The following is a 57671-nucleotide window of genomic DNA, read 5'->3' as shown; positions in this document are numbered from 1 at the left end:
CTCGCACCACCGGGTAATAACAACGGCTTAAATTGCTCCGGTGCGCCGCTTAAACGTTGCGCTAATTGCAATGCCTCTTCGTGAATCTGCATGAATGCTTGACTGCGATGGGAAATCTCCATCATCGACATGCCGGTGTCAGCAAAGTTGGTCAGCTCAGCTTGCGCGGCTTCAAGCACACTTAATGGCAGTGTACAAGGTCCGGCACAGAAATTATGAATGCGCACGATAAACAATCTTCCCGATGAAAAAAACGCTAACTTAGCACTGCATCAGCGTAAGTGCAACAGAGCGTTTATTTCATGGATTGGTGATCTAGAGAAAACCCTTAAATAGCTGCGATGTCACTGAGTGGCCAACGCGCTCGCGCATCAATATTCAAATCGTGAGTTCCGGCTTGTTGTGCACGTAGCGCACCCACATAAGCAATCATCAAGGCATTATCGGTGCATAAGGCTTTAGGTGGGAAAAATACCCGTTTGTTGTGTTTTTGGGCGCTGTCTTCTAACGCCTGTCTGAGCGTTTGATTGGCGCTCACACCACCAGCCACCACTAAATCACGATAGCCGGTATGTGCCCAGGCACGCTGACATTTAATCACTAACGTATCGGCAATCGTTTGTTGAAAACTGGCGGCAATATTGGCCCGCGCTTGTGCCTCGCTGTTTTCAGAGGATTCAATTAACAGGCGTACTTGGGTTTTTAAACCGCTAAAGCTCATATCCATCCCCGGGCGATTAACCATCGGGCGCGAGAGTTTGAATGATTGTGGATCGCCATCTTCGGCAAGTTTGGCGAGCTCAGGCCCGCCTGGGTAGAGTAGGCCCATCAGTTTGGCTGTTTTATCAAAAGCCTCACCCACCGCGTCATCCAACGTTTGCCCGAGCATTTGATAGTCACCAGGGGCGTTGACTGCCATGAGTTGCGTATGCCCACCAGAAACCAATAAGGCAACAAAAGGGTATTCGGGTTGCTCATCACCGAGCATCGGCGAGAGGAGGTGGCCTTCCATATGATGGATGCCAAGGGCTGGTTTATTCAGACTAAACGCTAAAGAGCGCGCAAAAGCCGCACCGGTCATTAGCGCACCGAGTAATCCCGGGCCTGCTGTATAGGCAATGACATCGATATCGCTCAATTGCCGTTTAGCACTCGTTAGCGCTTCATCGAGTAAAATAGGCAGGCGACGCATATGATCACGCGCCGCTAATTCGGGCACAACGCCACCGTGCTCGCGGTGTAAAGGGATTTGCGAGAATACTTCGTTCGCTAAAATACCTTGCTCGGGATGATAGATGGCAACAGCTGTTTCATCACAGGAAGATTCTACAGCCAATACGGTTGGTTTATGGGTCATGAAGCGTCTGTTTAATACGGTTTGCCGGTCATTATACACGGACGTTTGGCAGATCTGGGCTAAGATAGCTTACGCCAAGAGATGCGACAGGCAGTGATTATCGGCCTGTATTGATGGATTTAACCGGGTCTCGGTTTAGGAGAAATCCAATTCTTTTTCAAACGCGCGTAATTGATGACGGGCAAGCGCAAGGTTTGAGCGTTGACGTTCAAGGACCAAGTACAGAAATAAATTCTCGTTGCGGTCTAATGGGCGAATGATATGGTGACTTTTCGACAGTGAAATCAAAATATCTTCGATGGTTTCATCAAGGTTGAGTGTGGTTAACGTACGTTGTTTGGCGCGTAAAACCTCAGTATTGCCCGCTGCAGCGAGTTCTAAATTAAGACCTTCGCCAATAGTTGCCAAAGATAATCCACTGTCGCAATCGACCAATGCAGCAGCGCGGAATCCATCGATGTCTTCGAGCGCTGTTAAATCCAATCTTGCCATAAATTTACCTCATCAAATAAACGCTTTTAATCAAATATTTTAACAAATGAAAGTCGAGGTGTCTAATAAATATTTAATTTTTACTCATTTTCGACAATACCTGAAAGACATTTTTACCCTTTTTTAAAAGTAAGTTATGATTGTTCGTTCTTATTTATGTATAACGCTCACTTTTAGTGCATGATAGCAAAACGACAGACTTTTGATATTACCGATATTAATGACTTAACTCAGTGGGTTAACTCGGCACAAACCTATTTCTTGGGAAAAGTTATCTATCTTACTGGTGATTTAGGCAGCGGGAAAACAACTTTTGCCCAACAATGGCTTCGCAGTCTTGGGGTTCGTGGCGCGATCACCAGTCCAACGTATACCATAGCCAATGAATACAGCTTGGAAGATGGGCAGCGCGCGATTCACGCGGATTTGTATCGTATCCATGATCCGGAGGAGTTGATTTATTTAGATGTGCGTGATTGGACAGAAAATAGCGCTATTATTTTGATAGAATGGCCAGAAATAGGCGAAGGGTTGCTACCTCCTGCAGATGCGCACGTGCATCTATCTTTAGAAGGTGAGCGGCGGTATTTGGTTTGGCAGGAGGCATGCTCTGCTTCCGTTATCGAAAAGGATTAACAGGATAATGATGCAACGATGGCGATGGTTTTTGGTGTTAATCACCAGCCTCATAGTATGGTCTACGGCCCAAGCAGTCACCCTCGAAAATCTTCGCGCCAATCGATTGCCCGATAAGGTGCAAATTGTGCTGGATATCGATAAGCCCAGCGAATTTATGCAGTTTAGTTTGTCTTCACCACCGCGTATTGTGCTCGATTTTCCCAATGGCAAACGAACGGGTCGAGCCGGGTTGCAGCTTGATGATGGTGCGGTTGGTCGTGTACGTACCGGGCAGCGCAATGAAGAAATGCTGCGTGTGGTGATTGATCTTAATTATGTGGCCAAAGTTAATATCTATACCGCACCTCCTGGGGGTAATCGTGGGCACCGTATTGTGGTCGATGTGTATGATCAAAATATTCAGCCCGCACTCACTTTAGAATCGCTCAGTGGTGCGCAATCGCCAGAAGTGGTTTTTGCGGGTGGGCCGTTGCCGCGCGTGCCTGGCGTACCCACGCAAACACCCCCTGCACCGAACCCACCGACACCACCACAGCCTGAAAAACCCAGTGTGGATCAAACGGCAGTCATGACGGTTGAGCGCAGTATTTCCCCCACCGGTCAGGTGCAAGAGCAGAAAACCTTGCCGACGCCTGTGCCGTTTAATAAAGATATTGTGGTCGCTATCGACCCAGGTCATGGTGGTAAAGATCCTGGTGCGCTGAGTAGCGCAACCGGGCTGCGTGAAAAGAACGTGGTATTAGAGATTGGTAAGCGCCTGCGACGTATTCTTAATGAAAAAGAAGGCTATCGCGCGGTGATGACACGCGACACAGATATCTATATTCCGCTGTATCGACGAATGACGATTGCCCGCGAGAAAGGTGCGGATTTATTTGTCTCGATTCATGCGGATGCGGTTGAAAAAGGTCTGCCTACCGGTTCGTCGGTATACATTCTCTCAACCCGTGGTGCTTCTTCACAATTAGCAAAATATCTCGCGAACAAAGAAAACGCTGTGGATCTAAAGTGGGGCGTGGATGTGAGCAAATACGATTCTGATATTCAAGAAGCGTTACTCAATATTCAACAAGAAGCGACGCTCGAATCGAGTAATATTTTGGCCGAACAGACCATTAGAGAATTAGCGCGTGTTGGCGATGTGCATAAATCCAATGTGGAGCGAGCAAACTTTGTGGTCTTGCGTTCGCCGGATATTCCTTCAATGCTGGTTGAAACCGCGTTTATTTCAACGCCTGCGGAAGCGCGTTTGCTCGCGCAACCAGCCTATCAAGAAAAGCTTGCGAACGGGATTGCTAATGGTATCGAGCAGTATTTTAAAGAGCATTTACCGCAGCATATGTTGCTTGGCGCGCAATAATGGGTTAGATCATCGTTGCGCATAATAATAAAAAGCCCATTAAAAAGGAGAAACGATGATTGTTGCCCCACCATTAGAGAAGATCACCTGTATTGAAGACTTGCGCAGGGTGGCTAAACACCGTGTGCCTAATATGTTCTATGACTATGCCGATTCAGGGTCATGGACAGAGTCGACGTATCGCAATAACGAAACTGCTTTTCGTGAGATAAAGCTCAAACAACGTGTTGCGGTTGATATGAGCGGGCGCAGCACGCAAACCACGATGATTGGTGAAAAGGTTGCTATGCCGGTTGCGATTGCACCAACCGGGCTTACCGGGATGCAGCATGCTGATGGGGAGATTCTCGCGGCACAGGCTGCGGAGGCGTTTGACGTTCCTTTTAGCTTATCAACGATGAGTGTCTGCTCAATCGAAGATATTGCCACGCACACCTCAAAGCCATTTTGGTTCCAGCTCTATGTGATGAAAGATCAGGCCTTTTTAAACAATACCATTGATCGTGCGAAGGCAGCAGGCTGCTCAGCGTTAATCATCACTCTGGATCTACAAGTGCTTGGTCAGCGTCATAAAGACATTAAAAATGGTCTATCGACACCGCCTAAACCGACGATTGCCAATATGCTTAATTTAGCAACCAAGCCTTACTGGTGCTGGCATATGCTACAAACGAAACGACGCAGCTTTGGCAATATTGTCGGGCATGCTAAAAATGTTAGCGACTTAAGCTCGCTGTCTTCGTGGACCGCCGAACAGTTCGATCCAAGCCTGTCATGGGATGATGTGGCGCGGATAAAAGACCGCTGGGGTGGGAAGATTATTCTCAAAGGAATTATGGAGCCTGAGGACGCTGAATTGGCGGTCAAAAGTGGCGCGGATGCGTTAATCGTTTCCAATCATGGCGGACGACAACTCGATGGTGCGCCTGCAACAATTGATAAACTCCCGCAAATTGTTGACGCTGTTGGTAGCGATATAGAAGTATGGATGGATAGCGGTATCCGCAGTGGCCAAGACGTGCTAAAAGCTTGGGCGCTGGGTGCACGTGGAACGATGATCGGACGCGCCTTTCTTTATGGCTTGGGCGCTTACGGGCGTGCAGGGGTTGATAAAGCACTCAGCCTAATCCACAACGAGCTTGATGTGACGATGGCATTTTGTGGCCATAGGGATATCAATACCGTTAACCGCGATATTTTGTTGCCGGGAACCTATCCTACCGCGGATCTTTATCGTTAACCGGGTTCAATAGAAAATAAAAAAGTCGGCGATCGCCGACTTTTTTATGGAAGGGTTACCCTTTAGATATGGATGTTGAAATCGATATCAATATTGCCACGTGTGGCGCGAGAATATGGGCAAACATGATGCGCATCGTCGATGAGCTTCTCAGCGGTTTTTGCGTCCATACCTGGCAGGTGAATGTCAAAAACTACACTGATATCTAAATCTCCCGCGTCTGATTTGGATAATGTTACGTGGCTGTCAATGTTGAAGTCTGCTGGAACATCAATGCCTTGTTTGCCAGCAACCAACTGCGTTGCGCCAATAAAACAAGCCGCATAGCCGGCTGCGAATAACTGCTCTGGGTTAGTGCCTGGGCCACCTTTGCCACCCAGGCTTTCTGGGGTGTCGAGGGTGATATCGAGTTTGCCGTCATCAGATTTCGCTGTACCACTGCGACCACCGTTGACCTTTACTAGGGTTGAATAAAGCTTTGTCATATCGATACTCCTTTAGGTTAAAACCTTATCTTAACGAGTAGCGACAGGGTAATGCCAATAAGGTTTGTTAATAATACTCATTCCTGATTTTGGCCTGCGTCTGCTCTATGACACCACGATAAACTGAATTAATCATGCCGCTAAAAATGAACGATAATTAACGACGCTGCAGTATCACACCAGATTCGATATGCGGGGTAAACGGAAATTGATCGAATAAAGCCGCATCGGTCACCGTATGGGTTTCACTCAATGTTGCCAGGTTGGCAGCAAGGGTTTCAGGATTACACGAAATATAGGTGATTTGAGGGAATTCGCTGAGCAGATTTAGCGTATCTTCGTCAATACCGGCACGTGGTGGATCGACAAGTACCGCAGCAAATTGATAGTCATCTAGCGCGATATGATCTTGTTTAAGTCGGTTAAATTCGCGCACCCCGCGCCAAGCTTGGGAGAATTCTTCTGCCGATAAACGCGCTACTGTGAGGTTAGTACATTGATTGAGGGTGATGTTTTCGCGTAACGCACGAATGCCGCTTTTGCTGATTTCGGTGGCTAAAACGCGACGGTAGCGCTGTGCCAGCGGTAAGGTGAAATTACCATTACCACAATACAACTCGAGCAGATCAGCTTGTGGTTGGTGGTTATGCCGATACGCCCAGTCGAGCATTGCTTCGCAAATCACGCCGTTTGGCTGAGAAAAAGTGCCTTCGTATTGTCGGTATTGATACGCTTTGCCGGCAACAGTCAGGGTTTCGCTGACATGATCACGACTAAGTACAATCTTTTGTTTACGGCTGCGTCCGATAATCGCGCAATTGAGTTGGTTTTGTAAGTCTTCGGCTTCTGCTTGCCAGCACTCATCGAGCTTGCGGTGATAAACCATAGTGATTAAATCATCGCCGCGTAAGGTGCTTAGAAACTCAACTTGAAACAGGCGCTCACGTAACACCTCGCTTGTATTAATCGCGTGCATTAACTCTGGCATCAGTGCATTGATGCGCTGATTGGCTGCAGGCAGTTGATCAAGGCGAATGACGCTATCCGTATGTGCCTTTTCGCCTTGACGCGTCATCACATAGCTGCATTGTCCTTCATCGTGCCAAATGCGGAACTCAGCTCGCAAGCGGTGATGAGTTTCCGGCGATTCGTGGATCTCAATCTCCCCATCATAAAAAGGCGCGAGTAAATCACGTAGGCGATGGTGTTTTTTACGTAGCTGGCTTTGGTAATCAGGCATCATGTGTTAAACCTAATAACGCTAATACGCTGTCTCGGTAAATGGCAGTCAGTGGTTCGAGATCAGCGATACGCACACATTCATTATTTTTGTGAATTGTTGCGTTACTTGGACCAAACTCGACCGTTGCAGCGCCATGTTTAGCAAAAAAACGTGCGTCTGATGTGCCGCCGGCGGTATTAAACGTCACCGTTTGTTGAGTGTGGCGCGTGATGGCTTGACGTAGCGCTTCGGTTAAATCGTGATTATCGGTAGCAAAAGGTTCGCCAGATAAGCGCCAGCTTGTCTCCGTTCGAACACCATATTCTTGGCTAATACGCGCGATAATGGCGTTGGTGCGGTCTTTAATCGACTCAGCGGTGTGCTCGGTGTTATAGCGCCAGTTCATCGCAAGTTTGGCCGTTTCTGGGACTACATTATCAGCCCCTGTACCACCATGGATATTGCTGATTTGACAGGTGGTTGGAGGGAAATGGCTATTGCCTTCATCCCAGATAATCGCGCTTAGCTCTGCGGCCATCGCACTCAGTGCATGGATTGGATTATTGACTTGTTCAGGGTAGGCCACATGGCCTTCTTTGCCAGTTACGCTGAGGTGTAAATGTAATGAGCCACGTCGGCCATTGCGTGCAGTGTCACCCAGCGTATCTTTACACGTTGGCTCGCCAACAATCGCATAATCAATGTGAATGCCGTCGTTTTCAAGCAGCGGTAAAACGGCTTTGGTACCATCGACGGCAACGCCTTCTTCATCGCTGGTAAGCAAAATCGCGAGTGTACCAGGGTGATCAGGGTGTGCTGCAATAATTGCTTCTAAAGCAACCACCATCGCCGCCACACCAGATTTCATATCTGCTGCCCCGCGAGCATAGAGATAACCGTCACGCTCGGTTGGGGTAAACGGTGGGCTGTGCCATTGCGCTTCATTACCTACCGGCACAACATCGGTATGCCCACCAAAGGCAATAATTGGTGCGCCGCTGCCATGGGTTGCCCAGAGATTGCTTGTCTCGTTGATTGAGAGATGACGGCAGCTAAAGCCTGATTGCTGTAGGCGCTCAGCAATAATCGCTTGGCAGTCAGCATCATGCGGGGTGAGCGAGGCGCGCACGAGGAGGTTTTCTAGGAGTTGACGGGTAGCGTGCATGGTGTTTATCGTGACTAAAAGCGAGCTATGATACCATTAACAATCTGATAGACATATCCTAAACGTAATGTACAATAACGGAGCATTATTATTAACGAGGAACCGCGATTGACCACTGTTGCTGCCTTACAAGCGATTGATATTCATAAATCATTTGCTGATCACGAAGTGCTAAAAGGGATATCTTTAACCGCACACAAAGGGGATGTGATTTCGATTCTGGGCTCATCAGGTTCTGGGAAAAGTACGTTTTTACGCTGCCTAAATTTTTTAGAAATGCCCGATAGTGGCGAAGTGCGCCTGGCTGGCGAAACGGTGAACATCAAAGAAGGCCGTAAAGGTAAGCGTACTGCCGGCAATGCGAAACAAATTGCCCGTGTACGCTCAAAATTAGCGATGGTCTTTCAAAGCTTCAATCTCTGGTCGCATATGACGGTCTTGCAGAATTTAATTGAAGCACCGGTCCATGTGCTTAAAGTGCCGAAAAAAGAAGCGATCGAACGCGCTGATGCACTGCTGCATCAAGTCGGTATGTATGAGCGCCGTAATTATTACCCAGCCCATTTATCCGGTGGCCAGCAACAGCGTGCCGCGATTGCACGAGCGCTGGCTATGGAACCTGACGCGCTGCTTTTTGATGAACCAACTTCAGCACTCGATCCTGAGCTGGTTGGCGATGTGTTGCGTGTGATGCAGGATTTAGCCGCTGAAGGGCGTACGATGATTGTCGTGACCCACGAAATGGGGTTTGCGCGCGAAGTGTCTAATAAAGTGGTGTTTTTACACGATGGACAAATCGAAGAACAAGGCAGCCCCGAACAAGTCTTTACTCAGGCGCAATCTGAACGTTGCCGACAGTTTCTCTCAAACAGCTTAAAAGGCTGATTTTTAACAACCAGGAGCTTCAAATGAAAAAAGTAATCCTTTCTGCGGCGATTGCCGCCCTCAGTTTTTCCGCGACTGCGGAAACGTTACGTGTGGCAACCGATGGTACTTATCCACCATTTTCAGAATTAGGCCCTGATGGTGAAATGACCGGATTTGACATCGATATCGCTAAAGCCTTGTGCGCTGAAATGGGTGTGGAATGCGAAGTCAAGCAAGTGGAATGGGACGGGCTGATTCCTGCGCTGAAAACACGCAAAATCGATGCAATTATTGCCTCAATGAATGCCACTGAAGATCGTCGTAAAAGCGTTACCTTCTCTGAGCCGTATTACAGCAACCCAGGGGTGTTTGCTCGTCCGGTAGGCAGTAATGTGGAAATCAGCGAAGCTGGGTTGAAAGGTAAGGTGCTAGGGGTGTTACGTGCCTCAGTATTTGACGATTATGCGACCAACGAACTGGGTGATTGGGTTGAAATTCAGCGTTATGGCTCACAAGATGAGGCGAACTTAGACGCTGTGGCCGGTCGTGTTGACTTTGTTTTTGCGGACAAAATTGTCTTGCAAGATGGCTTTTTACAACGTGATATTGGCCAGGATTTTGAACAGTTCGGCCCAGAACTCACTGAAAAAGAGTATTTTGGCGAAGGGATCTCTATTGCTGTTCGCAAAGAAGAACAGGAACTCGCTGATCGCTTTTCCAAAGCCATCACCGCGATCCGTGCCAATGGTGAATATCAAAAGGTCAATGACAAATACTTTGACTACGATATTTACGGCTTAGATCAATAAGCGACTGCGTCAATGACAGAAACAGGCACATCGATCCTACTCGGTTATGAGCATAACTTGCTCGAAGGGGCGCTCATAACCCTCGAACTTTCGCTTGGCGGCTTAGTACTGTCGCTGGTGATTGGTATAGTGGCGTGTGCGATGCGCTTATCCGGTATTCGCGTGCTTAAATGGCCGTCGGTGTTCTACACCACGGTCGTGCGCGGCGTGCCGGATTTGGTGCAGCTATTTTTGATTTATTACGGTGGGCAATTTTTACTCAATATGCTTGCTGATAAAATGGGCTGGGGTTATCTCGATATGAACCCGTTTATCAGCGGCATCTTTACCATCGGTTTTATTTTCGGCGCGTATATGTCAGAAACTTTTCGTGGCGCTATTTTGGCGATTCCTCATGGACAACACGAGGCGGCAACCGCCTATGCGCTGTCACGCTGGACAACTTTTCGTCGCATCACCTGGCCGTTGATGATGCGTTATGCCTTGCCGGTACTCGGGAATAATTGGTTGGTTTTGCTCAAAACCACCGCTTTGGTCTCGGTAATCGGCCTTAATGATTTAGTGGGCTTTGCTAATCTGGCTGCTAAAAGTACCCGTGAACCGTTTTTATTTTACGCAGCGTCTGCGGTTGGCTTTTTAGTGCTGACTTCATTGTCGCTGGGCGTTTTGTGGTGGTTAAAACGCCGCTACTCGCTAGGTTTTACGGAGCGTTGATCAGTATGTGGCAAGAAGGTTGGCAAACGTTTTTGAATAATTATTGGGTGATCATTGCTGATCACTGGCAGATGTTTATGGGCGGTGTCTGGACGACATTTTGGTTGGTTGGACTTTCCCTGCTGCTAGGTTTGATCATCGCTGTGCCTTTTGGGATGATTCTCGCCTCACGACTGCCGCTGTGGGCAAAAGCTTTTCCCATGGCATTTAGCTATGTTTTTCGCGGGACCCCAATGTTGGTGCAGCTTTATCTGGTGTATTACGGTATTGGTTTGCAGCTCGGCGATGTTGAGGCGGTGCGCGGTAGTGATTATTGGTGGCCGATTTTGCGCCAGGCCTGGCCTTGGGCGTTACTGTCTTTTACCTTAAATACCGCAGCGTATACCTCCGAAATTGTCCGCGGGGCGATAGAAACGGCACCTAAAGGGGAAATTGAAGCAGCAGTGGCGATGGGGATGAGCAAAGGCCTGGTAGCAAGACGGGTTGTGTTACCCAACGCGCTTCGCCGTGCCTTGCCAGCTTATGGTAATGAAGTGATCTTTTTACTACATGGTTCAGCGATTGCTTCGGTGATTACGATTATGGATATCACAGGGGTGGCGCGTAACCTCTATGCTATTTACTACGAGCCTTTTGTACCGTTTATCGCTGCAGGGGTTTTGTATCTGATGATTACCACGACCGTGGTGATGATCTTCCAGCTTGTCGAGCGCGCGCTTAGCAAGCATTTAGTGATAAGGAGACTATCATGAAAAGCTTATTGTTAGCTATTTTAGCGGCGTTATTGGGTTCTGCACTCGCTGCAGATGATTTACGCATTGGGGTTGAAGGTGAATACCCGCCATTTAGTGAGGTCAATACCGAAGGCGAACTGTTTGGTTTTGATATTGATATCGCCAACGCGCTTTGTGAGCAGATGAACCGCGAATGTGAACTGGTGCAAATCAGTTGGGATGGCCTGATTCCAGCGCTGAAAACCGGCAAAATTGATGCGATTGTTGCTTCAATGACCGCCACCGAAGAGCGTAAAAAAAGCGTTGATTTCACCGAGAAATATTACGACAGTAATGGCCGCTTGGTGCTGCGCAGCGATAAAGCTGGGATGATTAACGATGATAATCTTAGCGAATCACTATCGGGTAAAGTACTCGGGGTGCAGCGTGCGACCACCCATGATAGCTACGCAACCAATGAACTCGCTGATGTGGTGGGTGAGATTAAGCGCTATAACTCACAAGATGAAGCCAACCTGGACTTGGTTGCAGGGCGCATTGATATGACCTTGGCCGATCAAGTCGCGATGTTGACTGGTTTTTTAGATACCGAGATGGGCGAAGGCTATAACTTTGCCGCCCCCGCCTTTGACGATACCCAGTATTATGGTGAAGGCGTGAGTATCGCGGTTCGTAAAGGTGATGACGGTTTGCGCGAAGCGTTTAACCAAGCGATTTTAGATATCCGCGATAGCGGCGTTTATCAAACGATTAACGACCAATATTTCTCGGAAGATATTTATTAAGCGATTTGTGCTGATCAAGCACATGATGCCGCCTGCGGTTGTAGGTGGCATTTTTTATTAAGTTGGTGATTTTTGCGCTTCTTGTTCGTACTTAGAAGCGGTGCACAATCGCTGACACAGTGATAAGATAGTCAGTTGTTTCATTGGTGAGAACAGCTTTAGGAGAGATAATGAAAAAATTTAGCAAAGATCATGAGTGGGTTGAGATCGTTGATGGCGTCGGCACAGTCGGCATTACCGATCATGCACAATCAGAATTAGGCGATATTGTATTTGTTGAACTGCCAGAAGTTGGCGCTGAAATCGCTGCTGGCGATGAAGTGGCGGTGATCGAATCGGTTAAAGCCGCTGGTGAAGTTAATAGCCCGGTTAGTGGCGAAGTGATCGAAGTCAACGAAGTGTTGATTGATGAGCCAGGCACGGTCAACAGCAGTGCTGAAGACGATGGTTGGGTTTATAAAATCAAGTTGTCCAATGAGTCAGAATTGGATGATTTGATGGATGAAGACGGCTATCAAGCCTTTATTGCTTAATGCATTAGTATTTAACAAACCATGCGTAAAGAGCTGCATATTGTGCGGCTCTTTTTCATGATTACTATTTTAGGGAACTAACTTCATGAATGATTCACCTTTTGTTACACGCCATATTGGGCCTTCTCCAGAAGATGAGCAAAAGATGCTCGACCAACTGGGTTTTGCTTCATTAGACGCATTTGTTGACCAACTCGTGCCTAATGATATTCGTCGTCAACAAGCACTTGATATCGGCAGAGCGATGAGTGAGGAAGCTGCGCTTGAACGACTGAAAATGATGGCAGATAAAAATCAGGTGTTTCGTTCGTTAATTGGTCAAGGTTATTACAACTGCCATGTACCGAATGTGATTGCGCGCAATGTGCTCGAAAACCCGGCATGGTATACCTCATACACCCCTTATCAACCAGAAATTTCTCAAGGGCGCCTAGAAGCGCTGCTGAATTTCCAAACCATGGTTAGCGATTTAACCGGTATGGATATTGCTAACGCTTCGTTGCTTGATGAAGCAACAGCCGCCGCTGAGGCGATGACGCTGGCAAAAAGACAAAGTAAAGCTAAATCGGACGTGTTTATCGTCGATCGAGGTGTGCACCCACAAACCTTAGCGGTTGTCGAAACGCGTGCTGGATTCTTAGGTATTGAGGTGCGGGTTCATGACTGCGTTAATGGCCTACCAGAAGACGGATTTTTTGGGGTGCTGGTGCAGTATCCGAATAGTGATGGACGCATTGTTGATTGGCAAGCGCTGGTCGAACAAGCACACGCACAAAAAGCGGTTGTAGCAGTAGCGACTGATTTACTGGCGTTAACCTTATTAAGCCCACCGGGTGAATGGGGTGCGGATATCGTGATTGGTAATTCACAACGCTTTGGTGTGCCGCTTGGCTTTGGTGGCCCACATGCGGCGTTTATGGCGACCCGTGAAGCGTATAAGCGTACGATGCCGGGGCGAATTGTTGGGGTATCGATTGATAGCCATGGAAAGCCAGCGTATCGTTTGGCCTTGCAAACGCGTGAGCAGCATATTCGTCGTGAAAAAGCGACCAGTAATATTTGTACCGCACAGGCATTGCTGGCGATTATGGCTGGGTGTTATGCGGTTTATCACGGCGCAGAGGGTTTGAAAGCGATTGCCCAACGCGTGCATGGGTTAACCACTCGTTTAGCAGCGACCCTTCGTGACCAAGGTGTGAATGTTGATCACGAAGCGTTTTTTGACACATTAAGTTTTACTTGTGCCAATCAGGCAGAAGCTGATGCGGTGATTGAGCGTGCACAGACATTACAGTTTAATTTACGCCGTATTGATGAGCGTCGTATCGGCCTGTCTTTAGATGAGCGTAGCGATGAGGCGGAAGTTGAAGCGTTGGTGTCGATTATTAGTAACCGTTCTTTAGCGACATTAGCGGAAAGCGGCAACGCTTTACCACAGGCATTAGTGCGCCAAAGTGGGTTTTTAACCCATCCGGTATTTGCGCGCCATCGCAGTGAAACAGAAATGATGCGTTATTTGCGTCGTTTGTCGGATTATGACTTGGCGCTTGACCGTGCAATGATTCCATTAGGCTCATGCACCATGAAACTCAATGCGGCGAGTGAGATGGTGCCAGTCAGTTGGCCAAATTTTAGCGATATTCATCCGTTTGCGCCTGCCGAGCAAACGGTTGGTTATCGTGAGCTCTTTTCTGATCTTGAAACGATGCTCGCAAAAGCCACAGGCTATCATGCGATTTCTTTACAGCCGAATTCGGGTGCCAGTGGTGAATATGCAGGTTTGCTGGCGATTTTGGCCTACCATGAAAGCCGCGGGGAAGCCCATCGCGATGTCTGTTTGATCCCTTCGTCAGCGCATGGAACAAATCCGGCGTCAGCGGCTTTAGCGGGTATGTCGGTGGTGATTGTTGCTTGTGATAGCGATGGCAATATCGATATCGAAGACCTTAAGGCCAAGCTTGACACCCATCGTGACAAACTTGCCGCGATCATGATTACCTACCCATCAACCCACGGTGTGTTTGAACATCACGTGCGGGAGGTATGTCAATTGGTGCATGACGCTGGCGGGCAAGTGTATATCGATGGCGCCAACTTTAATGCGCTATTAGGGCTGGCGTCTCCAGGTGGCTTTGGTGGTGATGTATCGCATTTGAATTTACATAAAACCTTTGCCATTCCACATGGTGGTGGTGGCCCTGGGGTGGGTCCGATTGGTGTCGGTGAGCACCTTGCGCCATTTTTACCCGGTCACGGTCAGGTTGATGTTGGCGAGCGCCACGGTAAGGTGGTCAGTGCTGCGCCTTGGGGGAGTGCCTTGGTGTGCGTAATCCCTTGGATGTACATGCGTATGATGGGCAGCAAAGGGCTGAAAAAAGCTTCAGCAGTTGCTTTGCTCAACGCTAACTACATCGCTTTGCGCCTCCGTGAAGGCTTTGATGTGCTCTACACCGATGAGCAAGGTCATGTCGCTCATGAATGCATTATTGATGTACGTCCATTTAAAGACCATCAAGGCATCAGCGTTGATGATATCGCCAAGCGTTTGATGGACTTCGGCTTCCATGCGCCAACGATGTCATTCCCTGTGCCGGGTACGCTGATGATCGAGCCGACTGAAAGTGAATCACTCGCAGAATTGGATCGTTTTTGTGCGGCGATGCTTGCTATTCGTGGTGAGATCCAAAATGTCGCTGATGGCGTATGGCCACAAGATGATAATCCTTTGGTTCATGCACCGCATACCTTGGCCGATATTACCGGGGATTGGGATCGTGCTTATGACCGTAAAACGGCAATTTTCCCGCTTGAAGGGATGAATCCAGCGAAATATTTCACCCCGGTGAATCGGGTTGATAATGCCTGGGGTGATCGTAATTTACAGTGTAGCTGTCCATCGATTGAAAGTTACCAATAAGGTCTACCACAAGCTCATTTGTTTGTTCGGCTGCTTGGCAGTCAAGCGGCTAAAAGTTACGCCGACCAAGCGAATGGGTTTATCGAGCGGCACGTCATCAAGCAGTCGATCGAGCCAATAATGGCTGTCAGAGGCGCAGTGAAACGTTGAACTCAGCGTTTTACTGCGCGTAATCTGGCTAAAATCATGATATTTGATTTTAATCGTCACACAATGGGCCATCAGGTTATGGCGGGCTAAATCGCTAAATGCCTGTTCGTTTTGTGTCAGTAGGGCGGTGAAAATATCTTCACGCTGGGTCAAATTGCGGGCAAAAGTCGTTTCGCTGCCCACTGATTTATGTTCACGCTTGGCACTGACTTCTCGGTGATCTTCACCATGAGCAATCGCGGCATAAAACGCCCCTCGCTTACCAAACTCTTTAACCAACATCTTTGGGTCAGCAGCGCGTAAATCGGCGCCAGTGTGAATGTTTAGCCGCGCCATATGCGCAGCGGTGGCTTTGCCTATACCATGAAAACGGCCAATCGGTAAGCTGGCGATAAACGCATCCGCTTCCTGTGGCGTAATCACAGCAATCCCGTTGGGTTTGTTAAGATCAGAGGCAATTTTAGCGAGCATTTTATTAAACGAAACACCGGCAGAAGCGGTTAGGCCTGTTTGCTCAAAAATTTGTCTGCGTAAGTGATTGGCAATACGCGTGGCTGAGCCTTGGAAAAGCGTACAATCGGTGACCTCTAAATACGCCTCATCGAGTGATAAAGGTTCAACGTGCGGGGTGATGGCAAGCATCAACTCACGAATTTCTTGACTGAGTGCACGGTAGCGCGCAAAACGAGGTCGAACAAAGATCAAATCGGCGCAACGACGTTGCGCCTCAGCACTCGACATCGCTGAATGAATACCAAAACGCCTCGCTTCATAACTTGCCGCAGCGATAACCCCACGCGTGTTCGGCAAGCCACCAACCACTAATGGCCGGCCACGGTATTGTGGGGTATCTAATTGTTCGACAGAGGCAAAAAAAGCGTCCATATCGATGTGAATGATTTTGCGCATGCCCCTATTTTATCAGTAATAGTTATCCACAAGGGCTTTTGCGGTGCAGGCAAGGCATTTATGGGGCGTTTATCATTATGAACGGTCTAAAGAATCGACAGAATTTTTTCTAACTTTTTGTCCATAATGCTTTGATTTCAGCAACATAAGATAACTACCTGATAAACAATGGCTTACATCAAATACAATAAAAACAAGGGGTTAATGCCTTATTGTTGAGTAATCACTAATCATGCTATTTATTTTATAGTTCGAGTAGATAATCAGACAAAATATTATGGTATTTTTTTAATCTCATGAGGTGCTTAATTTTTGAGCATCACTCCTGCACACGCTGTCTAGTGGCGATTAATGATTTTTACCCAAGGTTATCCACAGATTTTGCGGATAAATGTTGCCAAAATATGTCGAGTACATCATGATCAGACTGTATTGCCTGTACCGGCTATGCGACAATAGATTTTTTGCGCAAAGTGGGGGGCTAATGAGTGAGCGTTTTAAGTTAGTTGCTGATTATCAGCCAGCTGGCGACCAACCACAGGCGATTAAGCAACTGGTTGAAGGCTTAGAAGACGGACTCGCCAAACAAACGTTGCTCGGGGTAACCGGTTCTGGCAAAACCTACACCATGGCCAATATTATCGCCGAGGTGCAGCGTCCAGCGTTAATTATGGCACCGAATAAAACGCTGGCTGCGCAACTTTATGGCGAAATGCGCGCGTTCTTCCCGCATAACGCAGTGGAATATTTTGTTTCCTACTATGATTATTATCAGCCAGAAGCGTACGTTCCGGCCTCCGATACCTTTATTGAAAAAGATGCCTCGATTAACGAACACATCGAACAGATGCGCTTATCAGCAACTAAAGCGATCCTGGAACGTCGCGATACGATCATCGTCGCCAGCGTGTCGTCGATTTACGGTTTGGGCGATCCCAAGCTGTATATGAAGATGGTGTTGCATATTAATCGTGGCACCCATATTGATCAACGCGCGATGCTCTCACGCCTGGCAGAGCTGCAATACACGCGTAATGACCATCAACTGTTACGTGGGACCTTTCGTGTACGTGGTGATGTGATTGACATTATGCCGGCGGAGTCTGATTGGTATGCGTTGCGGGTTGAGCTTTTTGATAATGAAGTGGAATCGATTCGTTATTTTGATCCACTGACTGGTGAATTGCTCGAGCAAATTCCACGCGTAACCATTTACCCGAAAACACACTATGCGACCCCACGCGGCACGATTGTCGAGGCGGCGGAGTCGATTAAAGCTGAATTGCGTGATCGCCTGGCAGCGCTAAATGCAAGCAATAAACTGGTTGAAGCGCAGCGCCTGCAACAGCGGACCCAGTTTGATCTGGAAATGATGCTCGAGCTTGGCTATTGTTCAGGCATTGAAAACTACTCGCGGTATTTGTCTGGACGCAACGCCGGTGAACCGCCACCCACACTGCACGATTATTTGCCAGCGGATGCCATTTTGATGCTTGATGAAAGCCATGTGACGGTGCCACAGCTCAATGGCATGTATCGTGGTGACCGTTCACGCAAAGAAACCTTAGTTGATTATGGGTTTCGCCTGCCTTCAGCGCTCGATAATCGTCCGTTGCGTTTCGAAGAGTTTGAAACCATTGCGCCACAAACGATTTATATTTCCGCCACCCCCGGGGATTACGAACAAGAACATTCAGGACAAATTGTCGAGCAAGTGGTGCGTCCTACCGGCTTACTGGATCCGCAGGTCGAGATTCGTCCGGTTGATCGTCAGGTTGAGGACGTACTGGGTGAAATTCGTAACCGAGCAGCGATCGATGAACGGGTGCTGATCACCACATTGACCAAAAAAATGGCCGAAGATTTAACCGATTATCTGCTCGAACATGACGTGCGTGTGCGCTATATCCACTCTGATGTGAATACCGTTGAGCGCATGGAAATCATCCGTGATTTACGTTTGGGTGAATTTGATGTGTTGGTGGGGATTAACTTGTTGCGTGAAGGCCTAGACATGCCGGAAGTATCCCTGGTCGCGATATTTGATGCCGATAAAGAAGGGTTTTTGCGTGGTGAACGCGCGTTGATTCAAACGATTGGTCGAGCGGCGCGTAACGCCAAAGGTATGGCAATTCTTTATGCCGATAAAATCACTAAATCGATGGCTAAAGCAATGGAAGAAACCGCGCGTCGTCGTGATAAACAGATTGCGCATAATGAAGCGCACGGGATTACACCAACCACGATTCGCAAACAGGTTCAAGATGTGATGGAAGGTGCGCATGTGGCGGTCAAGGCGAGTAAAGCACATAAGGCAAAGCAAGGTAAGACCTCAGAAATACTCACCCCCGCAGAGGCCGATAAACGCATTCGTCAGTTGGAAAAAACCATGCTCGAACACGCACAGAATTTGGAATTTGAACAAGCTGCTGCCTTACGTGATGAAATCAAAAATCTTCAAGCACAGGTGTTCATGCAATAGTTAAGTATGCACGTATTTTTGCTTGTATGAGAGGTTTGGTCAACATAAAAAGCTAAATCAATTGCGGGGTTAACAAGTTTTGCTGCAAGAATTTTTGGCGTTGTTAAAATGGCCATTTTATTCGCCATTTTATGAGTACACCGTTACAGGTCTTTGATCAGGCACACATCTGGCATCCTTACAGCTCCCCAACCCCTGCTTTGCCACCCTATGAAGTGACTGCAGCGAAAGGGGTGATTTTAGATTTGGCGGATGGCAGGCAATTAATTGATGGAATGTCGAGCTGGTGGTCGGTGATTCACGGCTATCAGCATCCTGATATTAATGCCGCTATGTGTGCACAAATCGAACGTTTCGCGCACGTGATGTTTGGTGGTTTAACCCATGAACCGGCAGTGCGTTTGTCGCAGCGTCTTTTATCAATTGTGCCCTCATCTTTGGCGCATGTGTTTTATTGTGATTCGGGCTCGGTCGCGGTAGAAGTGGCGATGAAAATGGCCTTGCAATATCAGCATGCGCGAGGTGAGACGCAACGGCGGCAATGTGCAACGATTCTGGGAGGATATCACGGTGATACCTGGCACCCCATGTCTGTCTGTGATCCACAAACAGGCATGCATCATCTCTATCATGATCGCTTGATGACACAACATTTTTTGCCACGCCCGCGCTCGCGTTTTGATGATGCGCAGTGTTGTGATGAAGACAAAAATGCGTTAAATGATTTTTTTGTCGCACACGGCGAGCGTATTGCCGCTTTTATTCTTGAACCCATTGTTCAAGGTGCGGGAGGAATGTGGTTTTATCATCCCGATTATCTACGCCACCTTGCTACTTGCTGCAAGGCCTACGGCGTCCTACTTGTGGCTGATGAAATCGCCACCGGATTTGGCCGGACAGGACAATGGTTTGCGGTAAATCATGCTGATATTACACCAGATATTATGTGTCTGGGTAAGGCGTTGACCGGTGGGTATATCAGTTTTGCGGCAACACTGTGTACAACCGAGGTTGCGCACACGATTGCTTCTGGAGATCCTGGCGTGTTGATGCATGGTCCCACTTTTATGGCTAACCCACTGGCGTGTGCGACAGCCGATGCTTCACTACAGTTATTACAACAAGGAACTTGGCAAGCACAGGTTCAGACAATTGCCGCACATTTTAACGACACCTTATTGCCTTTACGAACACGCGATTATATCGCCGATGTTCGCGTGCTCGGCGCGATTGGGGTGATCGAATTGCATGATGCTGTGAATATGGCGCACATTGTGCCACGCCTGGTTGCGGCAGGAATTTGGGTACGGCCTTTTGGTCGATTGGTGTATTTGATGCCACCTTTTGTCATCAGCGCAGCACAATTAACCGATTTGACGGACGCCTTGATTGGCGTATTGGACGGGTTGTATGCGTGAGATATTGCGTGATCAGCTAAACATACTGCAACAAACAGCCGCTTTGCGCACTTTGCCTTTGACAGCACATCCGGGGGTGGATTTGCTGAGCAACGATTATTTAGGTATTGCTGCTAATACAGTGTTATATGAGCAATTTGTTTTAGATTGGTTTGGTGCAGGTGGTGGTGCGAGTTCAGCGAGTGCTTCGCGTCTGCTAGGCGGTAATGCGGTATCTAGCGCATCTTTAGAAGAAACGGCCTCGGCGATATTTAAGCGTGACGTACTGTATTTAAACAGTGGTTATCACGCCAATATCGGTATTTTACCGGCGCTTACTGCGCGCGGCGATTTAATCCTTGCCGATAAGGCCATCCATGCCAGCTTGATTGATGGTGCACGCTTGACCCAGGCGAAGCTGCTGCGCTACCCCCATCAAGATTTAACGGCTTTGGAGGCATTGTTGCGCCAGCACCGAGCGGCGTATCGTCGGGTATGGATTGCCACAGAGAGTGTGTTCAGTATGGATGGCAGCTGCAGCGATCTGCGCGCAATTTGCGCCTTAAAACAGCAATACGATGCGCAATTGTATGTTGATGAAGCACATGCCGTAGGTATTTTTGCTGAAGGCCGTGGACTGGCGCAAGCACAAGGGGTTTTGGATCAGATCGATATTTGTGTGATGCCCTGTGCGAAAGCGCTGGCATCCTATGGGGCATTGGTACTCTGTGATGCGGTGTTGCGTACTTATTTGATCAATCATTGCCGAAGTTTGATTTTTGCCAGCGCACTGCCGCCAATTGTGACGGCGTGGACAGAATATGTCCTCAAACATTTAGTCGATTTTACACCGCAGCGCCAGAAAATACAGCGACACAGCCAGATGTTACGCCAAGCATTAGGGTTGAAAACTGATGGACTTTTATCACCCATCGTCGCATGGGTAATCGGTGAGAACGCGCCAACGATGAACTTGGCAGCAGCTTTGGCAGCAGAAGGTATTCATGTTGGTGCCATTCGTCATCCTACTGTGCCGCAGGGTGCGGCGCAATTACGATTGTGCGTGCATGCCGGGTTAAGCTCGTCGGAGATTGATGAGGTGATTAAAACGATCCAACGACACACGAAGGCAGTATCTTGATGAAAGAAGCTGTCTTGGTGTTTAATGGTTGGGGTATGGATGATCGCGCCATAGAGCATTTATGTGATGGGCGCCGTGTACTGCTGATTGCCCCGCAAACCCCGCTACAAACTATAGCCACCATGATTAACGCATGGGGCGAACGAGAAACGCATATCATTGCCTGGTCGATGGGCGTTTGGGCGGCAAATCGCTTCCTGAGTATGTATAGCGACGCTTTGCTGGTTAAAAAAGCGATAGCGATTAATGGTACACCGCCCGGTATTGATGATGACTATGGCATACCTTTAGCCGTATTTGAGCGTATGGTCGCAGCGTTTAATCAACAACAGCGCAATAAATTATATCGCCGTATTTTTTCGCTGCCACATTGGCGTGATGATGATTACAGTGCGTATTTGCCACAATGTGCTATCAGCGAACAGCACCATGCGCTGACGGTCTTATTACAGGCGAGTGCAACACCGTATGATACTTATGCGGCTTGGAGTCACGCCTGGATAAGCGAGATGGATTCGGTAGTACCATCGTTACATCAACATCGATATTGGCGTGAACGTGGCGTTTGTCTACAAACTAAGGCTGCGCCGCATCATTTATTGCGAAACTGGTCTTCATGGGCAGATTTTTTACATGACTGTCCATGAACACCAACAACAGTTGGCGGCACATTTCTCCCGCCATTTGGATGCGTATCATCAATACGCGGATCATCAACGTGGTGTTGCAGACCGTTTGGCGCAGCGGCTGTGCCAAATCATTACGCGTCCTTATCATCACGCATTGGAAATAGGTTGTGGGAGCGGATTTTTAACCACTGCCTTGGCCCAATATTGGCGGCAACCGCGTATTGCACGTTATGGGTTAAACGATTTATACCAACCCCCAGCGCTCAATCCGCCAGCTCTTGAGACCTATTTGCATATTGGTGATATCAGCAAACTGCTGTTGCCAGCTTCGCTAGATTTGGTGTTGAGTGCGTCGGTGTTTCAATGGATAGAGCCATTAGATGAATTGTTACGCAAGCTACATCAGACGATGCATGCTGAGGGCATTTTTGCATGCAGCCTTTATGCAGGGCAGCATTATCAGGAGTTACGCGAAACATTGGGCATTGGTTTGAACTATCGCGCCCCACAGACGCTCTTTGACCTATTCACGCAATATTTTCAGCCACTGTGGTCGGATTCGGTGTGTTCACGCATCTATTTTACTGATCCTCATGCGGTATTGACGCATATTCGCGATAGCGGATTGCATGCACTTAGCGTATCACCAACGTTTAGTGCTTGGCGACAATTTCGTTCTCGCTATGCGCGTTTGTGCGATGAACAAGGCTACCCACTGACTCAAGATGTGTTTTTATTTATAGGCAGGCGGCGATGAAAATCTTTTTTATTACGGGGATTGGTACAGATATTGGTAAAACCTACGTAACTGCAAGGTTGTTACGTGCTTTGATGGCGTACCAAATCAAGGTCAGTTCGTTTAAACTGGTACAGACAGGCATGACAGAAGGGCAGATTGCCCCCGATATTTTAGCGCACCGCAGCGACAGTGGACAACCTTTGAGCGAAGCAGATCGCATAGGATTGAGCTGTGGTGCAACATTTCCTTATGCCGCTTCGCCGCATTTGGCGGCTAGTCTGCTTGGAACAACGATTGATGGTGCGCAGTTGTGGCAGCGCTTGACGCACTACGCCACAACGTGTGGGGCGGATGTTGTGTTTTGTGAAGGTGCTGGTGGGGTATTTGTGCCGCTTAATCACACAGAACTTACCGTAGATTGGCTGATTGCCCATCGCCTGCCGATTATCTTAATCGCTAATGCCGCGTTGGGTAGTATTCATCATAGCATCGCCACGCTTGAGGCAATGCGTTCACGAGGCATAAGTCCACGCTGGCTTATTTATAATCCCTATCCGTATGCAGCACCACTCATTGCGCAAGACAGTAGCCAGTATCTGGCGGCTTATTTGGCGCGTAATCATCCAACGGTTGGCTTTCTTCATCTGAGTGCAGGGAGTAAATTACCAGAGGATTTTATCAATATTTTTCGTGATTAAAATAAGCGGCGAATAGGTTATAGTGTTTCAAGAAATAATGCGTCATGCTCAGTTGTAAGTATAAAAAGGTGGTTTAAATGCGGGCTCGGTTGTGGAAAATATGGAGCGTATTGTTTTCGCTGTTTGTGATGCTGATGGTGATTTTTTATTTCTCGATTCAAGAAAAGCGCGTTGGTGTGGTTTTTAATGATGGCGAAACGCGTACGTTCTCGGTGTTTCGGCCGTTGGCCGGGAAAGGGGTTGTGCTGTCGATGCAAACAGCCGCTTCGCCAGAGCTGCTTGCCTGGCTTGAGCAAAATCAACGCAAAGATCGGAGTAAATCCTGCGAATTTGCTTATCAGCGTCATTGTGTCTCTGAAGAGATTGAATACCCATTTACACTGGATATTCGTCTCAATAAACAGGATGCACACCCCATACATGCAGTTGCTTGGTATCGCGATGACGAGAAAATTATCTTTGAGTTTGAACCTCAAGATGCGTTAGCGTCGCTGGCTTTTTGGCCTGGGTGGCCTAAGCTTGAGGTGACTATCCATGACACACATGGCGTAGTGCCCCAAGAGAACAGCATCTTTATTGTCCGGCCAGCGTTGAGGTTATGGAATAGCTCGTCATACGGCTACCAATGGTTGGCTTGGATGTTTTTCTGGCCCATTTGGTTGTTACTGTTTGTGTTATTTGCCGGTGTTATGGAGTTGATCTTCTGGCTACAGCGGCGCAAAACAGCACGCCTTAATTCATGAGCGCTGAAATTGCTTTTGTTTATGTGCTATTACTGCTAACGGTAGTTGCGTTTATTATCGATCGTTGGCGCATGGATATGGTGGCGCTGATGGTGGTGATCGTGCTTGCGGTATCCGGTGTGATCACCCCCGCAGAAGCGGTTTCCGGATTTGGCAATACAATCGTGGTGATGATTGCCGCATTATTTGTTGTCGGTGAAGGGATTTTTCGTACCGGTGTTGCAGGCACGATTGGTCAGTTCCTGCTAAAAATTGGTGGCAAGAGCGAGCTACGATTGTTGCTGGTGTTATTGCCGGTGGTGTCTTTATTATCCACCAGCATTAGTTCGACAGGCACCGTTGCGTTACTCATTCCCGTGGTGATGGCGATGGCGCGTAAAGCCGAAATTCATCCAGCGAGGCTGCTGATGCCAGTCGCCTTTATAACCTTGATTGCCGGAATGACCACTCTGATTGGTACGCCACCGAATATCGTGGTTAGCGGGGCGTTACGCGATGCCGGAAGAGAGGCGTTTGGCTTTTTTGACTTTACGCCAGTTGGTGGGCTGATTTTATTGGTCAGTTTGGGGTTGATGCTCAGCGTCGGACGATTTTTATTACCTAAGCGAGCTTTAGATGGTGATAAATCTGAACGTGCGTCATTAGAAGCATTTGCCGAGCGCTATGAAATCAGCGGCCAACTGCATAAATTGCTGTTGGCCAATAACAGCCCGTTGAAAGGTCTGACAGTCAGCGAGGCGAAATTACGCCGCCAGTATAACGTCACGTTATTTGCGCTTAATCAGAATAACCGTAAAGCCAATGCTTTTATTCCGGCGATGCTCAATAGCCAAATCGCGCAAGATGATGCGTTGTGGGTTTATGGTCGTGACGAGGATGTTAGCGAGCTGTGTCAGGCAATGCACCTGTATCGCTCACCATTTAGTGCCTATGAAGAACGGCGGGTGCAGCGTGCATTTGGTTATGTTGAAGTGTTGATCCCGCCTGATAGCGCCTTGGTAGGTAGCACACTGGAACAAGCCGCGTTTCGTCGCCATTATGGGCTCAATTTGATTGCCTTACGCCGCGGGCAACAAACCATCACCATGAATTATGCATCCACGACGTTACAAGCTGGAGACAGCTTACTGCTTGCGGGGAGTTGGTCGCATATTCGCCGTTTGTCTAATGAGCGCAACCTGGTGGTTTTGCAAACGCCAGTGGAATTAGAAGATATTGCGCCATACTCGCATAAGGCACCGCTTGCGATCGGGATTATGCTGCTGATGATTGCAGCGATGGCGTTTGGTTGGCTGGCGAATGTTAGCGTAGTACTTATCGCTGCGATGTTAATGATCATCAGCGGTTGCGTGAGTATCAAAGAGAGTTATCAATCGCTCAATGAAACCAGTTTAGTGCTGCTCGCGGGTATGCTGCCACTGGCTGTGGCGATGGAAAAAAGTGGCGCGTTACAACTGTTGGTTGATACGTTGCTGGCAGGGTTTAGCGAGATTTCACCACTGGGTTTGTGTACCTTATTATTTGTATTAACCGCCGTGCTTAGCCAATTTATGTCTAATACCGCCACAACTGTGCTACTTGCGCCGGTGGCGATATCGATGTCTCAGGCGCTTGTAATTGCCCCAGAGCCGGTGATGATGACGGTGGCGATTGCTGCGTCATCAGCCTTTGCAACCCCGATTGCCTCACCGGTGAATAGTTTGATTATTTTACCTGGTGGATATCGTTTTATGGATTTTGTTCGTATTGGCGTACCCTTACAGTTGGTTATTATGGTGCTAACGCTGTATCTGGTACCGATATTTTTCCCATTTTAGGAAGGGTGATTCATGAGTATCTATGCCTTAAAAAGCCGTTTCCAAGCACTATTGCGACCCTTGGTTCAAAACTTATTTGAGCGTGGCGTGACGGCTAATCAAGTGACCATTGCGGCCTTATTAGGTTCATTAGTGCTTGCGGCGCTCTTGGCCTGGCTAAGTTCAATAACTTGGGTATTTATCTTGGTGCCGCTATGGATGTTTATTCGCATGGCGCTCAATGCCATCGATGGGATGTTGGCGCGTGAACATGGCCAGCAATCAGCGCTTGGTGGCTATCTCAATGAATTGAGCGATATGTTGGCGGACGCTGCTTTATATGCGCCATTTGCATTACTGAGTGGGGTTTATCCATCTTTGGTGGTGGTGTTTATTATCTTTGCATTACTCAGCGAGGCGGCTGGAATTCTTGGTGTCGCCCATGGTAATGGGCGACGTTACGATGGCCCGATGGGTAAAAGTGATCGCGCTTTTTTAATCGGTTTGATTGCTGTATTGGTGGTTTTTCATGCACTATTTTCTATAATCAATGGATTATTTTTTATCGGTATTGGGTTATTATTAATCACGAATTGGCGACGTGTCAGTAATGGATTAGCAGGATGAGCCATGAATGAACAACAACAGAATTTTGTCAGCCACGATGGTGCGCAGTTATTTTATCGCTACCGTCCGCCAGCAAGTGGACGCACCGAGAAAGCACTGATTTTATTTCATCGTGGACACGAACATTCCGCGCGGATGATGCATGTTGGCGAAGAATTAAACCTAGAAGATACCGCAATTTTTGCCTGGGACGCACGAGGGCATGGTCATAGCCCGGGGGAACGAGGGGATAGTCCGTCGATTGATGCCTCAGTGGCCGATGTTGAAGCGTTTGTTCGTTATATTGAACGTACCTACGATATTGATTATGGGCAAATGGTGGTTATTGGGCAAAGCGTTGGTGCGGTGCTGGTGGCAGGCTGGCTGCATGATTACGCACCAAAAATCCGTGCGGTAGTTTTGGCCTCACCAGCGTTTAAAGTCAAGCTTTATGTGCCGTTTGCTCGCCCGGGTTTACGCCTAATGCAGCGTTTGCGCGGTAACTTTTTTGTCAATAGCTATGTTAAAGCGCATTACCTCACTCACGACCAAGCCCGTATTGATAGCTTTAATAATGACCCACTGATCGCGCGTGCGATTTCCGTGCGCATATTGTTGGGGTTGCACCGACTCGCGAAACGGGTAGTCGCTGATGCACAAGCGATCACGGTGCCGATACAGCTATTAATCTCCGGCGATGATTGGGTGGTGTCTCATCAGCCGCAGCATCAATTTTTTAACCATTTAGGTAGTGCGGATAAAGAACGCCACGTATTGCCCGGGTTTTATCACGATACGTTGGGTGAACGCGATCGTGCACAAGCCATTGACCTTATGCGCACATTCATCGAGCGGCAGTTCGCAACGCCTTATGCGCCGGTTTCGGTTACTGATGCAGACGAGCGTAGCGTGAGTCGCGTACGAGCCGACAAGTTGGCAACGCCACTAGCGAAGTGGTCACCACGCGGCATGTATTGGCGGGCTTATCGTGCCGCGTTGCGTTTCGGTGCTCGTTGGTCACAAGGCTTAGCTGTTGGGCGTGATGCCGGGTTTGATAGCGGGGCTACCTTGGATTATGTCTATCAAAACCAGCCAAGTGGGACAAATGCATTTGGCCGCTTCATTGACAAGCAGTATCTGAGTGCGATTGGTTGGCGTGGGATTCGTGGAAGAAAGCGGCATATTCAGGTAGCGATTAATGAAGCTTTTGCGTGCTTAGAAGCCGCCGGTAAAGAAAAACGGGTGTTGGATATTGCCGCCGGTCATGGACGCTACGTGCTTGATGCTTTATTAACCTCGCATCACCCCGAACAGGTCTTATTACAAGATTTTAGCGAGGCGAATGTCGCTGCCGGAGGAAAGCTGATTGCTGAGCGTGGTTTGAGTGAAACTGTAACCTTCGTACAGGGTGATGCCTTTGATCGCGCGGCATTCGCTGATCATCCAATTGAGCCCACGCTCGGGATTGTTTCCGGGCTGCATGAATTATTCAGCGATAATACTTTAGTGCTGCAATCGCTCTATGGTTTTGCCGATATTATCAGCGAGGGTGGCTATTTGATTTATACCGCACAGCCTTGGCATCCGCAGCAGGAAATGATTGGTCGTGCACTATCGAGTCATCGCGCGGGACAGCCTTGGGTGATGCGCTGTCGCTCACAGCAGGAAATGGATCAGTTGGTTGAACAAGCGGGTTTTGTGAAATACGCGCAGTGGAGTGGTGAAGATGGGATATTTACCGTGACTTTGGCGAAACGGGTCTAGCTGTGGCTCAATTCATGCGCTTATTGTTGTATTGGCTGGTGGTGTTAGTTACCGGCGTGCGGACGCGCAGTGCCCGGCAATGGCCTTATCCGAGTGGGGCAAAGCTGTTTTATGCCAATCATGGTAGCCATGGTGATTTTCTCTTACTGTGGGTAGCCTTACCCGCGCATGAACGTGCCGAGGTTCGTCCGGTTGCGGGTGCTGATTACTGGCTGAAAACCCCAATGCGGCGTTTTCTTGCGCTCAAAGTGTTTAATATGGTGTTAATTGATCGTAAAGGCGATCCGCATCAAGCCATTGAGCAAATGGTGGTCGCCTTAGAGGAAGGGTCGTCGTTAATCCTCTTTCCCGAAGGAACGCGTAATACGACGGAAACGTTATTGCCGTTTAAAAGCGGGGTCTATCACCTGCTTAAACAAAAACCAGTGCCGGTTGTCCCGATTTGGATTGAAAATATTGCAGATGTGTTACCTAAAGGGCGTTATATTCCAGTGCCAATGCTTTGTGCGCTGCGCTTTGGCGAGAGCTTTCAAGGTGCGCATGCCGATAAAACAACCTGCCTTAATCGATTAAAAGACGCACTCATTAGCGCAAGGGGATGTGCATGAATACCACCCATGTTTGGATAGTACTCGCCGTTATTGGTACGATTCTCACCACAGCAACCATCGTCTCGAAAGTGCTTATCGCCAAACATGGTCACAGTCCAACCTTAGACAACCTGTTAGATCGCGTACAAGCCTGGTGGATGATGGTGGTTGTGCTGTTGTTGGCGTTTCTATTTGGCCGCGCGGCCACTGTTTTGCTGTTTATGCTCATTTCATTTTTAGCACTACGAGAGTTCCTGTCGCTGATTTATCGCCGCCGCGCTGATTATTTTGTCTTGGTTGGGGTGTATTATGTGGTACTGCCGTATCAATACTGGCTGGTTTATGACGCTTGGTACGGTTTATTCTCCATCTTCATTCCTGTCTATGCATTTTTACTCATGCCGATTGTGGCCTCACTGGCTGGTGATACCGAGCGTTTCCTAACCCGTTCGGCAAAAATCCAATGGGCGCTGATGATCAGTGTGTTTTGTGTCTCGCATGTGCCTGCGCTGTTGTTCCTGCATTTTCCCGGTTATGACAGCAACATCGCTTTGCTGATCTTTTTAATTGCGGTCGTGCAAGCGAGCGATGTGTTGCAATATATCTGCGGCAAATTATGGGGTAAACGGAAAATTGTCCCAAGTTTATCGCCGTCAAAAACAGTCGTTGGGACGCTTGGTGGTATTGCACTTGCCACCATGCTCGCAGCATCTTTGTGGTGGATGACGCCCTTTACACCTTTTGAAGCAGCGGCACTTGGATTGTTGATTGCGGTGATGGGCTTTTTAGGTGGGCTGGTGATGTCGGCGATTAAACGCGATATCGGGGTCAAAGATTGGGGCAGTATGCTCAGTGGACATGGCGGTATGCTCGATCGGATCGACTCACTGTGCTTTGCCGCGCCCATTTTCTTCCACGTGGTGCGTTATTTATGGCGGGCAGGCTGATTATTATTGCCGGTCTTTGCTTAGTCGATGGCATACGGATTAACGCCTGGCAATTTGATTATTTTTCTCGGATAAGACGTTTTCTCAGATAGGGGATTCGTGCTAGGATAAGTAGCTGCATGCAGTAGTGGGTACGGCGTGCATTTATTTTGGGAGTACAACAAGAATGAGTAAATCACAGTCACTGCAAGATCCTTATCTTAATGCGTTACGTAAAGAGCGCGTACCGGTTTCCGTGTATCTGGTTAACGGTATCAAGCTGCAGGGACAAATTGAATCCTTTGATGCGTTTGTCGTGTTATTGCGCAACAATATCTCGCAAATGGTTTATAAACACGCGATCTCTACCATCGTGCCGTCACGTAATGTGAGCATTGGCGGGGCAAGCGATGAAGAAGAAGACCACAGCGAACAGCCGGCGAACGTATCGCATCAAGCAACGCCGAATAGCGATCCTTTTTATTGATGGTTAGCAATTGCTTAATGCCTTTCATTTATTTCTGTCGGTAGTCGGTTTTGTTTGAACGTCCACAAAGTGGTGAACGCGCGGCACTCATTCAGGTTGATATTGGTCGCGCAACCGACCCGGCAGTACGCGAAGAATTTCATTTACTGGCAGATTCAGCGGGTGCTGAAGCACTGTGGTGTAAAGACTATACGCGAGGTGAGATCGAACCTCGCTATTTTATTGGCCGCGGTCAGGCTCAAGAAATAGCCGAAGCCGTCGCCGAGCACGAGCTTGATTTGGTGATCTTTAACGCGCCACTTTCGCCCTCGCAAGAGCGCAACCTTGAAAAACTCTTTAATGCCAGAGTGTTGGATCGTAGCGGCTTGGTGTTGGATATCTTTGCCCAACGTGCGCGCAGCCACGAGGGTAAATTACAGGTTGAGCTCGCGCAATTGCGTCATTTATCCACCCGCCTGGTACGTGGTTGGACGCACTTAGAGCGACAAAAAGGGGGGATTGGTTTGCGTGGCCCTGGGGAAACGCAGCTTGAAACCGACCGTCGTTTGTTGGGTATTCGCATCAAACAATTACAGCGTCGCTTGGAGAAAGTACAAACCCAGCGCGAAGAGAATCGCAAAGGGCGTTCGCGTCGGGAAATGCCAACCGTAGCATTGGCCGGCTATACCAACTCTGGAAAATCGACGCTGTTTAATGCGCTCACTGATGCAAACGTGCTTACTAAGGATCAGCTCTTTGCCACCCTTGATCCAACCTGGCGCAAACTACAACACGATGGTGTGCAAACGATTTTGCTAGCTGACACGGTGGGGTTTGTCAGCGATTTGCCACATGAACTGGTTGAGGCGTTTAAATCCACCCTCGAAGAAACGGCGTATGCGGATTTGGTGTTGCAGGTCATTGACGCTGCGGACGAAGATCATCTTGACCGTGAATCGGTGGTCGCTGCAGTGCTTAAAGACATCGGCGCTGACGATTTGCCGATGATTCGTGTCTATAACAAAATTGATTTGCGCGATGAAGCGCCCCGTGTGCAACGTGATGATCAAGGCAAGGCACGTGCAGTATTTTGTTCGGCAAAAACCGGCGTAGGCTTGGATCTGTTACGCGAGGCGATTGTGGATCATTTTGCGAGTAGTCAGTGTGCCGGCTGGGTGCAGTTGTCGCTGGCTGATGATGGCGCACTACGCTCGGCATTATTCAGCGAACAAGCAGTGTGCGAAGAGGTGCTGGGCAGTGATGGCTCACTGTGGCTTAACATAGTTTTAGCTGAAAAACGTTTTCATCAGCTACAATCTCAGTATAATCGGGCATTGGATTTGGTCCATCAACGACCTGAAATGGTATAAAGGTAATTATGTTTAATTTGTTAGTTGGCTGTTATACAGCAGCAAATAGTATTGCACGGCGTCGCGGTTTGGCGATGGCTACCCAAGATCCTTGGGGAGAGCGTCCGGAAAGTGATAAACCGAAACAGCAGTCGGGCAAAGATGAACAAGGCCCACCGGATCTTGATGAACTATTCTCCAAGTTAATCAAGCGCAAACCCAAACGCTCGGGTGGTGATGATCAGAGCGGTGGCGGTGGAACACCAAGCCTGCCGCCGATGTCGGGTAAACTCATTGCGCTGATTGCCGGGGCGATTGTTGCTGCCTGGTTGGCGACCGGTTTTTACACCATCCAGGAACGGGAAAATGGGGTCGAAATTGTTTTAGGTAAATATGCTTCAACCTCAAAATCAGGTTTGAATTGGAATTGGCCTGCCCCGATCGGTAAGGTAGAAAAAGTCGATGTGACCTCTATTTCTACGATGCGTGTCGGTGAGTTTAAAACCCAATCCGGTAATACCAGCACTACCTCACAGCGTGTGGGACAAATGCTGACCAGCGATGAGAATATCGTTGAAATCGGTGCGGCAGTGCAGTACCGAATTGGTGATGCGAAACAATTTTTGTTCCAAGCAGAAAATCCGGTGGATATGCTTGAGGATATTGTGATCAGTGCGATCCGTGAAGTGGTTGGTGCTAATGGCGTCGACGATATTTTGCGTGATAAACGCAGTTTCTGGCCACAGGAAGCGAAAGATATTATTGTGCAAACCTTACAAGAATACGATTTGGGGTTTGAGATTATCGCTTTTGAACTGCAAGACGCGCGCGCACCCGCTGAAGTGCAAGACGCGTTTGAAGATGCGGTTCGTGCACGTGAAGACGAAGAGCGTTCACGCTTGAAAGCCGAAGCGGTGGCTCGTGAGCGCTTACCACAGGCCCGTGGTGAAGCGGCAACGATGATCGAACAAGCTAAAGAATACCGCGCAAATGTGCTCGCTGATGCCAATGCTAATGTGTCACGCTTTGATGATTTATTGGCTGCGTATCGGCTTGATAAAGAGGTGGTTCGTAATCAGCTCTATCTCGATACGATGGGTGATGTGTTTAGCAGTGTACCAAAGATTATTGTTGATGCTGAAAACGCACAACCGATTGTTAATTTAGGTAATAACCAACAACAACGCGATGAATCGGTTCGATCTAGCGTAGGCGCTAGCAGCGTCGAGAAGCGCAATAACGAAAGTGGCGACAATCGTAGTAGCGGTAATCGAAGTGATACAGGCCGCCAGTCATCAACGCAAGAAAATGATTTACGCAGTCGCGAACGCCCACAACGCGAGTATTAAAGAGTAAGGTTGAAACGATGAATATGAAATTAAATGCACTGATTGCCGTAGTGATTGTTGCACTCGTGCTGTTGTTTAGCTCGTTTTATGTGGTGAGCGAACGTCAGATGGCTGTGGTCACTCAATTCGAACGGTTGGTGCAAACAGAAGAGCAAGCTGGCTTGCACATGAAAGTCCCATTTATCCAAAGTGTGGAGTTTTTTGACTCACGGATGCAGCGCTTAGACGTTGAACCAGAGCTGTTTTTGACCAGTGAGAAAAAATACCTCGTGGTTGATTATTTTGTGATTTGGCGGATTGGCGATATTCGTGAGTTCTATACCAGCGTCCAGGGTAATTTGAGCCGTGCTTCGAGTTTACTTGATCAGTTGGTCAAAGACAGTTTGCGTAATGAATTTGTTGCGCGTACGGTTAAAGACGTCATTTCTGAAGACCGTGGCTCGATTATGAACAGCGTGACCGAATCGTTACAAACCGATGCCAAGCGCTATGGTTTGGATGTGATTGGTGTACGTTTGAAGCGGGTTGATTTTTCGGAAGGTATTCGTGATCGGGTATTCGATCGGATGCGTGCTGAGCGTGAGCGGGTGTCTAAGAGTTTGCGCGCACAAGGTGAAGAAAAAGCGGCGATTATTCGCGCTGAAGCGATGCGTCAGGCGCAGGAAATTGTTGCTGAAGCACGTGAGAAAGCCAACATCATGCGCGGTCAGGCTGATGCTGAGGCGGCAAAGTTATTTGCCGAACATTATGGTCAGGATTTAGAATTCTTCCGTTTCTGGCGCAGTATGCAAAACTACCGCAACGCGATCCGCGCGGATAACACCACCTTCTTGATGGAGCCCGATAGCGAATTCTTTAACTACTTCAAAAAGAAAGACGCAGCAAATGATCATGAAATCATACTTTCTGATGATCTTCTTGAAGAGTATTAATCGTCAATGAGTGCTTGGATATTAGCTTTTATCATCGTCCTCTTTTTTGAAGGGGCAATGATAGGCATTGCACCGAAAACCTGGAAACGCACCATTATCGAGCTGGTAAAACTGCCCGATCATTCATTGCGTAAAGTGGGCCTGTCGATGGCGGGCGTTGCGCTTGTCTTATTGGTGCTATTTAAAACAACGGGAAGCTGAAATGGCTAAATATTGGCTACTACCGGAAGATATTATCGAGTTGCTCCCAGATGCCGCAAAAGAAGTTGAGGCGTTGCGTCGTTTGACGCTCGATCATTTCGCCAGTTGGGGCTATCAGCAAGTACTCCCACCTCTGGCTGAATATTTAGACTCGCTATTAGCCGGTAGTGGCGCTGATTTAGAAGCACAAACGTGCAAAATTACCGATCATCACAGCGGCCGCTTAATGGGGGTTCGCGCTGATATCACCCCACAAATTGCGCGCATCGATGCGCACCGTCTCCCTACCGATGGCGAGAGCCGTTATGGTTATTGTGGTGAAGTGTTGCGTAATCGCAGTGAAAGTACCGAGCCACGCCGTAATCCGCTGATCGTTGGCGCTGAATTATTTGGCGTTTCAGAAGTAGGTGGTGATGTAGAAATCATTGCCTTATTGCTCGATTGGTTGAGACGCACCGGGATTGATGATTGTGTCCTTGATTTAGGCCATGCCGGTATTTTTAGCGGTTTGGTCGCGCGTGAGGCGCTTGATGCCGATGATCGCGCGCTCTTACAAGATATCTTTGCCGGTAAAAAACGCCCAGATTTGATGGCCTGGCAGGCACAATCCCGCTTAAGCGATCGGTTGATCGAAGATGTCCAAGCGCTGATGGGGCTTTACGACGATGCTCAAGCCCTTGATACGCTGCGTGAGCATTTTGCAGGCACGCATCCTGAGTTTGACCGCGCGATCGCTGATCTAGAGGCGGTGCAAAAGGCTATTAGTGCATTTTTCCCAGAGCAACGCACGAGTATTGATTTAGGTAGTGTCGGCAGTTATGGCTATCATAGCGGTTTGGTGTTTAGCTGTTTTGCCAGTGGGCATTATAGTGCGATTGCCCGCGGTGGTCGTTACGATGGCGTTGGTGCGGCTTATGGGCGTTCACGGCCGGCAACAGGCTTTAGCGCTGATTTATTGACCCTGGCTCAGCTGAGCACCGGTCATGGTGAGCAACCTGCGTTCACCGAAGTTTTATTTCCCGATAATGCTGAAACGTTTGCTGCTTTAGCACAGCGTCGCGCAGCGGGTGAGTCTATTCGTTTTAAGCATAATAAAGGTGCATGATGAGTACAAATTTGGTTGTCATCGGTTCGCAATGGGGCGATGAAGGCAAAGGAAAAGTGGTTGATTTACTCACAGAATCAGCCGGCGCAGTGGTGCGTTTTCAAGGTGGGCATAATGCCGGTCATACCTTGGTTATTGATGGACAAAAAACCGTGCTACATTTAATCCCCTCAGGCATTTTGCACGATGGTGTGATGAGTTATGTGGGCAACGGTGTGGTGCTGTGTTTGCGTGCGTTTAAAACCGAAATGGATAAACTGGTTGCTGCTGGGGTTCCTGTTGCTGAGCGTTTGCGCTTATCGCCTGCGTGTGCATTGATTTTGCCAAGCCATATTGCCTTGGATCAGGCACGTGAGATAGCGCGTGGCGAAGAAAAAATTGGCACGACCGGTCGTGGTATTGGTCCAGCTTATGAGGACAAAGTAGCACGCCGAGGTCTACGTTTAGACGATCTGAGTGACCCTGAAACGTTTAGCACCAAAGCACGCGCTTTGATCGACTATCACAATATGCTGCTCACCCAGTACCATAAAGTCGACGCGGTCGATGCAGATGCGGTGATCAAAGAATGGCTCGATTATGCAACAATCGTTCTGCCGTTGATTGCGGATGTGAGTGTGGCGATTGCAGCGCATCATGCTAATGATCAACACATCATCTTTGAAGGTGCGCAAGGGGCGATGCTCGACATCGATCATGGCACCTATCCGTACGTGACCTCTTCGAGCACCTCAGCTGGCGGTGCGGCTAGCGGTAGTGGGATTGGTCCGCGCGATTTGGATTATATTTTAGGGATCACCAAAGCTTACACCACACGCGTGGGCAGTGGGCCGTTCCCAACAGAACTCCATGACGATATTGGTGCGCATCTCGCCAAAATTGGTCAGGAATTTGGTGCAACAACTGGGCGTGCACGTCGCTGCGGTTGGCTGGATTTGCCGGCATTACGCCGCGCAATCTTAAACTCGAGTATTGATGGACTGTGCATTACCAAGCTCGATGTGCTCGATGAACTGGCAGAAATCAAAGTCTGTGTGGCTTATGAGTTGGATGGTGTTCGCCAAGAGATTGCGCCACTCGGTGCAGAGAGATTAGCGCGCTGTCAGCCGATTTATGAAACGTTAACCGGCTGGCAGGAAAACACGGTTGGTTATGATCAAGATGAACAGCTGCCTCAAGCAGCGCGAGACTATCTCGCCCAAGTTTCATCGTGGCTTGATGTGCCGATTGTGATGGTCTCTACCGGCGCAGAACGTCGCCATACCATTATTCGCCAACCGTTGTTGGTCTAGAACGATAAGGCCGCCTTATGGCGGCTTTTTGCTGTTTAAGGAGGATGTTCCTATGAGTAAGAAAATCACTAACTGGCGTAAACTCGATCCATTTCATGCGCGTGAGAAAGAAAAATACGGTGCAAACCCGTTGCCGAGTCGTGAATTCATCCTGCAATGGATGGGTGAAGAAGGCAAGCTGCTGACTTTCAATCAGATCATTAGTGCTTTTGCTTTAGATGAACAGCAAAGTGAGCACTTAAGCCATCGTTTGAAAGCGATGATTTCAGCCGGGCAGCTCACGCGCAACCGTCAAGGTCGCATCGGGATTACCAAAAAAATGAATTTGCTCACCGGGCATGTGGTTGCTCACCCTGAGGGTTACGGCTTTTTTAGCCCGGAAGGTGATGAGCCTGATGGCTTTATCCCGCCCAAATACATGCAGACATTGATGCATGGCGATAAGATCATTGCACGGGTGAAATTTGTTGATAAACAAGGGCGTAAAGATTATGCGCCGGTAGAGATTCTACACCGCGAGCAACAACGGGTTGTCGGTACGCTGAAAAACGAACAGGGCGTGTGGTTTGTTGTTCCGGAAAACCGCCGACTGACCAATACGGTATTGGTTTCTCCGGATAAGCTTGGCCCAGCCAGTGTTGGTGAGATTGTTGTGGTGCAAATTCATGAGTACCCAACGCGAAACCGTCAAGCGGCAGTGGGGGAAGTGGTTGATGTGCTTGGTGATGAGCTTGCCCCGGGCTTGGAAGTCGCTATCGCCATGGAAAACCACAATATTCCGTCAGAATTCCCGCAAGCAGTACGTCAGCAAAGTGAACGTTTGCCTGAAGCATTAACCGATAAAGACTACCAAGGGCGTTTAGATCTGCGTCATTTACCGATGGTGACCATTGACGGCATTACTGCGCGCGATTTTGATGATGCGGTTTATGCGGAAAAGCGCGGCGACAATTACCGCCTATACGTCGCGATTGCCGATGTGTCGCACTATGTTCGCCCTAATGCCCCACTCGATGAAGAAGCGTATTTGCGTGGGACATCGGTCTATTTCCCTGACCGAGTCATACCGATGCTGCCTGAGAAGCTCTCTAATGGCTTATGTTCACTCAATCCGAATGTTGATCGCCTGGTGATGGTATGTGAGATGACGATTGGCCCAGATGGGTATGTGCGACGTTCTAAATTCCATGAGGCGGTGATTCACTCGCATGCGCGCTTTACTTATGAGACGGTTGAAAAGATCTTATTTGAACGTGACCCTATGATGCGCGAGAGCTTCAGCGCCTTGCTTGAACCTTTAGAGCATTTGAAAGCGGTGTATGAAATTTTGGCTGCAGCACGTACTGCGCGTCATACCATTGAGTTCAACTTCAAAGAAGCTGAGTTTGAATACGACAGTGAAGGTAAAATTGCGACGATTGCGGCACGTGAGCGTCTTGATGCTCATAAGTTGATCGAAGAGTGCATGATTATTGCCAACGTCACCGCGGCAAAGTTTTTAGAAAAACATAAGATGCCGGCGTTATACCGCGTGCACGATGACCCGAGCACTGAGCGTTTGGAGCAGCTGCTAGAATACGTCGGTAAATTAGGGCTGGTGTGGCGCGGTTCGGGCACGGATAACATCGAGCCAAAACATTTTGCTTGGTTGCTCGAGAAAGCTAGCGAACGCGATGATCGGGTGCTGCTGGAAAAGATGGTGCTGCGCTCAATGTCGCAAGCGATTTATACCCCAGAAAATCGTGGCCATTTCGGCTTGGCGCTTGATCATTATGCGCATTTCACCTCACCGATTCGCCGTTATCCGGATGTATTGGTGCACCGAGCGATTCGTCACGTATTGCGCGGCGGTAAAGCCAGCGATTACCGTTATTCGCCTGAGACGATGATTGAGATGGGTAAACATTGTTCCATGGTTGAGCGCCGCGCTGATGATGCCACGCGCGATGCGATGGACTATCTGAAATGTGAATTCATGAGTCATCGTTTAGGTGAGCAGTATCACGGACAAATCTCAAACGTTACCAGCTTTGGCTTTTTTGTCACCTTAGACGAGTTTTTTATTGATGGCCTGGTGCATGTTTCAACGCTAACCAGCGATTATTACCATTATGATGCGAACAGCGTTAGCTTAACTGGTGAGCGCAGCGGCCGTGAATTCCATATGATGGATAAGGTTGAGATTCGCGTGGCTAAAGTGGATATGGAAGGCAAGAAGATTGACTTCGAGTTGATTAGTCATGAAGGGGTTCCTGCCGTGAAAGGGCCAGTGAACGGGAAAAATCCTAAACGTAAGTCTAAGCGTGGGGATAAAGACGACCGAGTTGTTAAAAAAGAAAAGAAAGGCCGCCATAATGGGGCCAAAAAAGGCAAAAAGCCGCCTAAAGGCAAAGCCAAAAATAAAGCTAAGAAAAAAGGACAGTGATGAAAACACAGCAGTGGATTGGGGGTGTGCATGCCCTCACTCAGGCATTAGAAAAAGGACAAATACTGCGCATTCAGGTTGCTGATAATAAGCGCTCGAAAAAGGTATTAGCGCTAATTGAGGCCGCCCAAGCTGCCGGTGTCTCGGTGGAAACAGTGCCTGCTTATGCCATAGATATGACGCTTCCCGGAGTCAAACATCAAGGGGTGATTGCCGCTGTTCGCCAAGAATCAGGTCAGGCACACGATTGGCAGAGTGCGATCGCTGGCGTTGAAAACCCGTTGATCTTGATTCTCGACAGCATCCAAGACCCGCATAACTTGGGCGCATGCTTACGCAGCGCTGCCGCTGCTGGCGTTGATGCGGTGTTGATTCCTAACAGCCGTGCGGCGGAAGTGAACGCCACGGTGAAGAAAGTCGCCTGTGGTGGCGCGGATATTGTGCCGGTATTTAGCGTCGCGAATCTACGTCGTGAAATTCAACAGATGCAGCAGCAGGGTATTTGGGTCGTTGGTGGCGCGGGTGAAACAGAACAGACGCTTTATGAGGTCGATTTAAACCTTCCGCTTGCGATTGTGGTGGGTAATGAAGGTGATGGGATTCATTATGGTATTCGCCAGCAATGCGATTATCTAGCCGCGATTCCGATGGACGAACGCATGGAAAGCCTGAATGTATCGGTGGCGTGTGCGCTGATGCTTTTTGAAGCACGCCGACAAAGATACTTTAGGTAAATGGTGGGCCCGGAGGGACTTGAACCCCCGACCAAGCGATTATGAGTCGCCTGCTCTAACCAACTGAGCTACAGGCCCACAAAGAAGGCGGCAATCATACTTGATTTGCCGCCTTTTGTTAAGCAAAAGTTGTGTTATCCACCACTACGTAGTTGGTCTAAGTAGTTCGGGAACGCCAAGGTGATTTCCGGCACATAAGTGATTAAGCCGAGGAAGAAAATCAACAGCAAGAACCACGGCACCACAGCCTTGATCACCCAACCTAAATCACGTCCGGTAATCGAAGAAGTCACAAACAGGTTCAACCCGATTGGTGGTGAGAGCATGCCGAGCTCCATATTAACCACCATGATAATCCCTAAGTGAATAGGATCAATGCCTAACTTAACCGCGATTGGGAATAAGATCGGCGCCATAATCAGGATGATCGCTGAAGGCTCCATAAATGCACCCGCAATCAACAGCAGGATATTGACGATAATCAGGAACATCCAAGGCTGGAGGTTCATATTCACAATCCCTTCAGCGAGATGGTGCGGAATCCGCTCGCTGGTCAGCACATGCGCAAATAACATGGCGTTTGCGATAATGAACAGCAGCATGATGCTCACTTTTGCGGCATCGAGAATACTATCGCGCACTTCATGGTTGGTGAAGGTTTTCGGGATCGCGAGTAACGAAATGCCGAGATTTCGTATTACTGCAGCGCCAATCGCTTCATCTTCTTTACGCCAGGGCACATTTTTTAATGGCCCAATATCACGATAGCCCCATACCGCAATGAAGAAGGCATAAACCGCAGAAATGGCCGCGGCTTCTGTAGGGCTGGCAATACCCATATAAATTGTGCCGAGCACGATAAAAATGAGCATTAAGCCACCAGCAGCTTTAGCGCCACTGTTAAACCACTGCTTTACTCCTGGAAAAGGCAGAGAAGGGAGTTTCTTGATCCGTGCAACGATATAAATCGCGACCATCAATACGCTACCCATCAGCAATCCTGGAACCAATCCGGCTTCAAAGAGTTTAGAAGCGGATTCCTGTGTAGCAGCTGCATAAACGAGCATAACGATCGATGGCGGAATCAAAATACCCAAGGTGCCGGCGGTGGTAATGACCCCCGCTGCGAGCTTTTCCGGGTAGCCTGCTTGGACCATGCCAACAATCACAATTGAGCCGATTGCTGCGACCGTCGCAGGCGATGAACCCGAAACTGCAGCAAAAATCATACACGCCAACACGGAAGCCATCGCTAAACCACCACGAATATGCCCCACGCTATCGTTGGCAAAATTGATAATTCGCCGAGCGACACCGCCGGTAGTCAAAAATGCTGAAGAGAGGATGAAAAATGGAATCGCGAGTAAGGTGTAATGCTCACTGGTGGCACTATAGAATTGCTGCGAGATGCTCGCCAATGAATCGTTGGTAAAAAAGAGCAGGGTTAATACGGATGAAAAACCTAACGCCACGGCGACGGGCATGCCGAGCAGCATCCCGGTAAATAACAAGGTAAATAGGAAAATTGTGGTCATACTTGTTGCTCCGTGGAATTAGGTTGCGCAAGGTGCTCAACGCTTTCTTTTGCTTCATCAGCGTAGGCGAAGCCAGAAGTCCGACCCAGCAGGATATTGATCCCGAGCACTAAAAATCGCCAAAACAGTAAGGCAAAGCCCACGAGAAGACCGGTATAAGGAATCCATTGTTTGACTGGAATATCGACAATGTCAAAACCGATTTTGTATTGACGTTGCACGTATTCCCATGAACTGGTTAAGAAAATCGCCGTATAGGCGATACACACAGCAACTGCAATCAAACCGATGATTTTTTTGATGTTGGGGTGGCTGATGCGATCAGTCAGAACGGTCAAACCGATATGTGATCCAGTACGCACGCCAAAAGATGCACCAAATAACACAAACCATGCCGCGTTCCATTTCAGCGCCTCTTCCATCCACAAAGCAGTGGTGCCAGTTTGGCGGAAAATGGCATCACAACAACCAAGGATGGTCAGGCTGGCGAGCAATAAACAAAGCAGCGCTTCCTCGCTGCGGTGAAGAAATTTAATCACCGGTTAGTCTCCTAATTATCATCTAGGGAGATCTTGGCTTATCATTAGGTATCGGGTAATGATTCGCTAGATACTCTTACAAAAACACCGGCTTAGGGAAGCCGGTGTGTTAAAGCTAATAACAAATTGAGAAAATGCTTATTTATTGCAGGCTTCAGCGGTAGAAATAAGCTCTGCGCCAATTTCTTCTTCAAACTGTGCCCACACCGGACGCATGGCGTCAACCCATTGCTGGCGCTCTTCAGGAGTCAGCTCGATAATTTCGCTACGACCACTTTCAGCAATCGTTTTACGGTCGCGTTCGTTAATCTCAGCAGCTAAGTCATTACCGTAGGCAATGGCTTCGCTCATCGCTTCGCTAACCATCTTCTGATCTTCTTCAGATAAAGAACCCCAGAATTCGTTTGAAGTGATCACCATATAGTCGAGTAGACCGTGGTTAGAGACGGTGATATACGGCTGAACTTCGTAGAACTTCTGCGAGAACGTATTTGACCATGGGCTTTCCTGGCCATCAATCGCTTTGGTCTGCAACAGGGTAAAGACTTCAGAGAATGGCTTTTTCACCGGGATCGCATTAACTGCCTGGTATTGCGCCGCGAGTACATCTGAAGACATGATGCGGAACTTCTTACCGTCAACATCAGCAGGAACACGTACCGGAACACTCGCTGAGAACTGCTTGAGACCGTTGTGGATATAACCCAAACCCATCAAGCCTTTACCATCAATACTGTGCAGTAATTCTTGCCCAGCATCGCTTTCCTGGAAGCAGGTAACCGCGTCCATATCTTTAAACAAGAATGGCAGATCAAAGAGCTGCAATTTTTTGGTTAAACGATTGAGTTTAGATACTGATGGGGCAGCGATCTGTACGTCGCCTAGAAGCAGTGCTTCTAAAACTTTATCATCATTATAGAGCTGTGAATTTGGGAAAACTTCCACCAAAAATTCACCATTTGAACGCTCTTCGAGCAGCTCTTTAAACTTTAGCGCGGATTGTCCTTTTGGTGTGTCATTGGCAACCACATGAGAATATTTAATCGTGGTTTGCGCGAGTGCTGAGGCGCTGATTGCCATAATGGCGGCACTTAACAGTAGCTTTTTCATCGTCTATTATCTCCTGGTTGAAAAGTAACGTAACCTTAATAATTATGCGCCAATGGCGCGATGGCGTCAACTATTGTACTGAGACACCAGAATGATCAAGCATAAAGACAACCATATCATGGAATTGTTCATCACTGATTGCTGCGCCGCCTTTAGGTGGCATAGCAGCGACGCCAGTAATCCCTGACTGTACTAAAGCATCTAATGAGCCTGCGTTGTCCAAACGCGCTTGCCAATCCGCAGCTTCACCAAATACTGGTGCACCTAACATATCATTCGCGTGGCAAACTGCGCAGATACTATCGTAAGTGGCTTGTGGATCGAATGAAGCAGCGGCAGTTTCTGTGCTTGGGCTATCAGATTGAGTGCTTGATTCTGGAGCGCTTTCTGCTGTGCTTTGTTGTTCACTTGCTACATTCACGCTACCCACTGGCGCTGTGCGTGTAGCAATCATATTCTCTTCTGCGATTGTGATGGTAGGATCCGTATTTCCCCAAAAGAAGAAAGGTAAAACCAAAAAGATTGGCATAAAAATAAAGGCGACAAAGATAATCCATTTAACGAAACGTGGAATACCGTTTTTTTCTTGAGTTGCTGTCATGATGATGCGCTCCTGATTTAAGCTTTTTTATACAATTTGTAATCTGTGATTATCACAAATCCGTCATTTTTGCGCAAGCGCACGCGGTATTTTATTTATCTTATTGTGCACGCTATGCTAGGTTTATTAGGTTAAAATGCCGTTTTTATTATTTGGATGTTTATGAGCGAAATTGACACCAGTCGTGTACATTATCTAACAATTAGTGCTGAAGATGATGGGCAACGCGTGGATAACTTTATCCGCAAGCGTTATCCAAACTTGCCTAAAAGCCGCATCTACCAGATGTTGCGTAAAGGTGAGGCGCGACTAAATAAGAAACGTTTGAAGCCAACCAGCAGGATAGCTGCTGGCGATCAGCTACGTTTACCGCCAATCCCTGAAGGCGAGCGCGTGGCGCAATGGATTCCGCCGCAATGGCAAAAGACGGTCGCAGAAAGCGTGCTTTATGAAGACGATAATTTCTTAATCCTCAATAAACCGGCAGGATTACCGGTGCATGGCGGCAGTGCACAGCAATATGGGATGATTGATATTGTGCGCGCCGAGTGGGGTGAGCATTATGCTGAACTCGCGCACCGTTTAGACCGGGACACATCAGGCTGTTTGGTGCTCGGTAAGCATCGTCAAGCATTGAGTGCCTTTCAGCAATTAATGAATGATGGTGCGGTGGAAAAGCGTTATTGGGCGCTGGTTCGAGGTCAGTGGGACGCGCACTGTACGGAAGTAACTTTGCAGTTACATAAAGAAGCCGAAAAAATAGTGGTGCGAGAAGGCGGTAAGACCGCCAAAACCTATTTTCATATCTCACGAGAATTCTCTGAGATGACACTTATTGAAGCGATGCTCGAAACCGGTCGCACCCATCAAATACGGGTTACCACCAGTCATCTTAATCATCCGATAGCCGGTGATGATAAATATGGGGATTGGTCATTTAATCAATCGATTTGCGAGCGCGGCTATCGCGGGATGTTTTTACATGCACGCTCAATCCGTTTTACTTATCAAGACACACTCATTCATGTGCAGGCAGCATTGCCGCAAGCCGCTAAGGACCTACTCGAACAACTGGAGAAAAAATCGTGACCTATGATGAAGAACATGCGCTCGCACAAGTTGCGCAAGAAGCGATAACTGAGCTGCGTCGCCGCCGGCGCTGGAAGATCTTTTTCCGCCTGATCTGGCTGTTGATCTTTATCGCCATTGCTGTGCGTCTTTTTGTACCCAATAAAGGTGAAGATGCCTCACCTTTTGCTAATGCGCATGTCGCGGTGGTTGAGATTGATGGGGTGATTAGCGCTGGCATGGAAGCGAACGCTGAGGATATTAACGAAGTGCTCGATCGTGCGTTTGCAGCGGTTGATGCCAAAGCTGTGGTGCTTGACATTAATTCTCCTGGCGGCTCACCGGTTCAATCAGGGCAGGTTTACCGCCATATACAGGCGCTAAAAGCTGATAACGATAAACCGCTTTATGCCGTGATTAATGATGTTGGCGCATCGGGCGCGTATTATATTGCCGCAGTCGCTGATGAGATTTATGCTGATCCGGCGAGTATTGTTGGCTCTATCGGCGTCATTTCGCAATCGATAGGCGTGCAAGATTTATTAGACAATATTGGTGTAGAGTCGCGTACCTTTACTTCCGGTGAGCACAAAGACTTCCTAAGCCCGGCTGCGCCACTAAAAAGCGATGAAGTCGCGCATATGAACCAAGTGCTTAATGACGTACATCAGCAGTTTATCGATGCGGTCGAAGCCGGGCGCGGCGATCGCCTGGTAGATCCTGAAAGCAATCAACTCTTTAGTGGGCTGTTTTGGAGCGGCGCGCAGGCTGAAGAACTTGGCTTGGTTGATGGTTTAGCTTCACTTCGTGAATTGGTTGATGAGCGCTATGGCCAAGAGATGCCTGTAGTGGTGTATTCGCCGGATCTCACGCCTTGGCAGCAATTGACGCGTGATCTAAAAAGCAGTGTGACCCAGCAGATTAATACATTATTCGGCAAGGGCGAGCAGATCAACGCCGTACTCACGAAATAGTTCGCCAAGGGCGATCGTCGGCAGGCCAATCAGCGCATTGGGATCGCGTCCATTGAGTGCAGAAAAAAGATGAATGCCAAGGCCTTCTGATTTGAAGCTGCCAGCGCAATCTAGCGGTTTTTCGAGGGCGATATAACGCTCAATCGTTGCCTGATCAAGCTCGCGAAACTGCACAGAAAAAGGCTCAACAATGGTGCGAATCGTGGTGCCCTGGCGCACACAGAGCCCGGTATAAAACACCACTTCTCGGCCACTGAATTTCTGTAGCTGCGCTTGGGCGCGTTCTACGGTGTGTGGTTTACCGAGGATGGCATTATCAAGGGTCGCGACTTGGTCGGAGCCGATCACAAACGCTGACTCGGGTGCCTCAATAGCTTGTGCCTTTAACGCTGCCAGACGAGCCACTAAAGCTTGTGGGGGTTCATCTTCTAATGGGGTTTCATCGATGTTTGGCGCTGCTGTGCGCACGTTTAAGCGCAAATTGTGTAAAATGTGGCGGCGATAGGGCGAGGTGGAGGCTAAAATAATGTGCATAAGCAAGATCCGTTTGAGAACACGCGTATTATGACAAACAAACAACAAACAACAAATCATTCTGAGAATCGACGCGGTTACTTATACCCTCGTTATTGGGGGCATTGGTTATTACTCGGTGTGCTGCGATTATTGACCCTGTTGCCGCATCATTTGCGTTTGCGCGTAGGTGGTTGGCTTGGCCGTGGCGTGCTTGGACTGCTTAAGTATCGCCGCGAAATCAGCGCGATCAATATTGCTAAAGCCTTTCCCGAATATAGCGAGCAGGAGCGCAAGGCGCTGCTCAAAAGCTTTAGTGAAAATATGGGGCGAGGAGTGATTGAAAGTGCGATGGCGTGGTTTTCCAGCGATGAACAATTAGAAAAACGCACGACTTTTAGCGCGGACCCTGATTCACTAGCGCTCATTAATAACCCTGATGTGCCGGTTATCTTAGTCGGTATTCATAGCACCATGCTTGAACTGGGGCTGCGTTTGCTTGGGCTTCATATAGACGCCGCCGGGATGTATAAACCGCTGCACGATGATTTTTTCAATTATTGGCTGAAAGAACACCGCGCCAGTTCGGCAACCGATATGGTGCATTATCAAGACATGCGCCTGACCTTAAAACTCTTAAAAAACGGTGGCAATATCTGGTATGCGCTTGATCAGGATATGGGGCCACGGGTAAGCGTTTACGCACCATTTTTTGGTATTAATACGGCCAGTGTGAATATTTTGCCGAAGCTTCGTGAGCGTAGTGGGGCGCACTGGATTCCGGTATTCATGTGGCGAGAAGATGACGGCAATTATAGCGTGCGAGTCGCCGAAGAAATCAAGCCCCAAGACAACGACACCGATGAGGCGGTAATGACACGGGTTAACGCGGCCTATGAGCAAGAAATCCGTCGTTATCCTGCGCAATATTATTGGTTACATCGTCGTTTTAAACATACCGCTGATGGTGCACCGCATGAATACCCTAAACGCTAAAACCGATCTGGCGATATTCCCCACAGGCAAGCGCTTTCACGTTACAATAGCCCATTCATTTTATTTTTGAGTCTTCATGAGCGATACGTTAATTAGCCAGCGCTTTCGTAATTTTTTGCCTGTTGTGGTCGATGTGGAAACCGGCGGCTTCAACTCGGCAAAAGATGCTTTGCTTGAAGTTGCGGCGACTTTTGTCAACTACGATGAACATGGTCACTTGCACTTGGTTGATACCTTGCATTACCACGTTAAGCCGTTTGCTGATGCCAATATCGACCCTGAATCGCTGAAAATTACCGGTATTGACCCTTATCACCCGCTGCGCCCAGCCTGGGATGAGGCAAAAGTGGCTGAGAAACTCTTTGGTGCGATTCGTACCTATCAAAAACAGCAGGGCTGTTCGCGTACCATCTTGGTCGGGCATAACGCACAATTTGATCTCGGTTTTATCAATGCCCTCGCTGAGCGCACGAATTATCAACGTAACCCGTTTCATCCATTTAGCGCTTTAGATACGGTATCACTTGGCGCACTCGCTTATGGACAAACCGTGCTCGCGCGCATCGCACAATATGCTGGATTTGAATACGACAGCAAGCAAGCGCATGGCGCGAAATACGACACTGAGCTCACCGCCAAGATTTTCTGCCATATTGTGAATACGTGGCATGATAAGGTTGGTGCTTTGATTAAGCCGTAAAATCGGGTAAAATGCCGTGCCTCTAAACTTGGGAGGCGTCATGCGCATCATCGAAGAAGCCCTTACTTTTGACGACGTTCTGCTGGTTCCGGATTTTTCCGATATTCTACCCCGCGACGTTAATCTTTCTGTGCCTTTAGCACGCGATATTGTCCTTAATATTCCTATCATTTCTGCCGCGATGGATACAGTGAGTGAGGCGCGTTTAGCGATTGCACTCGCCCAACTCGGTGGGATGGCGATCATTCATAAAAATATGACCCCAGCTGAACAGGCCGCCGAAGTGCGCAAAGTGAAGCGCTTTGAATCCGGGGTCATTCGTGATCCGCTGACTATCGGACCGAATAATACTGTTGGTGACGTGCGCGAAGTAACGCGGACGCATGCGTTTTCAGGCCTCCCTGTGCTTGATGATGAAACCGGCAAACTGATCGGTATTGTCACCCGCCGCGATATTCGCTACACCGAAGATGATCGTTTGGTGCGCGATGTCATGACCCCACAAGATCGCTTGATAACAGTTAAAGAAGGCGCCACTCAGCAAGAAGTTAAAGCGATTTTGCAAAAAAACCGCATTGAAAAAGCACTGGTGGTTGATGATGAATTTAACCTGCGCGGCTTGATTACTGTAAAAGATATCCGTAGCGCGCGAAATTACCCACAGGCATGTAAGGATAAGAACGAAAGTCTGCGTGTCGGCGCGGCGATTGGCCCAGGCGGTGATGCTGATGAGCGTATCGCCTTATTAATGGAAGCGGGCGTGGATTTAATCACCATTGATACCGCGCATGGTCACTCAAAAGGGGTGATCGATAAAGTCGCAGAAGTGCGTCAACGCTTCCCTGATCTTCCGATTATGGCAGGCAATATCGCTACCGCAGAAGCAGCGATTGCTTTAGCAGATGCGGGTGCGGATGTGGTGAAAGTTGGGATTGGTCCTGGCTCAATTTGTACCACACGTATCGTGGCTGGCGTTGGTGTGCCGCAGATTACCGCAATCGATGTCGTTTCTGAAGCGGTTGCTGGACGTGGCGTAACTGTGGTTGGCGATGGCGGTATCCGCTATTCTGGTGATGTCGCTAAAGCGATTGTCGCTGGTGCGAGCGCGATTATGGTCGGCGGCTTACTCGCAGGTACCGAAGAATCACCAGGTGAGGTTGAGCTATTCCAAGGGCGTTCGTATAAATCTTATCGTGGCATGGGCTCATTAGGGGCTATGTCGGCAGGTTCAGCAGACCGCTATTTCCAATCAGGCAAACAAGCAGAAAAATTGGTGCCGGAAGGTATTGAAGGGCGTGTGCCGTATAAAGGTTCATTGTCTGGGGTGATTGAACAGCTTATTGGCGGCTTGCGCTCTTCTATGGGTTATGTCGGTTGTCATAATTTAGCGGAAATGCGCAGCAAGCCACGTTTTGTCAGAATCACTAACGCTGGCGTGCAAGAATCGCATGTCCATGATGTAACGATTACCAAAGAACCACCAAACTATCAAAGACACTAATTATGACGAGTAAGCAGCACGGCATTCATGCCGAGAAAATCCTGATTTTAGATTTTGGCTCACAATACACCCAGCTGATCGCCCGACGGGTACGCGAAGCGAATGTGTATAGCGAAATTTATGCTTGGGACGCCGATCCACAAGCAATTCGCGAGTTTAACCCACAAGGGATTATTTTATCCGGTGGCCCAGAATCTACCACCATTGATGATGGCCCTCGTGCGCCGGAGGTTGTGTTTGAGCTGGGTGTACCGGTATTGGGTATTTGCTACGGCATGCAAACACTCGCTGTGCAGCTTGGTGGCAAGGTGGAAACTGCTGCTAAACAAGAGTTTGGCTACGCACATATCACTGTACAAGGGGAAACCGATTTATTTGCCGCGCTTGACTCCAGCGCTGGCTTTGATGTGTGGATGAGCCATGGCGATCATGTGGTGGCTTTACCCGAAGATATGCACGTGGTGGCTGGCTCTGATAATGCGCCGATTGCTGCGATTGCCCATAATAGCAAGCCGTATTTTGGTCTGCAGTTTCATCCGGAAGTCACCCATACACCGCAAGGCACTGCCATGCTTAGTGCGTTTGTTCACAAAGTGTGCGGCTGCCGTGGACAATGGACTACTGGGCAATTTATCGAAGAAAATACGAGTGCGATTCGTCAGCAAGTTGGCGATGATCATGTCGTCTTAGGACTTTCTGGTGGCGTAGATTCGTCAGTGGTTGCCGCATTATTACATGAAGCAATTGGTGAACAACTCACTTGTGTGTTTGTGGATACCGGTTTATTGCGCCTTAATGAAGGCGATGAAGTGATGGCTGTGTTTGCACAAAATATGGGCGTAAACGTCATCCGCGTGAATGCGCAGCAGCGCTATTTTGATGCCTTGGCAGGAATTACAGACCCAGAAGAAAAGCGCAAAATTATCGGCCGGTTATTCGTTGAGATTTTTGATGAAGAAGCGGCAAAAATTGATGGCGTTCACTGGTTGGCACAAGGCACCATTTATCCGGATGTGATCGAATCAGCTGGTAGCGCAACCGGTAAAGCGCATGTGATCAAATCGCATCACAATGTGGGTGGCTTGCCTGAAGATATGAAGCTTAAACTCCTCGAGCCACTGCGTGAACTCTTTAAAGACGAAGTGCGCGAGCTTGGTGTGGCCCTAGGTCTGCCTGCTGAAATGCTTTACCGTCATCCGTTCCCAGGCCCGGGTTTAGGCGTTCGTGTGTTAGGTGAAGTCAAAGAAGAATACGTCCGTTTGCTGCAAAAAGCCGATGCGATCTTTATCGCGGCACTGCGCGAACACGGCTTATACGATAAAACCAGTCAGGCATTTGCGGTGTTCTTGCCAGTGCGCTCAGTAGGCGTCATGGGCGACGGTCGTCGTTATGATTATGTGATTGCGTTACGCGCGGTGGAAACGATTGATTTTATGACCGCGCGTTGGGCGCACCTGCCCTATGATTTTCTTGACGATGTGTCGCGCGCGATCATTAACGAAATCAACGGTATCTCTCGCGTGGTCTATGATATCTCGGGTAAACCACCAGCCACCATTGAGTGGGAATAGTCAGCCACACAGTCGCTTAACCTTGAAATGATAACGGCGTCACTTATAAGTGATGCCGTTATAGTTTTTGGTTTGATAAAGACCGCCAAACGCGCAAAATATGGCTAGCACAATCACGTATAGGATAGTTAGAACATTATGCAACGTATTAACCAAGACAATATTGCCGCCGTCACGCACTATTTAAAAGGTTTGCAGGCGCGTATTTGTCAGGCGCTAGAAGCTGAAGAGCAAGCAGGTGGCGCTGATGGCGCGAGCGATGCACGTTTTATCGCCGATGATTGGGATAGAATCACTGATGGCAAACACCAGGGCAGTGGGCGCTCATGTGTTTTAGAAGAAGGGCAGGTGGTTGAAAAAGGTGGGGTGATGTTTAGTCATATCCACATTGACCACTTACCAGCAGCAGCTTCTGATCGTTACCCAGAGCTTGCTGGCGCACGCGCCGAAGCCATGGGTGTGTCACTAGTCATTCACCCCAAAAATCCGCATGTGCCCACCTCTCATGCCAATGTGCGCTTAATAGTTGCTTACCCCAAAGATGAAACCAAACCGCCTGTGTGGTGGTTTGGTGGCGGGTTTGATCTAACACCGTTTTACCCCGTAGATGCTGACTGTAAAGCTTGGCATCAAACGTGTTATGACCTTTGTAAACCTTTTGGTGAAGATATCTATCCAGCTTACAAACAGTGGTGCGATGAGTATTTTTATTTAAAGCATAGAGATGAGCAGCGCGGTATCGGTGGCTTGTTTTATGATGATCTTAATGCCTCAACCGAAGTCGGCAGCGGTCTTGATGGCAAAGGGTGGGACTTTGAGAGCTGCTTTGCTTTTATGCAAGCGGTTGGTGATGGCTACCTAAACGCCATTATTCCCATCTTTCAAAACAATAAAAACAAACCTTACACCGACGAGCAACGTGAATTTCAGCTCTACCGCCGTGGCCGTTATGTCGAGTACAACTTAGTGTATGACCGTGGCACTATTTTTGGTCTGCAATCCGGTGGGCGTATCGAATCGATCTTGGTCAGTTTGCCCAATCTTGTCAGCTGGCATTACCGTAAAGAGTACGCTGAAGGAACCGCTGAACATAAACTCGGTGAATACTTAAAACCTAGAGATTGGTTAGCTTAGAATTTAATTATAGAGCTGCAACACCTATCTACAGGCTAAGTAAATTTAGCCAATTTAGGGTGTTAAGGCCTGTGGTTAGTTTATTATCTTGATCAGTGGGTTAAAAAATCGGTAAGCTAGAAAGCCATACCCTTGAATCTGATTAAGGCTAAATTAAATGACGCTTAAACGACTCATCAATCCCTTTACTGTTATTGCTCTGTTGCTTGTAGGTGTGCAAGTACTAGCTCAAGCACCGAGAACCGATTCATGCGTGTTTACATCTAGCGTATTCAATCTCGAAGATAACACTCGTGTGGATGAATATAGCTGTCAAGCAGGTCCTTACAAAACAACTTTTCAGTACGAACGACTGTTATCTGATGGACAGCACACGATTGGAGAATGGCGAGAAGGTTCTGAGTACTTTATCCATGTCCTAGATAAAGAAGGTAAAGAAGTCATTCCTGTGGGTCAATATGATCACATAAATTTTTATCGACTGGATTCAAAAAGTGATCGTGAGGAAAGTTACTTTTTGGTTGGTCGGCTGCTTTCTGAATCAGATGAAGCCTATTGTTTTGGTGTTTTGGATAATCACGCCAACACGGTCATCCCAGTCGAATATCGTTTTTTAGAATCTCTAGGCGACCATGAGCGATTTATCACACAAAGCTGCACTGAAGACACGGGTCTTTTTATCATCGATGAAGCAGGACAAAGAGTTGCTCAGGGTTCTTTCGATACGATAGAAAGGGCGCCGACTGTCTGGAACGATCGGTTTTTTTTAAAAGTGATGAAAAATAATTTATACGGACTGCTAGACATAAAGACTGGTGAATTGGTTTTTGAGGCAAAATATGAAGTCTTAGGTCTGGAGTATGATGAGGTTAATTTCCAACCAAATCTCAGCACAGCAAAATTCAATGGTCGATGGGGTGCGCTTAATTTAGATGGGCAGGTTGTCGTTCCCTTTGTGTATGAGCACATCATGCTAGATCCGGAAAACTTAGTTAAGTCAGGTTTGGATAACGCTGATGGTAAGACTTACTTTTTGGTTGTTGATGGCGATAGCGTTAAACAAGTCGCCTATAAACAAGGTGAATTGATTGATGAAAAAGCGGTGCCTAATCTTTACTCTGTAGCATTCACACAGGATTTCTTAAAGTCTGCTTATCCTGATGGCGCTTATGTTCCCAAAGAATTCTCGAATATGAAGCAGGCTTATTTTGGCATACATGAGCAAAGGCTAAAGCGCATGCTGATCCCGGTTATGTTAGTAAGGGATAACCAAGCAGAAGTACCATTTGTTTTTTTTGAACGTAGTGAATTGAGTTTAGGTGATTTCGAGGATACGCAGACAATTAGCCTATTGGATAATGGTTTTCAGATAACTATAGAAGGCATTTCGAGATTTGACGACGAAAAAATCAACACAACGCTGGATTTTGTAAAAACACAAGATGGGCTTCTTTGCGAAGCCTGTAAGGATTATCAGATTCCTCGTGAATGGGTCAGACTGAAACGACCTTAAGCCATTGAGAATAGATAACTATCAATATTGGGTAAGTAACAATACAAATGCTCAAAAGCCCATTACGTATGGGCTTTTATTCGTTGATTTAATGCTTAAAAATTAACGCAGTAATAATATTGGGGTAATGGCGGTTTCTAGCATGTTGGTGGTTGTGCTGCCAACGAAAAACTGACGAATTCGTGAATGCCCATACGCACCCATAATCAGCAAATCAATCTGTTGTTCGTTTTGATAATCATGTAGTGTTTGCTCAACGTCACCTTGGCGTAGCGCTGTTTGCACCGTGTGTCCTTTTGCATTCAGGGTCGCCGCAGCTTCATCTAATTGCGCCTGGTTTTTCGCGTTTTCCTCACCAATCATCACTAAATGAATCGGTAAGCCTTTGAATAATGGACTATTTGCAAGCAGCTTTACGCCTTTTTTAGTGCTCTCGCTACCATCAAAAGCAAGCATGGCACTTTTTGGTGGCGTAAACTCAGCTGGGGTCGCTAATACAGGGCGGTGCATTAAGCGAATAACGCTTTCAAGCTGGCTGCCAACGTGCAACTCAGAGCCACTGCTGGTTTCACCTTGCCGACCAATGACTAGCAGGCGAATTTCTGATTCCATAGCTTGTAAGCTTTCGAGCAAACTACCGTGGCGCTGCTTGCCTTCAGGTGTGCTAATGCCATCAGCAACCGCACGCTCTTTGGCAGCACTCAATAACACACGGCCTTGTTCTAAAGCCAGTTTGCCACGCTGCTCATCGAGTGAGGCGAGCTCTTCGAGCAGATGTTCGCGGCTGCCTAGCCCAATATTGCCACTTAAATCGGTTTCAGTTGGGTATTGGCGTTGGTCTAATACGTGTAAAAAACGCAGTGGGGCATCTAAACGAAGTGTCGCCCAAGAGGCATAGTCACAAACAGCTGGTGCGGAAACTGATCCGTCGATACAAGCAGTTACATAAGTCATCGTATTTTCCTCTTAATGTCCCATTAGACCATCAATGGCATCGGGTTTGTCGTGAACCCCAAATCGGTCAACAATTGTCGCGCTCGCCTGGTTAAGCCCTTGAACGTCAACTTCTGTTCCTTCACGGCGAAATTTGATCACCGCTTTATCTAACGCAGAAACGGCAGTAATGTCCCAAAAATGAGCACGACTCAAATCAATGGTAACCTTGTTCAACACTTCTTTGTAGTCAAAAGCGGCAATAAACTTATCCGCAGAGCTGAAAAACACCTGACCTGTGACTTCGTAAGTGCGGTGTTCGCCAGCTTCATCGAGCGTTGAGTCAATCGCCATATAATGGCTGACTTTATTAGCGAAGAACATCGCAGCAAGCAGGACGCCAGCGAGCACACCAAATGCTAGGTTATGGGTAAAGACCACCACAACCACGGTGACAAGCATCACTAGGTTGGTTGAAAGAGGGTGTTTTTTCAGATCACGTAGCGATTCCCAGCTGAATGTACCAATTGAGACCATAATCATTACCGCAACCAACGCCGCCATCGGGATTTCTTTTAGCCAATCGCCGAGAAAGACCACTAAGATCAGCAAAAAAACACCAGCGGTGAGCGTTGAAAGGCGCGTACGACCGCCTGATTTAACGTTGATTACCGATTGACCAATCATCGCACAACCTGCCATACCGCCAATCAGCCCAGAAGAAATGTTGGCGATCCCTTGGCCTTTACATTCGCGGTTCTTATCGCTGGGTGTATCGGTCAAATCATCAACAATCGTCGCTGTCATCATCGACTCTAACAAGCCAACAACCGCGAGCGCTGCAGAATAAGGAAAGATAATCTTCAGCGTTTCAAAATTAAGCGGCACCTCAGGCCATAAAAACACCGGTAGGGTGTCTGGCAACTTGCCCATATTGCCTACCGTACGAATGTCTAAGTCTAACGCCATAGCAACCGCACTTAGCACAAGAATACACACCAATGGTGAGGGAATGATTTTGCCAACCTTCGGCAGGTAGGGGAACAAATAAATAATGCTAAGGCCGGCGGCCGTCATCGCATAGACATGCCAAGTAACATTGGTTAGCTCTGGAAGCTGCGCCATAAAAATCAAAATCGCTAACGCATTAACAAAGCCAGTGACCACAGAACGCGATACAAAACGCATTAGTGCGCCAAGCTTGAGATAACCCGCAATAATTTGTAGCACACCGCATAATAAAGTGGCAGCGAGCAGATACTGCAAACCATGATCTTCAACCAGATTGACCATCAGTAGCGCCATTGCACCGGTTGCTGCTGAGATCATCCCCGGGCGGCCGCCAACAAAAGCGATCACGACCGCAATACAAAAAGAAGCATAAAGCGCGACTTCAGGATCAACGCCAGCAATAATCGAAAAAGCGATCGCTTCGGGCACTAAAGCAAGCGCGACCACGATCCCGGCTAACACATCGCCACGAACGTTTGAAAACCAAGTTTGTTTTAAGGAGTAAAGCATCACAAATCCTAAGGCAATATAACCCTGTACACACAGTCGGTGTAAGGCGCATACAAGCGTTAAAAAAAGAAGGGTTGTTTGTCGGTCAACCGCAAAAAACATCGCTAAAGCGAGTGCATATAAAATGCCAGAGCGCGCAAGAGCTAGAACCCAAAAAAGCGCGCAATCTTACCACAAGCGATAGCGCTCGGCAAAAATGGGTTTAGTCAGCACAAAAAAATAGATAGGTAGCCGTAAAGAAAAGTAGAAAGTGAAACGGCTCACCGATAGTGAGCCGCTTAATTTTTTGGATTTAGTCACAAGGACATCACCTTGTTAACGACATTAAACTCAAAGTTTGTCAATACCCCTTGGTTAAGGCATTTTGTTGACGTGGGTCTGAAGAGCCGTAGAGGCCGCCTTCTTCAATCATAATCGATTGGGTGCTGCCCATGGCGTCTTTTTCAATCACGGTATGGCCCTTGGCTTCGAGTAGGCCAATGGTGTCTTTACTGAAGCCTTCTTCGATACGGATTTCATCCGGTAACCATTGGTGATGCATGCGCGGTGCGTGGGTGGCTTGGGCCACGTTCATGTCATGATCAACCACGTTGAGAATCATCTGCAAGGTAGTGGTGATGATTCGGCTACCACCTGGGCTACCGGTAACCAAATATGGATCGTTGTCTTTTAAGACAATTGTTGGGCTCATTGAACTCAGCGGTCGTTTATTGGCTTCAACCGCATTCGCATCGCCACCAATCAAGCCATAGCCGTTAGGTACCCCCGGTTTTGCTGAGAAATCATCCATTTCATTATTGAGCAACACGCCTGTTCCTTCAGCAACTAAGCCTGTGCCGTAAGAAAAGTTCAGAGTATAGGTGTTGGCGACCGCATTGCCTTCTTTATCGACAATCGAATAATGCGTGGTTTGATTGCTTTCATAAGGAATCGGGTTGTTTGGTTTGATTTCGCTGGCAGGGCGAGCATGATCTAAATCGATGCCTTCAACCAGACTCTTCGCGTATTCTTTACTGGTCAAGCCTTCAACAGGTACATCCACAAAATCCGCATCGCCTAAATATTCTGAACGATCAGCGTAGGCTAATTTCATCGCCTCAGCCATCACATGCATCGTATCGGCATTATTCACGCCCATTTCAGCAATCGGATAATGCTCTAACATGTTTAAAATTTGAATAATGTGGATTCCACCGGAAGATGGTGGCGGCATGGAGATCACTTTATAGCCACGATAATCCCCAGCGACTGGCTGACGATTGACCGCTTGGTAGTTCGCAAAGTCGCTCATTTCCATATTGCCATCAGCTTCTTTAACCGCTTTGACAATGCTTTTAGCAACTGGCCCTTCATAGAATCCAGCCGCACCTTTTTCAAGGATTAAACGCAGGGTGTTGGCTAAATCTTTTTGCACCAAAATATCGCCGGGTTCATAGTTTGAGCCATCAGCTTTGTAGAAGATTTTTTCACTGCTTGGCCATTTGCCAATCCGCTCTTTTAGATCAGCAAGTGAATCCGCTAAATCAGGGCTGACAACAATGCCATTTTCTGCCAACTCAATGGCTGGGGTGATTAAGTCTTCTAACGGTAAGCTGCCGTGTTCTTCGTGTGCTTTTAACAGGCCTGCAACTGTGCCTGGTACACCAACAGATAGGCCATGAAATTGCGATAAATTACTATCCGCATCGCCATTGGCATCTAAGAATTGATCACGCGTTGC

The 57671-nt window shown here is 48.1% G+C and carries 54 protein-coding genes and 1 tRNA gene (2 of these 55 running past the window's edge); 39 read left to right on the top strand and 16 right to left on the bottom strand.

Annotated elements, in window-relative coordinates; genetic code table 11:
- The 3 genes from serC to L0B52_RS01960 all read right to left on the bottom strand — a co-directional run.
- Window positions 1–227 carry the 5' end (the start) of a 3-phosphoserine/phosphohydroxythreonine transaminase gene (serC, locus tag L0B52_RS01970; protein WP_235064862.1) on the bottom strand. It extends 841 nt beyond the left edge of the window, so only the first 227 of its 1068 coding nucleotides appear in the window; it begins with the start codon at window positions 225–227; its stop codon lies off the left edge, out of view.
- Between the two features lie 101 nt (window positions 228–328).
- Window positions 329–1357: a tRNA (adenosine(37)-N6)-threonylcarbamoyltransferase complex transferase subunit TsaD gene (tsaD, locus tag L0B52_RS01965; RefSeq protein WP_235064861.1), complete on the bottom strand. Its 1029-nt coding sequence runs from the start codon at window positions 1355–1357 to the stop codon at window positions 329–331.
- Window positions 1358–1492: 135 nt separating this feature from the next.
- On the bottom strand, window positions 1493–1849 hold the full coding sequence (locus L0B52_RS01960) for a roadblock/LC7 domain-containing protein (protein WP_235064860.1): 357 nt from the start codon (window positions 1847–1849) through the stop codon (window positions 1493–1495).
- Between the two features lie 180 nt (window positions 1850–2029).
- Here L0B52_RS01960 and tsaE point away from each other — a divergent pair, with 180 nt between their 5' ends.
- From tsaE to L0B52_RS01945, 3 genes are read left to right on the top strand one after another with little or no spacing between them, the layout of a single operon-like run.
- Window positions 2030–2485, top strand: coding sequence for a tRNA (adenosine(37)-N6)-threonylcarbamoyltransferase complex ATPase subunit type 1 TsaE (gene tsaE / locus L0B52_RS01955; RefSeq protein ID WP_235064859.1), 456 nt, complete (start codon window positions 2030–2032; stop codon window positions 2483–2485).
- 7 nt (window positions 2486–2492) lie between these two features.
- Complete coding sequence (locus L0B52_RS01950; RefSeq protein WP_235064858.1) at window positions 2493–3848, top strand: N-acetylmuramoyl-L-alanine amidase; 1356 nt, start codon at window positions 2493–2495, stop codon at window positions 3846–3848.
- 55 nt (window positions 3849–3903) lie between these two features.
- Window positions 3904–5088, top strand: a complete 1185-nt coding sequence (locus L0B52_RS01945; protein ID WP_235064857.1) for an alpha-hydroxy acid oxidase — start codon at window positions 3904–3906, stop codon at window positions 5086–5088.
- 62 nt (window positions 5089–5150) lie between these two features.
- On the opposite strand, the gene L0B52_RS01940 is transcribed toward L0B52_RS01945, so the two are convergent.
- The 3 genes from L0B52_RS01940 to dapE all read right to left on the bottom strand — a co-directional run bounded on the left by L0B52_RS01940 (window position 5151) and on the right by dapE (window position 7960).
- The gene (locus L0B52_RS01940) at window positions 5151–5573 is read right to left on the bottom strand and encodes an organic hydroperoxide resistance protein (RefSeq protein ID WP_235064856.1); all 423 of its coding nucleotides are present in this window, start codon (window positions 5571–5573) and stop codon (window positions 5151–5153) included.
- A 157-nt stretch (window positions 5574–5730) separates the two neighbouring features.
- Window positions 5731–6813, bottom strand: a complete 1083-nt coding sequence (gene trmA, locus L0B52_RS01935) for a tRNA (uridine(54)-C5)-methyltransferase TrmA (protein WP_409202307.1) — start codon at window positions 6811–6813, stop codon at window positions 5731–5733.
- Window positions 6806–7960: a succinyl-diaminopimelate desuccinylase gene (dapE, locus tag L0B52_RS01930; RefSeq protein WP_235064854.1), complete on the bottom strand. Its 1155-nt coding sequence runs from the start codon at window positions 7958–7960 to the stop codon at window positions 6806–6808. Before dapE ends, trmA begins: the two co-directional genes overlap by 8 nt.
- A 108-nt stretch (window positions 7961–8068) precedes the next feature.
- On the opposite strand from dapE, the gene L0B52_RS01925 reads away from it, so the two are divergent.
- The 7 genes from L0B52_RS01925 to gcvP all read left to right on the top strand — a co-directional run bounded on the left by L0B52_RS01925 (window position 8069) and on the right by gcvP (window position 15319).
- Window positions 8069–8845 carry an ABC transporter ATP-binding protein gene (locus tag L0B52_RS01925; protein WP_235064853.1) on the top strand — a complete coding sequence of 259 codons (777 nt, stop codon included), beginning with the start codon at window positions 8069–8071 and terminating at the stop codon, window positions 8843–8845.
- 23 nt (window positions 8846–8868) lie between these two features.
- Window positions 8869–9636 (top strand): transporter substrate-binding domain-containing protein, encoded by a 768-nt coding sequence (locus L0B52_RS01920; protein ID WP_235064852.1) that lies wholly within the window; start codon window positions 8869–8871, stop codon window positions 9634–9636.
- A 12-nt stretch (window positions 9637–9648) separates the two neighbouring features.
- Window positions 9649–10350: an ABC transporter permease gene (locus L0B52_RS01915; protein ID WP_235064851.1), complete on the top strand. Its 702-nt coding sequence runs from the start codon at window positions 9649–9651 to the stop codon at window positions 10348–10350.
- Between the two features lie 5 nt (window positions 10351–10355).
- On the top strand, window positions 10356–11102 hold the full coding sequence (locus tag L0B52_RS01910; RefSeq protein WP_235064850.1) for an ABC transporter permease: 747 nt from the start codon (window positions 10356–10358) through the stop codon (window positions 11100–11102).
- Window positions 11099–11869 carry a transporter substrate-binding domain-containing protein gene (locus L0B52_RS01905; protein ID WP_235064849.1) on the top strand — a complete coding sequence of 257 codons (771 nt, stop codon included), beginning with the start codon at window positions 11099–11101 and terminating at the stop codon, window positions 11867–11869. The genes L0B52_RS01910 and L0B52_RS01905 overlap by 4 nt, the downstream gene beginning before the upstream one ends.
- Before the next feature lie 170 nt (window positions 11870–12039).
- The gene (gene gcvH / locus L0B52_RS01900) at window positions 12040–12402 is read left to right on the top strand and encodes a glycine cleavage system protein GcvH (protein ID WP_235064848.1); all 363 of its coding nucleotides are present in this window, start codon (window positions 12040–12042) and stop codon (window positions 12400–12402) included.
- A gap of 85 nt (window positions 12403–12487) precedes the next feature.
- The gene (gene gcvP / locus L0B52_RS01895; protein ID WP_235064847.1) at window positions 12488–15319 is read left to right on the top strand and encodes an aminomethyl-transferring glycine dehydrogenase; all 2832 of its coding nucleotides are present in this window, start codon (window positions 12488–12490) and stop codon (window positions 15317–15319) included.
- 3 nt (window positions 15320–15322) lie between these two features.
- Here the strand turns inward: gcvP and dinB are convergent, their stop codons facing one another.
- Window positions 15323–16378, bottom strand: a complete 1056-nt coding sequence (gene dinB, locus L0B52_RS01890; RefSeq protein ID WP_235064846.1) for a DNA polymerase IV — start codon at window positions 16376–16378, stop codon at window positions 15323–15325.
- A gap of 484 nt (window positions 16379–16862) precedes the next feature.
- Here dinB and uvrB point away from each other — a divergent pair, with 484 nt between their 5' ends.
- The 21 genes from uvrB to rlmB all read left to right on the top strand — a co-directional run bounded on the left by uvrB (window position 16863) and on the right by rlmB (window position 39742).
- On the top strand, window positions 16863–18860 hold the full coding sequence (uvrB, locus tag L0B52_RS01885; protein WP_235064845.1) for an excinuclease ABC subunit UvrB: 1998 nt from the start codon (window positions 16863–16865) through the stop codon (window positions 18858–18860).
- 131 nt (window positions 18861–18991) lie between these two features.
- Entirely contained in the window at window positions 18992–20278 is a 1287-nt protein-coding gene (bioA, locus tag L0B52_RS01880; protein WP_235064844.1) for an adenosylmethionine--8-amino-7-oxononanoate transaminase, read from the top strand.
- Entirely contained in the window at window positions 20271–21398 is a 1128-nt protein-coding gene (locus L0B52_RS01875) for an aminotransferase class I/II-fold pyridoxal phosphate-dependent enzyme (protein ID WP_235064843.1), read from the top strand. The genes bioA and L0B52_RS01875 overlap by 8 nt, the downstream gene beginning before the upstream one ends.
- Window positions 21398–22045 (top strand): pimeloyl-ACP methyl esterase BioG family protein, encoded by a 648-nt coding sequence (locus L0B52_RS01870; RefSeq protein ID WP_235065422.1) that lies wholly within the window; start codon window positions 21398–21400, stop codon window positions 22043–22045. The genes L0B52_RS01875 and L0B52_RS01870 overlap by 1 nt, the downstream gene beginning before the upstream one ends.
- On the top strand, window positions 22032–22784 hold the full coding sequence (locus L0B52_RS01865) for a methyltransferase domain-containing protein (RefSeq protein WP_235064842.1): 753 nt from the start codon (window positions 22032–22034) through the stop codon (window positions 22782–22784). The genes L0B52_RS01870 and L0B52_RS01865 overlap by 14 nt, the downstream gene beginning before the upstream one ends.
- Window positions 22781–23464 (top strand): dethiobiotin synthase, encoded by a 684-nt coding sequence (bioD, locus tag L0B52_RS01860; protein WP_235064841.1) that lies wholly within the window; start codon window positions 22781–22783, stop codon window positions 23462–23464. Before L0B52_RS01865 ends, bioD begins: the two co-directional genes overlap by 4 nt.
- Window positions 23465–23541: 77 nt before the next feature.
- Window positions 23542–24207: a hypothetical protein gene (locus L0B52_RS01855; protein WP_235064840.1), complete on the top strand. Its 666-nt coding sequence runs from the start codon at window positions 23542–23544 to the stop codon at window positions 24205–24207.
- Window positions 24204–26024 (top strand): SLC13 family permease, encoded by a 1821-nt coding sequence (locus L0B52_RS01850; protein ID WP_235064839.1) that lies wholly within the window; start codon window positions 24204–24206, stop codon window positions 26022–26024. Before L0B52_RS01855 ends, L0B52_RS01850 begins: the two co-directional genes overlap by 4 nt.
- Window positions 26025–26036: 12 nt before the next feature.
- A complete protein-coding gene (locus tag L0B52_RS01845) occupies window positions 26037–26630 on the top strand; it encodes a CDP-alcohol phosphatidyltransferase family protein (protein WP_235064838.1) in 594 nt (197 codons plus the stop codon).
- Window positions 26631–26633: 3 nt separating this feature from the next.
- Entirely contained in the window at window positions 26634–28373 is a 1740-nt protein-coding gene (locus tag L0B52_RS01840) for a bifunctional alpha/beta hydrolase/class I SAM-dependent methyltransferase (RefSeq protein WP_235064837.1), read from the top strand.
- A 2-nt stretch (window positions 28374–28375) separates the two neighbouring features.
- Window positions 28376–28981, top strand: coding sequence for a lysophospholipid acyltransferase family protein (locus tag L0B52_RS01835; RefSeq protein WP_235064836.1), 606 nt, complete (start codon window positions 28376–28378; stop codon window positions 28979–28981).
- Window positions 28978–29910 (top strand): phosphatidate cytidylyltransferase, encoded by a 933-nt coding sequence (locus L0B52_RS01830; RefSeq protein ID WP_235064835.1) that lies wholly within the window; start codon window positions 28978–28980, stop codon window positions 29908–29910. The genes L0B52_RS01835 and L0B52_RS01830 overlap by 4 nt, the downstream gene beginning before the upstream one ends.
- A 166-nt stretch (window positions 29911–30076) precedes the next feature.
- Entirely contained in the window at window positions 30077–30376 is a 300-nt protein-coding gene (gene hfq / locus L0B52_RS01825; protein ID WP_235064834.1) for an RNA chaperone Hfq, read from the top strand.
- A gap of 50 nt (window positions 30377–30426) precedes the next feature.
- Window positions 30427–31725, top strand: coding sequence for a ribosome rescue GTPase HflX (hflX, locus tag L0B52_RS01820; RefSeq protein ID WP_235064833.1), 1299 nt, complete (start codon window positions 30427–30429; stop codon window positions 31723–31725).
- Between the two features lie 8 nt (window positions 31726–31733).
- Window positions 31734–33053, top strand: coding sequence for an FtsH protease activity modulator HflK (gene hflK, locus L0B52_RS01815; protein WP_235064832.1), 1320 nt, complete (start codon window positions 31734–31736; stop codon window positions 33051–33053).
- A gap of 17 nt (window positions 33054–33070) precedes the next feature.
- Entirely contained in the window at window positions 33071–33985 is a 915-nt protein-coding gene (hflC, locus tag L0B52_RS01810) for a protease modulator HflC (RefSeq protein ID WP_235064831.1), read from the top strand.
- A 6-nt stretch (window positions 33986–33991) separates the two neighbouring features.
- Entirely contained in the window at window positions 33992–34186 is a 195-nt protein-coding gene (locus L0B52_RS01805) for a DUF2065 domain-containing protein (RefSeq protein ID WP_235064830.1), read from the top strand.
- A 1-nt stretch (window position 34187) separates the two neighbouring features.
- Window positions 34188–35291, top strand: a complete 1104-nt coding sequence (locus L0B52_RS01800) for an ATP phosphoribosyltransferase regulatory subunit (RefSeq protein WP_235064829.1) — start codon at window positions 34188–34190, stop codon at window positions 35289–35291.
- A complete protein-coding gene (locus L0B52_RS01795) occupies window positions 35291–36583 on the top strand; it encodes an adenylosuccinate synthase (RefSeq protein ID WP_235065421.1) in 1293 nt (430 codons plus the stop codon). The genes L0B52_RS01800 and L0B52_RS01795 overlap by 1 nt, the downstream gene beginning before the upstream one ends.
- A gap of 52 nt (window positions 36584–36635) precedes the next feature.
- Complete coding sequence (gene rnr / locus L0B52_RS01790) at window positions 36636–39008, top strand: ribonuclease R (RefSeq protein WP_235064828.1); 2373 nt, start codon at window positions 36636–36638, stop codon at window positions 39006–39008.
- Window positions 39008–39742 (top strand): 23S rRNA (guanosine(2251)-2'-O)-methyltransferase RlmB, encoded by a 735-nt coding sequence (gene rlmB / locus L0B52_RS01785; protein ID WP_235064827.1) that lies wholly within the window; start codon window positions 39008–39010, stop codon window positions 39740–39742. The genes rnr and rlmB overlap by 1 nt, the downstream gene beginning before the upstream one ends.
- Before the next feature lies 1 nt (window position 39743).
- Here rlmB and L0B52_RS01780 read toward each other — a convergent pair.
- The 5 genes from L0B52_RS01780 to L0B52_RS01760 all read right to left on the bottom strand — a co-directional run bounded on the left by L0B52_RS01780 (window position 39744) and on the right by L0B52_RS01760 (window position 43527).
- Window positions 39744–39820: transfer RNA gene (locus tag L0B52_RS01780), tRNA-Ile, on the bottom strand.
- A gap of 56 nt (window positions 39821–39876) precedes the next feature.
- Window positions 39877–41277 (bottom strand): TRAP transporter large permease, encoded by a 1401-nt coding sequence (locus tag L0B52_RS01775; protein ID WP_235064826.1) that lies wholly within the window; start codon window positions 41275–41277, stop codon window positions 39877–39879.
- Window positions 41274–41816 carry a TRAP transporter small permease gene (locus L0B52_RS01770; RefSeq protein WP_235064825.1) on the bottom strand — a complete coding sequence of 181 codons (543 nt, stop codon included), beginning with the start codon at window positions 41814–41816 and terminating at the stop codon, window positions 41274–41276. Before L0B52_RS01770 ends, L0B52_RS01775 begins: the two co-directional genes overlap by 4 nt.
- Window positions 41817–41954: 138 nt before the next feature.
- The gene (locus L0B52_RS01765) at window positions 41955–42926 is read right to left on the bottom strand and encodes a TRAP transporter substrate-binding protein (protein WP_235064824.1); all 972 of its coding nucleotides are present in this window, start codon (window positions 42924–42926) and stop codon (window positions 41955–41957) included.
- 70 nt (window positions 42927–42996) lie between these two features.
- Window positions 42997–43527 (bottom strand): cytochrome c5 family protein, encoded by a 531-nt coding sequence (locus L0B52_RS01760; RefSeq protein ID WP_235064823.1) that lies wholly within the window; start codon window positions 43525–43527, stop codon window positions 42997–42999.
- Window positions 43528–43689: 162 nt separating this feature from the next.
- On the opposite strand from L0B52_RS01760, the gene L0B52_RS01755 reads away from it, so the two are divergent.
- Window positions 43690–44616: an RluA family pseudouridine synthase gene (locus tag L0B52_RS01755; RefSeq protein ID WP_235064822.1), complete on the top strand. Its 927-nt coding sequence runs from the start codon at window positions 43690–43692 to the stop codon at window positions 44614–44616.
- A complete protein-coding gene (sppA, locus tag L0B52_RS01750; RefSeq protein WP_235064821.1) occupies window positions 44613–45569 on the top strand; it encodes a signal peptide peptidase SppA in 957 nt (318 codons plus the stop codon). The genes L0B52_RS01755 and sppA overlap by 4 nt, the downstream gene beginning before the upstream one ends.
- Here sppA and L0B52_RS01745 read toward each other — a convergent pair.
- A complete protein-coding gene (locus L0B52_RS01745; protein ID WP_235064820.1) occupies window positions 45525–46103 on the bottom strand; it encodes a nucleoside triphosphate pyrophosphatase in 579 nt (192 codons plus the stop codon). The genes sppA and L0B52_RS01745 overlap by 45 nt on opposite strands.
- Before the next feature lie 30 nt (window positions 46104–46133).
- On the opposite strand from L0B52_RS01745, the gene L0B52_RS01740 reads away from it, so the two are divergent.
- The 6 genes from L0B52_RS01740 (at window position 46134) to L0B52_RS01715 (ending at window position 53497) form a co-directional block, all read left to right on the top strand.
- Window positions 46134–47078, top strand: coding sequence for a lysophospholipid acyltransferase family protein (locus L0B52_RS01740; RefSeq protein ID WP_235064819.1), 945 nt, complete (start codon window positions 46134–46136; stop codon window positions 47076–47078).
- Between the two features lie 76 nt (window positions 47079–47154).
- The gene (gene rnt / locus L0B52_RS01735; RefSeq protein ID WP_235064818.1) at window positions 47155–47778 is read left to right on the top strand and encodes a ribonuclease T; all 624 of its coding nucleotides are present in this window, start codon (window positions 47155–47157) and stop codon (window positions 47776–47778) included.
- A 40-nt stretch (window positions 47779–47818) separates the two neighbouring features.
- Window positions 47819–49279 carry an IMP dehydrogenase gene (guaB, locus tag L0B52_RS01730; RefSeq protein WP_235064817.1) on the top strand — a complete coding sequence of 487 codons (1461 nt, stop codon included), beginning with the start codon at window positions 47819–47821 and terminating at the stop codon, window positions 49277–49279.
- 2 nt (window positions 49280–49281) lie between these two features.
- The gene (gene guaA / locus L0B52_RS01725; protein ID WP_235064816.1) at window positions 49282–50850 is read left to right on the top strand and encodes a glutamine-hydrolyzing GMP synthase; all 1569 of its coding nucleotides are present in this window, start codon (window positions 49282–49284) and stop codon (window positions 50848–50850) included.
- A gap of 138 nt (window positions 50851–50988) precedes the next feature.
- A complete protein-coding gene (hemF, locus tag L0B52_RS01720; RefSeq protein WP_235064815.1) occupies window positions 50989–51984 on the top strand; it encodes an oxygen-dependent coproporphyrinogen oxidase in 996 nt (331 codons plus the stop codon).
- Between the two features lie 157 nt (window positions 51985–52141).
- Complete coding sequence (locus L0B52_RS01715; RefSeq protein WP_235064814.1) at window positions 52142–53497, top strand: WG repeat-containing protein; 1356 nt, start codon at window positions 52142–52144, stop codon at window positions 53495–53497.
- A gap of 102 nt (window positions 53498–53599) precedes the next feature.
- On the opposite strand, the gene L0B52_RS01710 is transcribed toward L0B52_RS01715, so the two are convergent.
- The 3 genes from L0B52_RS01710 to ggt all read right to left on the bottom strand — a co-directional run.
- Entirely contained in the window at window positions 53600–54451 is an 852-nt protein-coding gene (locus L0B52_RS01710; RefSeq protein ID WP_235064813.1) for a universal stress protein, read from the bottom strand.
- 12 nt (window positions 54452–54463) lie between these two features.
- Complete coding sequence (locus L0B52_RS01705; protein ID WP_235064812.1) at window positions 54464–55951, bottom strand: SulP family inorganic anion transporter; 1488 nt, start codon at window positions 55949–55951, stop codon at window positions 54464–54466.
- Between the two features lie 340 nt (window positions 55952–56291).
- Window positions 56292–57671: the 3' portion of a gamma-glutamyltransferase gene (ggt, locus tag L0B52_RS01700; protein WP_235064811.1), read on the bottom strand. Its footprint extends 357 nt past the window's final position; only the last 1380 of its 1737 coding nucleotides appear in the window; the start codon falls outside the window, past its right edge — the gene reads right to left on this strand; it ends in the stop codon at window positions 56292–56294.

The sequence above is a fragment of the Suttonella sp. R2A3 genome, from assembly GCF_021513215.1.
Lineage (GTDB): Bacteria > Pseudomonadota > Gammaproteobacteria > Cardiobacteriales > Cardiobacteriaceae > JAHUUI01.
Note: the sequence above shows the minus strand (reverse complement) of the source record. Positions and strands in the feature narration are given on the sequence as shown.

Coding starts and splice junctions, on each gene's coding strand:
- hflK (WP_235064832.1), top strand. CDS start 31,734: ATGTTTAATTTGTTAGTTGGCTGTTATACAGCAGCAAATAGTATTGCA.
- L0B52_RS01875 (WP_235064843.1), top strand. CDS start 20,271: ATGCGTGAGATATTGCGTGATCAGCTAAACATACTGCAACAAACAGCC.
- L0B52_RS01905 (WP_235064849.1), top strand. CDS start 11,099: ATGAAAAGCTTATTGTTAGCTATTTTAGCGGCGTTATTGGGTTCTGCA.
- bioA (WP_235064844.1), top strand. CDS start 18,992: ATGAGTACACCGTTACAGGTCTTTGATCAGGCACACATCTGGCATCCT.
- L0B52_RS01775 (WP_235064826.1), bottom strand. CDS start 41,277: ATGACCACAATTTTCCTATTTACCTTGTTATTTACCGGGATGCTGCTC.
- uvrB (WP_235064845.1), top strand. CDS start 16,863: ATGAGTGAGCGTTTTAAGTTAGTTGCTGATTATCAGCCAGCTGGCGAC.
- dapE (WP_235064854.1), bottom strand. CDS start 7,960: ATGCACGCTACCCGTCAACTCCTAGAAAACCTCCTCGTGCGCGCCTCG.
- L0B52_RS01910 (WP_235064850.1), top strand. CDS start 10,356: ATGTGGCAAGAAGGTTGGCAAACGTTTTTGAATAATTATTGGGTGATC.
- L0B52_RS01920 (WP_235064852.1), top strand. CDS start 8,869: ATGAAAAAAGTAATCCTTTCTGCGGCGATTGCCGCCCTCAGTTTTTCC.
- hfq (WP_235064834.1), top strand. CDS start 30,077: ATGAGTAAATCACAGTCACTGCAAGATCCTTATCTTAATGCGTTACGT.
- L0B52_RS01840 (WP_235064837.1), top strand. CDS start 26,634: ATGAATGAACAACAACAGAATTTTGTCAGCCACGATGGTGCGCAGTTA.
- hflC (WP_235064831.1), top strand. CDS start 33,071: ATGAATATGAAATTAAATGCACTGATTGCCGTAGTGATTGTTGCACTC.
- L0B52_RS01850 (WP_235064839.1), top strand. CDS start 24,204: ATGAGCGCTGAAATTGCTTTTGTTTATGTGCTATTACTGCTAACGGTA.
- rlmB (WP_235064827.1), top strand. CDS start 39,008: ATGAAAACACAGCAGTGGATTGGGGGTGTGCATGCCCTCACTCAGGCA.
- L0B52_RS01855 (WP_235064840.1), top strand. CDS start 23,542: ATGCGGGCTCGGTTGTGGAAAATATGGAGCGTATTGTTTTCGCTGTTT.
- rnt (WP_235064818.1), top strand. CDS start 47,155: ATGAGCGATACGTTAATTAGCCAGCGCTTTCGTAATTTTTTGCCTGTT.
- L0B52_RS01740 (WP_235064819.1), top strand. CDS start 46,134: ATGACAAACAAACAACAAACAACAAATCATTCTGAGAATCGACGCGGT.
- L0B52_RS01765 (WP_235064824.1), bottom strand. CDS start 42,926: ATGAAAAAGCTACTGTTAAGTGCCGCCATTATGGCAATCAGCGCCTCA.
- L0B52_RS01705 (WP_235064812.1), bottom strand. CDS start 55,951: ATGCTTTACTCCTTAAAACAAACTTGGTTTTCAAACGTTCGTGGCGAT.
- gcvP (WP_235064847.1), top strand. CDS start 12,488: ATGAATGATTCACCTTTTGTTACACGCCATATTGGGCCTTCTCCAGAA.
- dinB (WP_235064846.1), bottom strand. CDS start 16,378: ATGCGCAAAATCATTCACATCGATATGGACGCTTTTTTTGCCTCTGTC.
- bioD (WP_235064841.1), top strand. CDS start 22,781: ATGAAAATCTTTTTTATTACGGGGATTGGTACAGATATTGGTAAAACC.
- L0B52_RS01845 (WP_235064838.1), top strand. CDS start 26,037: ATGAGTATCTATGCCTTAAAAAGCCGTTTCCAAGCACTATTGCGACCC.
- gcvH (WP_235064848.1), top strand. CDS start 12,040: ATGAAAAAATTTAGCAAAGATCATGAGTGGGTTGAGATCGTTGATGGC.
- L0B52_RS01960 (WP_235064860.1), bottom strand. CDS start 1,849: ATGGCAAGATTGGATTTAACAGCGCTCGAAGACATCGATGGATTCCGC.
- guaA (WP_235064816.1), top strand. CDS start 49,282: ATGACGAGTAAGCAGCACGGCATTCATGCCGAGAAAATCCTGATTTTA.
- tsaD (WP_235064861.1), bottom strand. CDS start 1,357: ATGACCCATAAACCAACCGTATTGGCTGTAGAATCTTCCTGTGATGAA.
- L0B52_RS01800 (WP_235064829.1), top strand. CDS start 34,188: ATGGCTAAATATTGGCTACTACCGGAAGATATTATCGAGTTGCTCCCA.
- trmA (WP_409202307.1), bottom strand. CDS start 6,813: ATGCCTGATTACCAAAGCCAGCTACGTAAAAAACACCATCGCCTACGT.
- L0B52_RS01830 (WP_235064835.1), top strand. CDS start 28,978: ATGAATACCACCCATGTTTGGATAGTACTCGCCGTTATTGGTACGATT.
- L0B52_RS01795 (WP_235065421.1), top strand. CDS start 35,291: ATGAGTACAAATTTGGTTGTCATCGGTTCGCAATGGGGCGATGAAGGC.
- L0B52_RS01715 (WP_235064814.1), top strand. CDS start 52,142: ATGACGCTTAAACGACTCATCAATCCCTTTACTGTTATTGCTCTGTTG.
- L0B52_RS01945 (WP_235064857.1), top strand. CDS start 3,904: ATGATTGTTGCCCCACCATTAGAGAAGATCACCTGTATTGAAGACTTG.
- L0B52_RS01755 (WP_235064822.1), top strand. CDS start 43,690: ATGAGCGAAATTGACACCAGTCGTGTACATTATCTAACAATTAGTGCT.
- L0B52_RS01870 (WP_235065422.1), top strand. CDS start 21,398: ATGAAAGAAGCTGTCTTGGTGTTTAATGGTTGGGGTATGGATGATCGC.
- L0B52_RS01710 (WP_235064813.1), bottom strand. CDS start 54,451: ATGACTTATGTAACTGCTTGTATCGACGGATCAGTTTCCGCACCAGCT.
- L0B52_RS01915 (WP_235064851.1), top strand. CDS start 9,649: ATGACAGAAACAGGCACATCGATCCTACTCGGTTATGAGCATAACTTG.
- L0B52_RS01940 (WP_235064856.1), bottom strand. CDS start 5,573: ATGACAAAGCTTTATTCAACCCTAGTAAAGGTCAACGGTGGTCGCAGT.
- L0B52_RS01745 (WP_235064820.1), bottom strand. CDS start 46,103: ATGCACATTATTTTAGCCTCCACCTCGCCCTATCGCCGCCACATTTTA.
- L0B52_RS01760 (WP_235064823.1), bottom strand. CDS start 43,527: ATGACAGCAACTCAAGAAAAAAACGGTATTCCACGTTTCGTTAAATGG.
- rnr (WP_235064828.1), top strand. CDS start 36,636: ATGAGTAAGAAAATCACTAACTGGCGTAAACTCGATCCATTTCATGCG.
- tsaE (WP_235064859.1), top strand. CDS start 2,030: ATGATAGCAAAACGACAGACTTTTGATATTACCGATATTAATGACTTA.
- guaB (WP_235064817.1), top strand. CDS start 47,819: ATGCGCATCATCGAAGAAGCCCTTACTTTTGACGACGTTCTGCTGGTT.
- L0B52_RS01865 (WP_235064842.1), top strand. CDS start 22,032: ATGACTGTCCATGAACACCAACAACAGTTGGCGGCACATTTCTCCCGC.
- hemF (WP_235064815.1), top strand. CDS start 50,989: ATGCAACGTATTAACCAAGACAATATTGCCGCCGTCACGCACTATTTA.
- L0B52_RS01950 (WP_235064858.1), top strand. CDS start 2,493: ATGATGCAACGATGGCGATGGTTTTTGGTGTTAATCACCAGCCTCATA.
- L0B52_RS01805 (WP_235064830.1), top strand. CDS start 33,992: ATGAGTGCTTGGATATTAGCTTTTATCATCGTCCTCTTTTTTGAAGGG.